Source organism: Kitasatospora sp. NPDC059577, assembly GCF_042735475.1.
Classification (GTDB): Bacteria; Actinomycetota; Actinomycetes; order Streptomycetales; family Streptomycetaceae; genus Kitasatospora.
This window is the reverse complement of record NZ_JBHWBZ010000019.1, coordinates 1-47,944: the sequence shown is the minus strand read 5'-3', so window position 1 is coordinate 47,944 and position 47,944 is coordinate 1. Positions and strand designations below refer to the sequence as shown.

At 75.2% G+C, this 47,944-nt stretch carries 38 protein-coding genes; 18 read left to right on the top strand and 20 right to left on the bottom strand.

All coding sequences use genetic code 11. From position 1 onward, the window contains the following. From ACFV0O_RS17475 to ACFV0O_RS17460, 4 genes are all read left to right on the top strand, one after another. Positions 1 to 643: HAD hydrolase family protein (locus ACFV0O_RS17475; RefSeq protein ID WP_380342266.1), on the top strand; the 643-nt coding region annotated here is incomplete at its 5' end. After that, positions 640 to 1,827: a phosphotransferase family protein gene (locus ACFV0O_RS17470; protein ID WP_380342264.1), complete on the top strand. Its 1,188-nt coding sequence runs from the start codon at positions 640 to 642 to the stop codon at positions 1,825 to 1,827. The genes ACFV0O_RS17475 and ACFV0O_RS17470, both read left to right, overlap by 4 nt. Further along, on the top strand, positions 1,806 to 3,749 hold the full coding sequence (locus ACFV0O_RS17465; RefSeq protein ID WP_380342261.1) for a glycosyltransferase: 1,944 nt from the start codon (positions 1,806 to 1,808) through the stop codon (positions 3,747 to 3,749). Before ACFV0O_RS17470 ends, ACFV0O_RS17465 begins: the two co-directional genes overlap by 22 nt. Continuing rightward, a complete protein-coding gene (locus ACFV0O_RS17460) occupies positions 3,746 to 5,140 on the top strand; it encodes a family 16 glycosylhydrolase (protein WP_380342259.1) in 1,395 nt (464 codons plus the stop codon). Before ACFV0O_RS17465 ends, ACFV0O_RS17460 begins: the two co-directional genes overlap by 4 nt. Before the next feature lie 72 nt (positions 5,141 to 5,212). Here ACFV0O_RS17460 and ACFV0O_RS17455 read toward each other — a convergent pair whose 3' ends face one another. The 7 genes from ACFV0O_RS17455 to ACFV0O_RS17425 form a co-directional block, all read right to left on the bottom strand. Continuing rightward, on the bottom strand, positions 5,213 to 6,031 hold the full coding sequence (locus ACFV0O_RS17455) for a polysaccharide deacetylase family protein (protein ID WP_380342256.1): 819 nt from the start codon (positions 6,029 to 6,031) through the stop codon (positions 5,213 to 5,215). Continuing rightward, positions 6,028 to 7,221, bottom strand: a complete 1,194-nt coding sequence (locus tag ACFV0O_RS17450) for a glycosyltransferase (protein WP_380342253.1) — start codon at positions 7,219 to 7,221, stop codon at positions 6,028 to 6,030. The genes ACFV0O_RS17455 and ACFV0O_RS17450 overlap by 4 nt, the downstream gene beginning before the upstream one ends. Next, positions 7,218 to 8,588 (bottom strand): lipopolysaccharide biosynthesis protein, encoded by a 1,371-nt coding sequence (locus ACFV0O_RS17445; RefSeq protein ID WP_380342251.1) that lies wholly within the window; start codon positions 8,586 to 8,588, stop codon positions 7,218 to 7,220. Before ACFV0O_RS17445 ends, ACFV0O_RS17450 begins: the two co-directional genes overlap by 4 nt. Before the next feature lie 7 nt (positions 8,589 to 8,595). Next, entirely contained in the window at positions 8,596 to 9,912 is a 1,317-nt protein-coding gene (locus tag ACFV0O_RS17440; RefSeq protein WP_380342248.1) for a glycosyltransferase, read from the bottom strand. Continuing rightward, the gene (locus tag ACFV0O_RS17435) at positions 9,912 to 11,027 is read right to left on the bottom strand and encodes a glycosyltransferase (protein ID WP_380342245.1); all 1,116 of its coding nucleotides are present in this window, start codon (positions 11,025 to 11,027) and stop codon (positions 9,912 to 9,914) included. The genes ACFV0O_RS17440 and ACFV0O_RS17435 overlap by 1 nt, the downstream gene beginning before the upstream one ends. 558 nt (positions 11,028 to 11,585) lie before the next feature. Continuing rightward, positions 11,586 to 13,700 carry a putative bifunctional diguanylate cyclase/phosphodiesterase gene (locus ACFV0O_RS17430; protein ID WP_380342243.1) on the bottom strand — a complete coding sequence of 705 codons (2,115 nt, stop codon included), beginning with the start codon at positions 13,698 to 13,700 and terminating at the stop codon, positions 11,586 to 11,588. A 193-nt stretch (positions 13,701 to 13,893) separates the two neighbouring features. After that, complete coding sequence (locus ACFV0O_RS17425; RefSeq protein WP_380342240.1) at positions 13,894 to 14,700, bottom strand: SAM-dependent methyltransferase; 807 nt, start codon at positions 14,698 to 14,700, stop codon at positions 13,894 to 13,896. A gap of 201 nt (positions 14,701 to 14,901) precedes the next feature. Here ACFV0O_RS17425 and ACFV0O_RS17420 point away from each other — a divergent pair, with 201 nt between their 5' ends. Continuing rightward, positions 14,902 to 16,683 (top strand): glycoside hydrolase family 15 protein, encoded by a 1,782-nt coding sequence (locus tag ACFV0O_RS17420; RefSeq protein ID WP_380342237.1) that lies wholly within the window; start codon positions 14,902 to 14,904, stop codon positions 16,681 to 16,683. Positions 16,684 to 16,796: 113 nt separating this feature from the next. Continuing rightward, positions 16,797 to 17,300 (top strand): SRPBCC family protein, encoded by a 504-nt coding sequence (locus ACFV0O_RS17415; protein WP_380342234.1) that lies wholly within the window; start codon positions 16,797 to 16,799, stop codon positions 17,298 to 17,300. Between the two features lie 159 nt (positions 17,301 to 17,459). Here ACFV0O_RS17415 and ACFV0O_RS17410 read toward each other — a convergent pair whose 3' ends face one another. Beyond that, positions 17,460 to 18,050 carry an antibiotic biosynthesis monooxygenase gene (locus ACFV0O_RS17410; protein WP_380342231.1) on the bottom strand — a complete coding sequence of 197 codons (591 nt, stop codon included), beginning with the start codon at positions 18,048 to 18,050 and terminating at the stop codon, positions 17,460 to 17,462. Positions 18,051 to 18,269: 219 nt separating this feature from the next. On the opposite strand from ACFV0O_RS17410, the gene ACFV0O_RS17405 reads away from it, so the two are divergent. The 7 genes from ACFV0O_RS17405 (at position 18,270) to ACFV0O_RS17375 (ending at position 27,384) form a co-directional block, all read left to right on the top strand. After that, a complete protein-coding gene (locus ACFV0O_RS17405) occupies positions 18,270 to 19,565 on the top strand; it encodes an aminotransferase class I/II-fold pyridoxal phosphate-dependent enzyme (protein ID WP_380342229.1) in 1,296 nt (431 codons plus the stop codon). A gap of 340 nt (positions 19,566 to 19,905) precedes the next feature. Further along, a complete protein-coding gene (gene egtA / locus ACFV0O_RS17400; protein ID WP_380342226.1) occupies positions 19,906 to 21,138 on the top strand; it encodes an ergothioneine biosynthesis glutamate--cysteine ligase EgtA in 1,233 nt (410 codons plus the stop codon). Further along, entirely contained in the window at positions 21,135 to 22,577 is a 1,443-nt protein-coding gene (gene egtB / locus ACFV0O_RS17395; protein ID WP_380342223.1) for an ergothioneine biosynthesis protein EgtB, read from the top strand. The genes egtA and egtB overlap by 4 nt, the downstream gene beginning before the upstream one ends. Next, a complete protein-coding gene (gene egtC / locus ACFV0O_RS17390) occupies positions 22,577 to 23,326 on the top strand; it encodes an ergothioneine biosynthesis protein EgtC (RefSeq protein ID WP_380342220.1) in 750 nt (249 codons plus the stop codon). The genes egtB and egtC overlap by 1 nt, the downstream gene beginning before the upstream one ends. A gap of 45 nt (positions 23,327 to 23,371) precedes the next feature. Further along, a complete protein-coding gene (gene egtD / locus ACFV0O_RS17385) occupies positions 23,372 to 24,343 on the top strand; it encodes an L-histidine N(alpha)-methyltransferase (protein WP_380342217.1) in 972 nt (323 codons plus the stop codon). 189 nt (positions 24,344 to 24,532) lie between these two features. Next, entirely contained in the window at positions 24,533 to 25,960 is a 1,428-nt protein-coding gene (locus tag ACFV0O_RS17380; RefSeq protein WP_380342404.1) for a sugar porter family MFS transporter, read from the top strand. A gap of 293 nt (positions 25,961 to 26,253) precedes the next feature. Next, positions 26,254 to 27,384, top strand: a complete 1,131-nt coding sequence (locus tag ACFV0O_RS17375) for a nitric oxide synthase oxygenase (RefSeq protein ID WP_380342401.1) — start codon at positions 26,254 to 26,256, stop codon at positions 27,382 to 27,384. Positions 27,385 to 27,490: 106 nt separating this feature from the next. Here the strand turns inward: ACFV0O_RS17375 and ACFV0O_RS17370 are convergent, their stop codons facing one another. After that, entirely contained in the window at positions 27,491 to 28,153 is a 663-nt protein-coding gene (locus ACFV0O_RS17370; protein WP_380342214.1) for a TetR/AcrR family transcriptional regulator, read from the bottom strand. A gap of 185 nt (positions 28,154 to 28,338) precedes the next feature. On the opposite strand from ACFV0O_RS17370, the gene ACFV0O_RS17365 reads away from it, so the two are divergent. The 4 genes from ACFV0O_RS17365 (at position 28,339) to ACFV0O_RS17350 (ending at position 33,258) form a co-directional block, all read left to right on the top strand. Then, on the top strand, positions 28,339 to 29,502 hold the full coding sequence (locus ACFV0O_RS17365; protein ID WP_380342211.1) for an acyl-CoA dehydrogenase family protein: 1,164 nt from the start codon (positions 28,339 to 28,341) through the stop codon (positions 29,500 to 29,502). A gap of 30 nt (positions 29,503 to 29,532) precedes the next feature. Further along, positions 29,533 to 30,732 (top strand): thiolase family protein, encoded by a 1,200-nt coding sequence (locus ACFV0O_RS17360; RefSeq protein ID WP_380342209.1) that lies wholly within the window; start codon positions 29,533 to 29,535, stop codon positions 30,730 to 30,732. 40 nt (positions 30,733 to 30,772) lie between these two features. After that, positions 30,773 to 31,531, top strand: a complete 759-nt coding sequence (gene fabG, locus ACFV0O_RS17355; RefSeq protein ID WP_360250051.1) for a 3-oxoacyl-ACP reductase FabG — start codon at positions 30,773 to 30,775, stop codon at positions 31,529 to 31,531. Positions 31,532 to 31,887: 356 nt separating this feature from the next. Beyond that, positions 31,888 to 33,258, top strand: coding sequence for a S53 family peptidase (locus ACFV0O_RS17350; protein WP_360250054.1), 1,371 nt, complete (start codon positions 31,888 to 31,890; stop codon positions 33,256 to 33,258). 215 nt (positions 33,259 to 33,473) lie between these two features. Here the strand turns inward: ACFV0O_RS17350 and ACFV0O_RS17345 are convergent, their stop codons facing one another. After that, entirely contained in the window at positions 33,474 to 35,633 is a 2,160-nt protein-coding gene (locus ACFV0O_RS17345) for a hypothetical protein (RefSeq protein WP_380342205.1), read from the bottom strand. A gap of 392 nt (positions 35,634 to 36,025) precedes the next feature. Between ACFV0O_RS17345 and ACFV0O_RS17340 the strand changes: the two genes are divergently transcribed. Beyond that, positions 36,026 to 36,532 carry a hypothetical protein gene (locus ACFV0O_RS17340; protein WP_380342202.1) on the top strand — a complete coding sequence of 169 codons (507 nt, stop codon included), beginning with the start codon at positions 36,026 to 36,028 and terminating at the stop codon, positions 36,530 to 36,532. 72 nt (positions 36,533 to 36,604) lie between these two features. Here ACFV0O_RS17340 and ACFV0O_RS17335 read toward each other — a convergent pair whose 3' ends face one another. The 10 genes from ACFV0O_RS17335 to ACFV0O_RS17290 form a co-directional block, all read right to left on the bottom strand. After that, positions 36,605 to 37,069: a hypothetical protein gene (locus ACFV0O_RS17335; RefSeq protein WP_380342199.1), complete on the bottom strand. Its 465-nt coding sequence runs from the start codon at positions 37,067 to 37,069 to the stop codon at positions 36,605 to 36,607. A 168-nt stretch (positions 37,070 to 37,237) separates the two neighbouring features. After that, positions 37,238 to 41,206, bottom strand: coding sequence for a LysM peptidoglycan-binding domain-containing protein (locus ACFV0O_RS17330; protein WP_380342196.1), 3,969 nt, complete (start codon positions 41,204 to 41,206; stop codon positions 37,238 to 37,240). Then, positions 41,206 to 41,652, bottom strand: coding sequence for a hypothetical protein (locus tag ACFV0O_RS17325; RefSeq protein WP_380342193.1), 447 nt, complete (start codon positions 41,650 to 41,652; stop codon positions 41,206 to 41,208). The genes ACFV0O_RS17330 and ACFV0O_RS17325 overlap by 1 nt, the downstream gene beginning before the upstream one ends. Before the next feature lie 163 nt (positions 41,653 to 41,815). Further along, complete coding sequence (locus ACFV0O_RS17320; protein ID WP_360250069.1) at positions 41,816 to 42,298, bottom strand: TadE/TadG family type IV pilus assembly protein; 483 nt, start codon at positions 42,296 to 42,298, stop codon at positions 41,816 to 41,818. Beyond that, positions 42,295 to 42,669, bottom strand: a complete 375-nt coding sequence (locus ACFV0O_RS17315; protein ID WP_360250072.1) for a TadE/TadG family type IV pilus assembly protein — start codon at positions 42,667 to 42,669, stop codon at positions 42,295 to 42,297. The genes ACFV0O_RS17320 and ACFV0O_RS17315 overlap by 4 nt, the downstream gene beginning before the upstream one ends. Before the next feature lie 38 nt (positions 42,670 to 42,707). Beyond that, positions 42,708 to 42,992, bottom strand: a complete 285-nt coding sequence (locus tag ACFV0O_RS17310) for a hypothetical protein (RefSeq protein ID WP_380342190.1) — start codon at positions 42,990 to 42,992, stop codon at positions 42,708 to 42,710. A gap of 130 nt (positions 42,993 to 43,122) precedes the next feature. Beyond that, positions 43,123 to 44,001, bottom strand: a complete 879-nt coding sequence (locus ACFV0O_RS17305) for a hypothetical protein (protein WP_380342187.1) — start codon at positions 43,999 to 44,001, stop codon at positions 43,123 to 43,125. Continuing rightward, on the bottom strand, positions 43,998 to 44,960 hold the full coding sequence (locus ACFV0O_RS17300; RefSeq protein WP_360250080.1) for a type II secretion system F family protein: 963 nt from the start codon (positions 44,958 to 44,960) through the stop codon (positions 43,998 to 44,000). The genes ACFV0O_RS17305 and ACFV0O_RS17300 overlap by 4 nt, the downstream gene beginning before the upstream one ends. Next, positions 44,960 to 46,549, bottom strand: coding sequence for a CpaF family protein (locus tag ACFV0O_RS17295; protein WP_380342184.1), 1,590 nt, complete (start codon positions 46,547 to 46,549; stop codon positions 44,960 to 44,962). Before ACFV0O_RS17295 ends, ACFV0O_RS17300 begins: the two co-directional genes overlap by 1 nt. Beyond that, a partial coding sequence (locus tag ACFV0O_RS17290; RefSeq protein ID WP_380342181.1) for a hypothetical protein occupies positions 46,539 to 47,944 on the bottom strand: 1,406 nt, incomplete at its 5' end. The genes ACFV0O_RS17295 and ACFV0O_RS17290, both read right to left, overlap by 11 nt.

Sequence of the window (47,944 nt, the reverse complement as noted above, 5' to 3'; positions counted from 1 at the left end):
CGGGGGGGGGGGGGGGGGGGGGGGGGGGGGCGGGCGGGCCCCCGGCCCCCCCCCCCCCCCCCCCGACCCGCTCGCCCGCTGGTGCGTCCGCGCCTCCGTCCGCGCGCCGCGGGACGGCCGACGCCGCGCCCTGGCCCCGGAGACCGTCGCCGCCCTCCTCCGCGAGGCGCCGTTCGGCGAGCTCTTCACCACCGTCCCGGGCCGGGCCCAGACCGACTTCGTCCCGCACGGCACCGGGAAGCTCGCCGGGACCCGCGCCCTGCTGGCCCGGCTCGGCGCCGACGGCCCGCCCGCCCTGGCCGTGGGCGACGGCGTCGCCGACGTGGACCTGCTCGGCTGGGCCGCGACCGCCGCCGCCCCGGCGAACGCCGAACCGCCGGTCAGGGTGGCCGGCGTCCCGGTGGCCCGCCACGCCTACCAGGCCGGGCTCGCCGACGCCGTGGGGCGGCTGATCGGGCACCGCCCGGGCGGCTGCTCGCGCTGCCGGGCGCCGCGGCCGCCCGCCGACGCCCGCGCGCTGCTGGCCCTCCTCGCGGTCCCGGAGGCCGGCCGGGCGGGTGCGCCGCTGCGCCTCGCCCGGCTCGCCGGACAGGCCGCGCGCAGCGTGGCGGCCGCACCGACCCACCGGGGCCCGGGCAGATGAGCCCGGCGGCGCAGAGGCCGGACCGCACCCCCGGGCCGCACGGCACCCGGGTCCGGTCCCTGCTGCCGCCCGCCCTCCACCGGTACGCGCCGCTGCGGCGGCGGCCCGCCCGGCTGCCGCTCTCCCCGCGGGCCCTGCTGCCGCTGCGCCGTCCGCTGCTGGTCTACGGCCCGGCCGACCGGCTGAAGGCCCGCCGGATCGCCCGCCGACTGGAACTGGACGGCACCCACACGCTGCGGCCCGGGCCCCCCGGGCTGACCGACGTCCTGGTGCTCTCCCTCGACGCCCCGGGCCGGGACCGGCTGGCGGTCAAGCACGCCCGCACCGGCCCGGCCGTCACCTCGCTCGACCACGAGTGGCGGGTGCTGGAGGCGCTCGCCGCCGACGAGCGGCTCGGCAGCTGGCGCGCCCTCGTCCCCGCACCCGTCCGCCGGGCCCTGACCGGCCCGCTGCCGCTGATCACCGAGACCTGGCTGCCCGGCACCACCGCCGACCGGCTGCTGCCCACCGGCCCGGGCCCGGACCGGACCGTCGCCGAGCACGCGCTCACCACCATCGCCGGACTGCACCGGGCCACCGGGCGCACCGAGACCGCCACCGGCCGGCTGGTGGCCTGGGTCGACGAGCCGCTGGACGCGCTCCGCGCCGGCATCCCCTGGTGCCGCACCGGGACCGGCGCCGTCGGGCTGGCGCGCGTGCGCGCCCGGCTGCGCGCCGGACTGGCCGGCGCCGAGACCACCGTCGCCTGGACCCACGGCGACTTCCACCCCGGGAACGTGCTGCTCGACGAGCCGACCGGCCGGGTCACCGGCGTGATCGACTGGGGCGGCGCCCGGCCGGACGGCCCCTGCGCCATCGACGCCTACACCTTCGTGATCGCCCTGACCTGCCGCCGCGAGCGCCGCCAGCTCGGCAGCACCGTACGGGAGATGGTGCGCCGCGGCGCACTGCCCGGACCGGACCTCGCCCTGCTCGACCGCACCCGCGCCGACCTGGTGGACCTGCGCCGGGACGGCCCGGCCGGACCCCCGGACGGCGCCGTGCTGCCGCTGCTGACCTGGCTGTGGCACATCGTGTCGAACGTGACCAAGGCCCCCCGCTACGCGCGCAGCCACTGGTGGGTGACCCGCAACGTGACCCCGCTCCTGGAGGAGGCAGCCACATGGCCGGCGACCCGGTCGTGACGCCGCTGTCGGCGTCCCGGACCCGCCCGTCCGACGGGACGACGCACCGCCGCCCCGGGTGGACGGCGCGGCTGCCCGCGCTGACGGCACGCGCCCTGCTACCGGTCTCGCTGTTGCTGTGGCTGCTGTCACTGCGCAGCGTCGACCTGGACCGGATGGGCGACCTCGGCCTGCTGCAGGTGCTCCCCGTCCTGTACTGGGTCGCGGCGGGCCTGCTGACCGCCGGCTTCGTGCTCGCCCTGCGGATCCGCAGACTCCGCCAGTGGTGGCTCGCCGCCTACGTCCTGGCCCTGATCGCGGTCGTCCACGCCACGCCGACCCTTCTCTACGCCAACCTGCGCTACTCCTGGGCCTGGAAGCACGTCGCGGTGATCGAGGCGATGCTGCGCCACGGCGGGGCGGTGCCGCACGCCGGCCTGCTGGACCCGTACAACCAGTGGCCCGGGTTCTTCGTCCTGAACGGCCTGCTGCTGCGGGTCACCGGCCTGCACTCGGCGCTCGGGTACGCGAGCTGGGGACCCCCGCTGTTCAACGCGCTGCTGCTCGCCCCACTGCTGCTGCTCTACCGGACGATCAGCTCCGACCGGACGCTGGTGTGGGGCGCCGTCTGGATCTACTTCTCCTGTTCCTGGGTGGGCCAGGACTACTTCTCCCCACAGGCCTTCGCGCTGGTGCTGTACGTCACGGTGATCGCCTCGGTGGTCCGTCGGCTGCCCGACCGGAACGTCGCGCGCGCGCCAGGCCGGGCGCCGCCGGGCGGGGCTCACCGGTCCGCGGCGCCCGCGGCGGGCAGCGGCGCGGCCGGCGGGTGGGGGCCGCTGCGGCTGCCGATGGTCCTGGTGCTGGAGGCCGCGATCGTCTGCTCGCACCAGCTCACCCCGCTGATGCTGATCAGCTCGCTGGCCGTACTGGCGGTGCCGCGCCGCAACCGCAGGGTGGTCCTGCCCCCACTGCTGGCCGCGGTCGCGATGACGGCGGTGTGGGATGCCACGGTGGCACGGCCGTACCTGGCCGCCAACCTCGGCCAGTTCGTCCGGGCGCTCACCACGCCGGACTCCAACATCACCTCCGGGTTCGCCAACCTCGGGATCGCCTCGGCGGACCAGATGATGGTCGACTGGATCGACCGGGGGCTGTCGGCCACCGTGGTCCTGCTGGCGGTGATCGCCGTCATCCGCCGCCCCTGGGTCCGGCGCACCCCGGTGCCCTGGCTCGCGCTGGCCCCGCTGCCGCTGCTGGCTGCCAACAGCTACGGCGGCGAGATGCTCTTCCGCACCTACCTGTTCGCGCTGCCCGCCACCGCGTTCCTGGTGGCCGCGCTCGTCCTGCGGCCCACGCCGCGGCCACGGCTGCGCTCGGCCTGCTCGCTGGTCCTGCTGCTGGCCCTGCTGGGCGGGCTGTTCTTCGGCTACGACAGCAAGGAGCGGATGAACCGGTACACCGGCGCCGAGGTCGCTGCGACGCAGCAGCTGTTCGCGGCGGCGCCACCGTACTCGGTGGTGGTGTCCGTGACCGGGAGCGTGCCGGGGATCTACGGCCACTACGAGGACCACCCCCAGGTGCGGCTGGCCGAGACGAGCGAACCGACCCGGAAGCTGTTGACGAAGGATCCGCTGGACGGGCTGGAGGCCGCGGTCAGCTTCACCCATCCGGGGGTACCCGCGTACCTGATCCTGAACCGGGCGCAGACCGCCGAGACCTCGCTGACCGGCGTGCTGCCGGCGGACACGGTGGACCGGCTGTCCGACGCGGTCTCCCGGACCCCGGGCTTCGAACTCGTCTACCGGAACGCCGACGCCGTGGTCTACCGGTTCATCCCCAACCCGCTGCCCGGCCAGGTCACCCCATCCGCCGCACCGGCCGCCGCACCGGTCGGCCAGCCGCCCGCGCAGTCCTCCCTCCGGCCGGGAGGCGGCCCGTGAACAGCAACCCGTCCACCACCGACTTCCGGCTCGGCTGGGCCCTGGCCGCCTCCGGCTGGGTGGCGCTCGCCGTCTTCGCGCTGGCCGACGCCAACCCCGTCCGGGTGGCCGTGGCCACCGTGTTCCTGCTCTGCTGCCCGGGGCTGGCGGCCGTACGGTCGGCCCGGCCGCGGCTGGCCGCGAGCGGCGCGCCGATGGGGCGACTGGAGTCCTGGGTGATGGTGGTGGCCCTGAGCCTGGCCATCGACACGGTGATCACCGTGGCCTTCTTCCTGACCGGCGGGTTCATCAGCGGCTGGGCGCTGGCCGCGGTGGCCGGCGCCACCACGCTGCTGGCACTGCCGCTGTGCCTCCCCCGCGGCCGAGGTCCGAACGCTCCACCCCCGGGCGGCGACCCGCGTGCCCCGGAGCCGGACGAGGCCGGGGAGAAGGGCGACGGCGGGGAGAACGACGGCGGGACCAACGACGGCGGGGCGGAGAACGGTGGGGAGGAGAACGACGACAGGGCGGACGGTCGCGGGGCGGGCGCCGCCCGGCGCGCCGACCGGCGACGGCGGCGCGGGGCGAGCGGGGCCGCGCTGGCGGGTCTGCTGCTGGTCGCCGGGTGCACAGCGGGCGGCGGGGGCGGCGCCGCGTCACCGTCGGCCCCGGGGAGCGCCGGTGCGGGCAATGCCCCCGGTTCCTGGCACCTGGCCTTCCAGGACGTGTTCGACGGCGACCGGCTCAACCGCTCGAACTGGACCACCTGCTACGACTGGAACCTTGACGGTTGCACCAACGCCGGCAACCACGAGCTGGAGTGGTACCGCCCGCAACAGGCCACGGTGGACGACGGCAGGCTGACGCTGACCGCGAACCGGTCGGCCACCAAGGGCAGCGACGGCAAGACCTACCCGTGGACCTCCGGCATGGTCTCCACCGGGCGGGACTCCTGGAACGCGCAGCCCCGGCACACCTTCACCTACGGGTACTTCGCCGCCGCCGTGCGCATTCCCCCCGAGGAGGGCATGTTCCCCGCGTTCTGGCTCCTGCCCGAATCCCGTACCACCCCGCCGGAGGTCGACGTCGCGGAGTTCATCTCCACCACCCAGTACGTCCAGATGACCGTGCACTTCACCGGGCCGAACGGCGAGGACAAGGACCAGTGGGAGCGCTACGGCCCGCAGGACTTCCCGGCGGACTACCACGTGTTCGCGCTCGACTGGGAGAGCGACTCGCTCACCTGGTACGTCGACGGCGTGCAGCGCTACCGGGTGACGGAGCCGGAGAAGATCCCGCACGTGCCGATGGAGGTGCTGCTCGACCTGGCCGTCGGGTACCCGAGTGCACCGCCGCAGAACGTCGACTCGGCCCGCATGACGGTGGACTGGGTCCGGGTCTGGCAGCACTGATCCCCCGCCCCGGCAGCGCTGACCCCGCTCGGGAACCGGCGGGTCGGGAACTGCGGGTCAGGAACCGGCGGGTCAGGGACCGGCGGGCGGCCCGCCGGCCGGGCTGCCGAGGCCGGCCCGCAGCCTGCGGTAGGCGCGCCAGCCCTTGGTGCGCAGGCGTTCCGGGAACGGGGAGACGGGTGCGCCGGTGCCCTCGACCCACTGGCCGAACAGCCGGCGCGGGGTGTCCCGGCGCACCATCAGCCGGGCGATCCGCAGCGGTTCGTCGGCCGAGGAGCTGAAGGCGTCGGCGACGGCGCAGGCGCTGGTCCAGCCGGCCTCCTGGACGCAGTGGCGCACGGCCGGGCTGGAGTAGCCGTGCGGGTAGGCGAAGGAGTCGACCGAGTGGCCCAGCAGGTCCTCCAACTGCTCCTTGCAGCCCCCCACCTCCTCGCGCAGCCGCCGCCGGGAGACGGTGTCGAGCTGGGGGTGGGTGCGGGAGTGTCCGCCGATCTCGATGCCGAGCGCGTCGAGGTTGGCGAGCTGGCGCCAGCTGAGCATCTCGGCGGGCGGCAGCAGGCTGCCCTCGGCGGAGTGGCCGGGGGTGTGCAGGGCCCCGGTCGTGACGAACAGGGTGGCGGGCAGGTCGCGTTCGCCGAGCAGGGGGGCCACGGTCCAGTAGAAGTCGGCGAAGCCGTCGTCGAAGGTGAGCACCGCGCAGTGGTCCGGCATCGCCGGTCCGCCGCGCAGGGCGGTGACCAGGCGGTGCAGCGGGACCACCATCCGGCCGGCCGCGGCGAGCCGGTCGAGGTGCTCGGTGAAGACCCTCGGCGTGACGGCGAAAGGGGCGATCCACTCGGGCGGGTCGTCGCTGACCGAGTGGTACAGGAGCACCGGGACGACCGGTGTCACGGCCCGCCTCCGGGTCGTCCCGGCGCCTCTCCGGCGGCCGGTGCGACGGATCCGGACGGCACGGCCGACGCGGTGGACGCCGACGGCACGGCCGACGCGGTGGACGCCGACGTCACGGCCGACGCGGTGGACGCCGACGTCACGGCCGACGCGGTGGACCCGGACGGCACGGCCGAGGGGGCGCGCCCGGCCCGGGGTGCCGTGCCGGGCGCAGCCGTCCCGGCCCCACCGGGCCCGCCGGACCCGGACCCGGACCCGGACCCGCCGGACCGCGGCACGAGTGCCCGGACGCGGCCGAGCGCGTACCCGGCCACGGTGAGCGCCACTCCGGCGACCAGTGCGCCCGCGCGTCGCGGTCCGCCGCCGCCGGGGCGCAGGCAGCCGACGAGCGCGAGCGGCACGGTCGAACGCAGGTAGCTCCGTTCGCTGGCGAGGGCGGCGCCGGCCCCGCGGTGGCGGGCCACCGCGGCCTTGGACCAGCCCTCGGCGTAGCAGCGGGAACGGAAGTAGGCGAAGGCGGCCCGGCCCGGCGGCACGTGGTGGTGGACGACGGCGGCCGGTTCGTGCAGCAGCACGGCCCGGGGGTGGCGCTCGGCGAGGCGGAGGCAGAACTCGGTCTCCTCGCAGCCGAGGGGGCGGGTGCCGACGCGGCCCAGGTCGGTGCGGAAGCCGCCGACGGCGAGCGCCTCGCGGCGGCGGAAGGACATGTTCGCGCCGATGAAGTTCCGCACCGGGCTGCGGTGGACGGGCAGCCCGCGGTAGGAGCAGCCGACCACCCAGTCGAACTCGGGCGGGAACCAGTCCGGCCGGGTGCCGGCCTCCCAGCGGGCCACCACCAGGCCCCCGACGCCGTACACGTCCGGGTCCCGGTAGGGCGCGCACAGGCGGACCGTCCAGTCGGGTTCGGCGGCCGCGTCGTCGTCGAGGAAGGCGACCACCTCGTGGCGGGCGGCGCGCACCCCGGTGTTGCGTGCGCCGGACAGGCCGCGCCGCTCCCGGTTGGTGAGGACCCGCACGTCGGGGAACGCCGCCGCGGCCCGGCGCGCGAGGTCCGGGCAGTGGTCGACGACCAGGACGACCTCCTCGGGCGGTTGCCGCTGGGCGCGCAGGGAGTCGATCGCCTCGCACAGGTCGGCCCAGCGGTCGAGCGTGTAGGCGCACACGATGACGGACAGGCCCGGGGTGTTCACGGCCGACTCCGTTCGGTTGTCGGGAGCCACCGCGGCAGGGCGCACAGCAGCGGCACGGCGAGGACGGTGGCGGCGATCAGCCAGGCCAGACCGACGCCGACGAGGCCGAACAGCGGCAGCAGCCAGACCGTCAGACCGAGCACGAGGACGCAGTAGGCCCCCTGCAGAGCGATGATCGGGCCCAGTCGCTGCCGGGCCCGGGCGGTGTCGACGGCGACGCTGAGCACCAGGTGCGGCACGGCGGACAGGGCCAGGAGCCGCAGCAGGGCGGTGCCGTGGTCGGCGTAGTCGGAGCCGAACAGCGACAGCAGCCACGGCGCGGCCACGACGGTGACGAGCACGCCGGCCACGACCAGGGCCCCGGCGTGCCGCAGCACCCGGCGGCCGTGCTCGGCCAGCCGGCCGGGCGCCCCGGCGGACTCGACGATGAGCGAACTGCCCATGTTGAGCCCGACGAGGTAGAAGGTGTAGGCGATCACCCAGGCGAGCGAGTAGTAGGCGATCTGCTCCGGCCCGAGGGTGTCCAGGACGACCAGCGGGACGACGGTCGCCGCGGTCAGCCGCAGCAGGGCGCCGAGGTAGTCCGCGGTGGCGTAGCGGGCGAGCCGCGGCACGGCGCTCGTGGCGCTGCGGCCGGGGGCCCGGGCGGGCAGGATCCGGCGGAAGAGCACCGTGTTGGCGGTGACCAGGGCGACCAGCAGGGCTCCGGCCCAGGAGATCAGGATCCCGGCGTGCAGCGCCCAACCCGCCAGGCCGGCCAGCAGCACGATCTTCGCGACGGCGAACAGGGCGTTCTCGCCGAGCACCCAGCCCGGCCGGCGCAGGCCGGTCAGCGCACCGTCCTGGAGGACGAACAGCGTGTAGCCCGCGGTCATCGCGAGGAAGGCGAGGGCGACCGGCGGGCTGCGCAGGAAGCCGAGGTCCGGTGCGACCACCGGGACGAGGACGAGGAAGAGGCTCCCGACCACCACGTTGGCGGCCGTGGCGATCAGGTAGCAGCGGATCAGCAGGGTCCGGGTGCCCTGGCCGGCCGCGGGCACGAAGCGGATCAGCACGTCGGCGAGGTTGAGCTGGCCGATCTCGGAGATCAGCGTCGCGGCCGTGAGCACGGCGTAGCTGAGCCCGACGAACTCCGCGCCGTACCAGCGGGTGGCGAGCATCCAGAAGACCGCGCCGAACCCTGCCGTGAGGACCGAACTGGCGGTCAGTACGTGCCCGTTGCGCAGCAGCGGCTCACCGGCGGTCGCGGCGCGCACCCGGGCCCGCAGCAGGGCCGGGTACGAGCACTCGCAGGGCAGCGGCAGCGGGCAGGAGCACGCGGGACGGCCTCCGGCGGGCGCGACGGCGGGCACGGCGCGCGCGGACACGGGCCGTTCACCTCGCCGTCCGGCTCGCGGCCCGGGCACTGCGCAGGCTGCGCGCGTAGCCGAGCGGCCCGTAGACCAGGCCCTGGAGTTCGAGCCGGGCCAGCCGCCTGCCGGGGCGGCGGCCCGCCGCGCCCGGGTCCGGCCGGGTGCGTGCGCGGCGGACCGCGTACCGGATGCCGCCGGGGAGGCGGCGCAACAGGGCGGGCAGCATGGCGGGTTCGTGGTGCAGGGCGGCGGCGAGGTAGGCGCCGAAGCCGGCGCCGTAGCCGAAGGCCTGGGCGGGAACGGCGTCCATGGTGCGCCGGTGGCGGTGCCAGACGATGGCGTCCGGCGCGTAGGCGAGGGCGTGGCCGGCGACCAGGATGCGGAAGAAGGAGAGCAGGTCGTCGCCGCCGCGGGCGGGGGTGCCGGTGCCGGTGGCGGGGTCGAAGCCGCCGAGGGCGCGCAGCGGGGCGGTGCGGAAGGCCATGTTGGCGCCGGAGCCGAAGCGTCCCGCGGCGAAGGGGAAGAGCGGGTCGGCGGGCCCGTCGGCGAGGGTCCAGGTCCGGGCGGCGAAGCCCTTGGCGAAGCCGCCGTGGCATTCGAGGGCGGCCTGGGCCGGGGTGTCGAGCTCGGCGGGCAGGATCAGGCCGGTGACGCACCCGATCCGCCCGTCCTCGGCGAAGGTCTGGGCGAGGGCGGCGATCCAGCCGGGGTCGGCGAGGGTGTCGTCGTCGGTGAAGGCGGTGATCTCGCCGCGGGCGGCGGCGAGCCCCGTGTTGTGGGCCCGGGCCAGGCCCGCCACCGGCTCGCGCAGGTAGCGGACCCGGCCCCGGTACCGGTCACGGACCAGGCGTTCGGCGGTGTCGTCGGCAGGGGCGTTGTCCACGACGATGACCTCGAACCGCGGATAGCCGTTCCGCAGCAGGGAGTCGAGGCACGGTCGCAGCAGGCCCGCCCGGTTGTGAGTGGCGACGACCACGCTGACCGTGACCGGGTCCGCGGGCACCCGGGCGCGGCCGACCCGACCGGGACGCGCCGCGGGTGTCGCGGTGGACAGGGCGGGAACGCGAAGTTCCCGGTGAGCGGCGTCGACCAGCGCCCGACGCAACGCGGCGCTCTGGCCGGCTGCCCCGGTGGCCGTGACCAGCCCGAGCGGGTGTCCGTGCAGCCGCACCAACGCCAACACGCGTCCGTCCGGGGCGGCAGCACCGAGACCGCCGGGCGAGCGCAGCCCGCTCGGTTCGTCCAGGTCCAGGTCGACGACGCGGATGGGGGTGTGGAGCGAGTTTCGAGCGGCGGGGCGCGGGCAGGCTGCTTCGGTGCGCCGGTCGGTGCCATTCATCAGTGCTCCCCCGCGGGGGCGTTCGCCGGGGACCGGGCGCCGGGACGCTCGGCGATCAGGGTCCTCAGCACCCGGCGGCCGTCGGAGACGGCGTGGAGGTGCGAGCGACCGCTGCGGCGGGGGAGTTCCAGGCTCGGCACTTCGGCGATCCGCAGCCCGGAGCGCAGCGCGTGCGCGGTCATCTCGGCCTCGATCTCGAAGCCGGTCGAGCGCAGGTCGAGCGCGTCCAGGAAGGAGCGGCGGAAGGCGCAGTAGCCGTAGCACAGGTCGGTGAGGCGCGCGTCGTACAGTCTGTTGACGACGGCGAGCAGGGCCCGGTTGCCGAGCGAGCGGATCCGGGTGAAGTCGAGTGAGCCGCCGCCGGCGATGCAGCGCGAGCCCTTGACGAAGTCGAACCCGTTGTCCAGGAAGTGCAGGAAGTGCGGGATCTCGCCGGGCCACATGGAGCCGTCGGCGTCCATCATGACGATGTACTCGCCGGTCGCGGCGGCGAACCCGGTGCGCAGGGCGTTGCCCTTGCCGGCGCCGCGCTGTTGGACGCTGCGGACCGTCGGCAGGCAGTACTGGGCCATCGGGAGGGTGGCGTCGCTGGACGCGCCGTCGACCAGGATGACCTCGTCGACGCAGCGGGGGATCTGTTCGAACACCCAGGGGATGTTGCGGGCCTCGTTGTGGGCCGGGATCACCAGGCTGACCGTATGGGTGGTGACGACGCCGTCACCGGCGCGGCGCATCGGGCGGTCCGTACGGCGGCGGCCGGTGCGGTCCTCGGCCCGCCGCTTCTGGTCGTCGGCGCGCCGGTTCGGGTGGCCCTGCGCGGCCCGGCCGTCGACCGAGGGGGCGGGCGCGGGCGCGGCGGACACGACGGGGAGGGCGGTCGGCGCGACGACTGGGACGGCCGGGGCGGCGGAGGCGGCGGCCGGCGCGGGGGCCGGGGAAGGAGCCGGGCGGACGGCCGCCTCCGGTGAGTGGCCGGGTGGCCCGTCGGCTTCGGCGTCCGCCGGGGCGCCGGTCGACCCGTCGGGCGGGGCGTCGGGTGCCCGGCAGCCCGGGCCGGTCTGATCGGGCTCGGAGCCGGGGCTCCGGGCAGGGCGGGAGTGTGCGTTGGGGGGCATGAGAATGCTCATCTGAGCGGCCTCTCGGAGGGAGGCGGCGGGCGGGCGCCGGCGGCGCGGCCCCTGCTGTCCGGTGAACGGGCGACCGGTGCGGGCGGATACGCGCGGGTCGAGCCCGGTGAGGAAGCCCGGGGGCGGAACCCAAGGGCTGACGATGGAGAGCGCTGTGACGGCCGAAGGGGGTGCGCACCGCCGCGGTGCTCCCGGCGCCCGGAGGCGCCGATCGTGCGAACTGGCCGAATGCTCCTCCCACACCCTCGAGTGAAAGGTGGCCAGGACCCCATCCTCCGCCGGTACTGACAGTCACGTCAAGGGGCTTCTGCCCGCTTTTGTCGCTACTTTTGGTGACAATCAGTGAAATTTTGGCGGTGTGGCGCCCCGACGGGACTGCTGAGCGCCGTCGCGTTCGGGCGCCTGGAGGCCGGGGCGGCCCACCCGGGCCGCCGCAGGCACCCCGGGGATCGGGAACTCGGGGCCGCCCGGGGTCACCCGGGCCCGGGAAGGCCGCGGGAAGGCCCGGGTGGATCCAGGCGGGCCCGCGGCAGGGCCAGGAGGACCTCAGCCCTCGACCGGACGACCCTTCGGCTCCTCCACGATCCGCCGGGCGATCTCGTTCGGCCGCACCGGGCGGCCGAAGTGCCAGCCCTGCGCCCAGTCGCAGCCGATGGTCCGCAGCCGCTCGGCATCCCTGGCGGTCTCCACGCCCTCGGCAGTGACGTTCAGCCCGAGCGCGTGCGCCATCGACACCAGCCCGCTGACGATCCGCCACCCGGTGGACTCGTCCTTCCCCGGTTCGTGCAGGTCGCCCACGAAGGACCCGGCGATCTTCAGGCCGGAGACCGGCAGGTCGCGCAGATAGGCCAGGTTGGACCAGCCGGTGCCGAAGTCGTCGACGGCCAGCGACACCCCGAGGTCGACCAGCCCGTGCAGGGTGCGCAGCGCCTCGTCCTCGGGCCCGACCACGGTCGACTCGGTGATCTCCAACTGCAGCCGGGCGGGGTCGAGTCCGGTGCCGTCCAGGATCCGGGCGAGGTCGGACACCAGCCCGGCGCTGCGGGCCTGACGGACCGCCAGGTTGACGTTGAGCTGCGGCGCCGCGTCGCCGAACCGCTTGATCCAGTCCGCGGCCTGACCGCACGCCTGCTCCAGCACCCAGCGGCCGAGCGGCATGATCAGCCCGGTCTCCTCGGCGGTGGTGACGAACTCGTCCGGGCCGAGCACGCCGAGCTGCGGGTGGCGCCAGCGCACCAGCGCCTCCACGGCGGCCAGCCGGCCGTCGGCGAGGCGGTACAGCGGCTGGTAGTCGATGAAGAACTCGCCGCGGTCGAGGGCGGCGGGCATCCGCACCGACACCGCGTAGCGGCTGACCGCGCGGGCGTTCTCCTTGGGGTCGAACAGCGTCCAGCGGCCGCGGCCGGCCTCCTTGGCGCGGTACAGCGTGAGGTCGGCGGCGCGGACGGCGGCGCCCGGAGTCGTGGTGGACACCCGCCGCTCCAGCACGCCGACGCTGGCCCCCACGGCGAGCTTGTGGTCACCGATCAGCACCGGCCCGGCCAGCGCCTTGAGCACGGACTTCGCGGCGGCCACCGCCTCCTGCTCGCCCCGGCACTTCTCCAGCAGGACGACGAACTCGTCGCCGCCGAGCCTGGCCACCAGGTGGCCGAGCGGCGTCAGGGCGGCCTTCAGCCGGGCGGCGACCGCGGACAGCAACTGGTCGCCCATGTCGTGGCCGAGGCTGTCGTTGACCACCTTGAAGCCGTCGAGGTCGACGTAGCAGAGGCCGAAGCGGGCACCCGGCTCCGGGTCCTCGAACAGCTTCTCCAGCCGCTCGAAGAAGGCCGCGCGGTTGGGCAGCCCGGTCAGCGGGTCGTGGGTCGCCTGGTGACGCAGCCGCTCCTGGAGCCGGTAGCGGTCGGTGACGTCCTCCAGCATCGCCACCTGGTACTGCGGGGTGCCGTCGTCGTCACGGATCAGCGAGACGGTCAGATGGGTCCAGACCACCTCGCCGTCCTGGCGGTAGTACGGCTTGTCGAACTGGAAGTACTCGCGCTTGCCGCTGATCAGCTCCTCGTACGCCTCCCACACGCCCGGGGTGTCCTCGGGGTGCACGAGGTCGCCGACCCGGCGGCCGATCATGTCCGCGGGGCCCGCGCCGAACAGCTCCTGCAGCGCCTTGTTGACGGCCATGATGTTGCCGTCGGTGTCGCCGATGCCGATGCCGATCGCGGCGCTCTCGAACAGTGCGCGGAACCGGGCCTCGGAGGCGCGCAGCGCCCGTTCGGCCTCCTTGCGGGCAGTGTCGGCGGCGGTGCGGATCGCCTCCTGCTCGCGCAGCGTGCGCTCGCGCAGGGCGGCGGCCCAGCCGGCCGCGAAGGCGCCGGTCAGGACGGGGCCGCGGCCGTCCCCGAGCCGCTGCGCCTGGAGCAGTTCGACGGCCCGGGCCAGCAGCACCGGGTCGGTGAAGTGCGCGTCGACCAGTTCGGCCCCGGCCTGGGTGGCCAGCCGCGGCTCGAAGGGCTCGCCCTCCTGGGCGCGGTGCAGCAGCGCGGCGGTGCGGGCGACCAGCCGGTTGAGCAGGTCGGGGTGGACGGCGATGCCGTGGTCGGCCGAGAGCAGCCGGGCCCAGTCCTCGTGGAACCGGTCGGCGCCGCCGGGTGCCGGGACGGTGTTCATCGGCGCGCCCCGGGTCCACCGTCCGGCCGCGAGGCGCCGTCCGGCCGGGGCCTGACCACCGTCCGGAAGACGCCGTCCGGCCGGGGCGTGGCGGGCGCGGTCGGTGCCGCGCGCCGGCCCGTGCCCAGCGGTCTGCTCCCGGCGGCCGCCGCGCGGGGCGGGCGGCCGTCGGTGCGTCGTCCGTCGCGTCCGCTCAAGGGCGGAACCCCACGCCCGCCACCCCGGTCATCCGCTCGGGGTGCTCGCCGACCGACTCCGGCTGATCGGGGCGCCACTGCGGCAGGTAGACCACGCCCGGCTCGACCAGCTCGAAGCCGGCGAACATCGCGGTGATCTGCGCACGGGTGCGCATGGTCAGCGGGGTCGGCGTCATCCGGTAGAGCTTCTGGTGGTCCTCCGCCTGGTCCGGGCGGCCCTCCAGGGAAGCGTGCGAGAGCACCAGCGCGCTGCCGGGCGGGAGGGCGTCGCGGATCACGCCGACCAGCTTCCACGGGTCCTCGTCGTCGCTCACGAAGTGCGCGACGGCCACCAGCAGCACGGCCACCGGCTCGCCCTCCGCCAGCAGCTCGGCCACCTCGGGGCGGGCCAGCAGGTCGTCGACGTCGCGCAGGTCGGCCTGCACGACGGCGCTGGCCCGGTCGTCCTGGAGCAGCAGGCGGCTGTGCGCGACGGCGACCGGGTCGCGGTCCACGTAGACGACCTTCGCCTCGGGCCGGATCGCGCGGGCGATCTCGTGCACCGCGCCGAAGGTCGGGATCCCGGAGCCGATGTCGAGGAAGCGGGTGACGCCCTGCTCGGCGAGGAAGGTCACCGCGCGGCGCAGGAAGGCGCGGTTGGAGCGCATGATCTGCGGCAGCTCCGGCCACAGCGCCAGCGCCTTGCGGGCCATCTCCCGGTCGACCTCGAAGTTGTGCGAGCCCCCGAGGTAGTAGTCGTAGACCCGCGCGGCGTTCGGTTTGTCCAGGTCCGTACCCTCCGGTACCCAGCTCGGTCGCCGCATGCCTGTGACTCCTTCACTCCGGTTGCGGGGAGGCAGTGCCACGAGGGCACTGCTGTGACAGCTGAGACTACAAGCACAGAAGATCCTCCTCCGCACCCCGAACGGGTGCAAGCGGAGTGCCCGGCTCCCGGGGCCTCCGGGCCTCCCCGACACCCCCTCCTGCGGTGCGGGGTACCGGGGATGCGCCCCACAATGGGCGTGATGACCGGAGGCATCGAGGACTACGCCCTCATCGGCGACCTGCAGACCGCCGCCCTCGTAGGCCGGGACGGATCGGTCGACTGGCTCTGCCTGCCCCGCTTCGACTCCCCCAGCTGCTTCGCCGGACTGCTCGGCGACCGGGACCACGGCTCCTGGCGGATCGCCCCGGCCGGCTCCGCCGAGTGCCACGCCCGCCGCTACCGGGGCGACACCCTCGTCCTGGAGAGCGAGTGGCAGGCCCCCGACGGACGGGTGCGGATCACGGACTTCATGCCGCAGCGCGGCCGGGGCGGGCAGCGCGACCCCCAGCTGATCCGGATCGTCGAGGGCCTCGACGGCACCGTCCCGATGCGCGGCGCCCTGCGACTGCGCTTCAACTACGGCCGGATCGACCCGTGGGTCCGGCGCACCGCGCACCACCGGGTCGCCGTCGCCGGACCCGACTCCGCCTGGCTGCGGGTGCCCCCCGGGGTCCACACCTACGGACTGGACGGCGTCACCGTCTCCGAGTTCACCGTCACCGCCGGACTGCGCGTCCCGTTCGTCCTCACCTGGCAGCCCTCCCACCTGACCTCCGCCCCGCGCACCGACCCCGAACAGGCGCTGCTCGCCACGCTCGACCGGTGGCAGCACTGGGCGTCCGGCTGCCGGTACCGGGGCGAGTGGCGCACCGCCGTCCTGCGGTCGCTGCTCACCCTCAAGGCGCTCGCCTACGCCCCCACCGGCGGGATCGTCGCGGCCGCCACCTCCTCCCTGCCGGAGCGGATCGGCGGCACGCGCAACTGGGACTACCGCTTCTGCTGGCTGCGCGACTCCTCGATGACCCTCTCCGCCCTGCTGCGCGGGGGGTTCCGGGAGGAGGCCGCCGCCTGGTGCCGCTGGCTGCTGCGTGCCATCGCCGGAGGCCCCCGCCACGTCCAGGCCGTGTACGGGGTCGCCGGGGAGCGGGTGCTCGGCGAGACCGTCGCCGGCTGGCTGCCCGGGTACGAGGGCTCGCGGCCGGTCCGCTTCGGCAACGCCGCCGTCGACCAGCTCCAACTCGACGTCTACGGCGAGGTGGTGGACACCCTCCACCTCGCACTGCTGGCGGGACTGCCGATGGAGCGGCACGTCTGGACGCTGCTGCGCTCGCTGATGGACCACCTCGAACAGCACTGGCGCGAGCCGGACGAAGGACTGTGGGAAGTGCGCGGCGGACGGCGGCACTTCGTCCACTCCAAGGTGATGTGCTGGGTCGCCGCAGACCGCGCCGTACGGCTCGCCGAGACCACCGGACTGCCCGCGCCGGTCGACCGCTGGCGGGCGCTGCGCGACGCCGTCCACGCCGACGTCTGCGAGAACGGCTACGACCGGAAACGCGGCGTGTTCGTCCAGCACTACGGCGGGCGGGGGCTGGACGCGGCCACCCTGTTCGTGGTCAAGAGCGGCTTCCTGCCGCCGGACGACCCCCGGGTGGTGCGCACCGTGGACGCCGTCCGGGACGGGCTCGACCACGGCGGGCTGGTACGCCGCTACCGGGCCGGGACGAACGGCGACGGGCTGCCGGGCGGCGAAGGCGCCTTCCTGGCCTGCTCGTTCTGGCTCGCCGACGCGCTCGCCGCGACCGGGCGGACGGACGAGGCACGCGCCCTGTTCGCGCGGGTGGTCGGGCTCGCCAACGACCTCGGGCTGCTCTCCGAGGAGTGGGACCCGTACGCCCGCCGCCAACTCGGCAACACGCCACAGGCGTTCAGCCACGTGGCGCTGGTCAACACCGCCTTCGCCCTGGCCGAACCGGAGTAGCGGCGACGCCGGGGGTGGCGGTGCGAGCCGGGGCAGGGGTGGCGGTGCGGGCCGGGGTAGCGGTACGGGCCGGAACGGGTCCGGGAGGCCCGACGCGGGGCTAGGGTGGGGCCGTGGACCCCAACCACTACCGTTTCCAGGGCGTTTGGCGGCTCGCGGCACCGGCACCGGCCGTGTTCGCGGCGCTGGAGGACGTCGGGAACTACCCCCGCTGGTGGCCCGAGATCCTCGACGCCCGGCGGACCGGGGAGGACTCCGGGGAGATGGTGGTGCGCGCCCTGCTGCCGTACCGGCTGGTGATCGGCCTGGAGGCACGTCGACGCGACCCGGCGACCGGGGTACTGGAGGTCGCGATGCGGGGTGACCTCGACGGCTGGTCGCGGTTCACCGTCGCCCCGGAGACCCCGGAGGCCCCGGCCGGCGGGGGTGCGGGTGAGGGCCGGGCGGGCACCCGGGTGCTGTTCGAGGAGGACACCCGGCCGGGGAAGGCGCTGCTGCGCCGCCTGGCCCTGCCGCTGCACCCGGTGTTCCGGGCCAACCACGCGGTGATGATGCGCCGGGGGCGGCGCGGGCTGGCGGCGTACCTGGCGGGCGGCGCGACGGAGGGACACGGCTGACGGATGACGAAGGTCAGCCGACGACTTTCAGCGAACAGATGACAGCTGACAGCTTTCGAAATCTGTCAGCTGTCATCTGTCGGCTGTTCGCCGGTGTCCGTTCGCGGCCGCCGTCGCCCGCGTCACCGGGCCTCCGTCACCCGCCGGCGGCCCGGCGCCTCAGCCCTTCGCCTCCCGGAACAGCCACCGCCGCAGCGCCCGCGTCACCACCGGCAGCGCCGCGTACGTCATCAGCACGCTGATCAGCGGCGCGGTGACCAGCGGCCGGACGGCCACCGGCAGGCCCGTCAGGTGCGGCCCGAGCACGACCGCGGAGACCACGACCAGGGGCGCGATGGCGACGGTCGAGGCCACCGCCATCTTCCAGCGCACCGGCGGGCGGCGCTGTGCGGCACCCGGGGTGGTGGCGAACCAGCCCTCCATCCCGTGGATCTCGTGCCGGTGGACCTCGTGGTGGTGGCCGTCCGCCCTGGCGAAGCAGGCCGCCCGCACCGGGGAGGTCTGCCAGGAGCGGAAGGCCTCGGCGTCGCGGAAGTGCAGCAGCAGGTGCCAGGGGTCGTCCGGCCCGGACGGGCGGAGCAGACCGGTGCCGAGGTTGCCCGCGTGCTCCGTGGCCGCGGCGAGGATGTTCTTCGCCCACAGCTCGAAGGCCTCCTCGAAGCCCGGCTCCACCCGCCGCGCCACGAACAGCGTGAACTCCTCGCCCTGTTCGTCCTGCTCACCGACCGCCCCCCGTGCCGTCGCCGCCATCCCGCAGCCCCTCTCCCCGTGCGTCTGCGTACGTCCCCGTACGTTCCCGTACGCCCCCGTACGTCCCCGTGTGTGCGCCCGCGCGCCTCCGGGGCCGCGAGCCGCCGGGCAGCCTACGGGCCGCCGGGTGATCCGCCCACCCGTGCCCGAACCGTGGGACGCGACGGCCCCACCGGGGCTAGCGTGGCCGGAGCGTCCCGACGCACCGGAGGCCCGCCCATGACCCCGACGCCCGACACGCCCGACACGCCCGACACGCCCGCCGCGCCCACCGGCCCCACCGGCTCCCCGGGCTCCGGCCCGACCGGCTCCGGCTTCGCCCCGGACTTCGGCTTCGACGCCCCCTTCGACCGCACCGGCACGGGAAGCAGCAAGTGGGCCCGCACGGACGGCGTCCCCGGGGTGATCCCGATGGGCCTCGCCGACATGGACCTCCCCGGCCCGCCCGCCATCGCCGAGGCCCTGCGCCGGCGCGCCGGCCACCGCGCGTACGGCTACACGGTGTGCGATCCGGCCGGCCGCTCGCTGGTGGCCGACTGGTACCGCGCCCGGCACGGCGTCAAAGTCGATCCGGACTGGGTCCTGCTGCTGCCCTGTGGCCCCCGCACCGCCCTGCGCGTCCTGTTGGAGACCGTCGTACGGGGGGCCGAACGGCCGGACGCCGGGGGGACGGCGGCGCCCGTCCTGTTCCCGACGCCCGAGTGGGGCGGCTTCGCCCAGCTCTGCCGCGCGGCGCGCATCGGGTACCGGGAGCTGCCCCTGGCCGCCGGCCCGGACGGCCCGCGGCTCCCGCCCGGGCCGTTCCCCGGCCCCGTCGCCGCCGTCCTGCTCAGCAGCCCGCACAACCCGTCCGCCCGGGTCTGGCCCGCCGACCAGCTGCGCGCCCTGGCCGGTCGGGCCGCGGAGGCGGGCGCGCTGCTGGTCTCGGACGAGGTGCACGGCGACCTCACCCATCCCGGTCACGTCCACCCGGTCGCCGTCACCACCGTCGACCCGGCGCACCGGCACCTCGCCGTCACGCTCAACTCGGTCGGCAAGACCTTCAACTGTTCGGGGATCCCCAGCAGTTTCGCCCTGGTCCCGGACCCCGCGCTGCGCGGCCGGTTCGCGGACGCCCTGGCCGGCTACGGCCTGTGGGAGGGCGGCCTGTTGGAGCAGACCGTGCAGTGGGCGGCGCTGTGCGAGGGCGGCCCGTGGCTGGACGCGCTGCTCGCCCACCTCGCCGCCGCCCGTACCCGGCTCACCGGCGTGCTCGGGCCGGCCGTCCGCTCGGCCCCGCAGGCGTCCTACCTGCTCTGGCTGGACGCCGCCGCCCTCGGGCTGCCGGTTCCGGCCGCCCGCCGGGCGCTGCTGGAGCGCTGCGGCCTGGAGGCCTCCGACGGTACCGACTTCGGCCCCGGCGGCCACGGTTCGCTGCGGTTGAACTACGCCCTGCCGGGCCCGGTCCTGGATGTCGTCCTCGCCCGGCTGGCGCTGCTCGGGCGGCCGGGCGCGGCGGGCGCCGGCCTCCGGTGACCCGGGCATGTGCCGGGGTCACGCACCCCGGGTGAGCGCCCGCGCACAGCCTGCCGAACTCCCCTCCATCACCCGTTCGCCATGCCCCTGACCTGCAGAAACGAACGTTCACACGATTTTTGCGAAGCGCCCCCGCATGCTCCGTAGCAGACTGGGCAAGGTAGACCGGGCCGCAATCGTGATCCCGAGGATGGTGAGTCCGGTGATACCGACATCCCGCACCACTCCGCCCCACCGGCAGAGCACGCCACCACCCCCGACGGGGGTGACCCCGCTGACCGAATCGGGGGCGCGCAGCCACGTGTCGGGCGTCTGTTTCAAGATCGGACCGCCTCGACTGGTGGGTGTCGAGGTCGAGTGGTTCGTCCATGACGATCGATGTCCCACCCGGCCCGTACGGCCGGAACTGCTCCACGCCGCGCTGGAGTCGCTGCCCCTCGGCGGCACCGACGGCACCTCGCTCCCCTCCGGTTCGCGCCTCACGCTCGAACCCGGCGGACAGGTCGAGCTCAGCTCCCCGCCCGCCATCGGCCTCCTGGCCTGCGTCGACGGCACCCGACGTGATCTGACCGCCCTGCGGGCCGCCTTCGCGGCACAGGGCCTGCGACTCACCGGCACCGGGACGGACCCGCTCGCCCGCCCCCGCCGGATGGTGCTGGACCACCCCCGCTACCTCGCGATGGAGCGCTTCTTCGACTCCGCCGGGCCCTGGGGCCGGATCATGATGACCGGTACCGCGTCGGTGCAGGTGTGCCTGGACGCCGGCGAGGCGGACGGCCCGCACGCGGTGGAACGCCGCTGGCAGCTGGTCCACCGGCTGGGCCCGGTGCTGGTCGCCGCCTTCGCCAACTCCCCGCTGCTGGACGGCAGGCCGACCGGCCACCGGTCGACCCGGCAGACCGTCTGGTCCCGGATGGACCCGACCCGCACGCTGGCCCCGGAGCCGGACCACGGCGACCCGCGCGAGGCCTGGGCGCAGTACGTGCTGGACGCCGAAGTGCTGTGCGTGCAACGGCCGGAGGGGCTGCCGTGGACGGCCCCGCCCGGGGTGAGCTTCCGCGACTGGATCCGCGGCGCGGGCGAACGCCCGCCCACGCTCGCCGACCTGGACTACCACCGCACCACCCTCTTCCCGCCGGTGCGCCCCCGCGGCCACCTGGAGCTGCGGATGATCGACGCCCAGCCCGGGGACGGCTGGATGGTGGTCGCCGCGCTGGTCACCGCGCTGCTGGACGACCCGGTGGCCGCCGACACCGCGCTGGCCGCGCTGGAGCCGCTGGACTCCTCCGACCGGGCGGACCGGTCCGGCGGTCCGCGGCCGCCGCGCAGCGACGCCTGGCGCCGCGCCGCCACCCTGGCGGTCGCCGACCGCGAACTGCGCCGCGCCACCCTCGCCTGCTTCGCCGCCGCCGACGCCGCGCTGGGCCGCCTGCCCGGCGCCGGGTGGCTGCGCACCGCCGTCGCCGAGTTCGCCGAGCGCTACCCCGCGCGCGGCCGCTGTCCGGCCGACGACCAGCTGGACGCCCTGCGCTCCGGCACCCGACGCACTCCCACGGAGGAGGCCGCACCATGACCGACGTCCGACCGAACGGCCCGATCGCAGCCCCCGCCGAGGGATCCGGCGCGGCCCGCGCCTCAGGGACGGCCGCCGCCACGGAGGCGGCCCGCAGGGCCGGTACGGCCCGCGGCATCGAGGCCGCCCGCGGCATCGAGGACCTGCGCGAGACCATCGCCGCCGAGCTGCTGGCCGCCCGCGCCCGGACCGCCGCGCTGACCGACTGCGTCGAGGACCGCGACCTGACCGCCCAGCACTCCCCGTTGATGTCCCCGCTGGTCTGGGACCTCGCGCACATCGGCAACCAGGAGGAGCTCTGGCTGCTGCGCAACGTCGGCGGCCGGGAGCCGATGCGCCCGGAGATCGACGGGCTGTACGACGCCTTCCAGCACCCCCGGTCCGAGCGCCCCGGCCTGCCGCTGCTGCCGCCCGACGAGGCCCGCGCCTACTCGCACGAGGTGCGCGGCCGGGTGCTGGACATGCTCGCCGCCAGTCCGCTGGAGGGCGCGCCGCTGCTGACGGCCGGCTTCGCGTTCGGGATGATCGCGCAGCACGAGCAGCAGCACGACGAAACCATGCTGATCACCCATCAGCTGCGGACCGGCGAGCCGGCCCTGGCCGCTCCCCCGCCGCCCCCGGCACCGGCCGACGCGGCCGGGCTGCCCGCCGAGATCCTCATCCCCGCGGGGCCGTTCACCATGGGGACGGACACCGAGCCGTGGGCGCTGGACAACGAGCGCCCGGCGCACACCGTCGACCTGCCGGACTTCCTGCTGGACACCACACCGGTCACCAACGCCGCCTACCAGCGCTTCATCGCGGACGGCGGCTACGACGATCCGCGCTGGTGGACGACGGAGGGCTGGGCGCACCGGCAGCGCGCCGACCTGACCGCCCCGCTGTTCTGGCAGTACCGGGACGGCGCATGGCTGCGCCGCCGCTTCGGCGCCGTCGAACCGGTCGAGCCCGACGAGCCGGTGCTGCACGTCAGTTGGTACGAGGCCGACGCGTACGCCCGGTGGGCCGGGCGGCGGCTGCCGACCGAGGCGGAGTGGGAGAAGGCGGCCCGGCACGATCCGGTCACCGGGCGCTCCCGCCGCTACCCCTGGGGCGACGCGGCCCCCGGGCCCGAGCACGCCAACCTCGGCCAGCGCCATCTGCGCCCGGCCGGGGCCGGCAGCTACCCGGAGGGCCGGTCCCCCTACGGCGTACGGCAGTTGATCGGCGACGTGTGGGAGTGGACGGCCAGCGACTTCCGCCCCTACCCGGGCTTCCACGCCTGGCCGTACCAGGAGTACTCGGAGGTCTTCTTCGGCCCCGAGTACAAGGTGCTGCGCGGCGGCTGCTTCGCGGTGGCGCCGGTCGCCTGCCGGGGGACGTTCCGCAACTGGGACTACCCGGTCCGCCGGCAGATCTTCGCCGGATTCCGCACCGCACGCGACCTGGAGTGCGCCTGATGTGCCGTCACCTCGCCTACCTGGGCGAGCCGGTGGCACCGCAGGACGTGCTGGTACACCCGCCGTACGGGCTGCACCGACAGTCCTGGGCGCCCCGGACGCAGCGGTACGGCACGGTCAACGTGGACGGCTTCGGCCTCGGCTGGTACGCGGACGGCGACGAGGTGCCCGCCCGCTACCGCCGCACCGGGCCGATCTGGGCCGACGCGACCTTCGCCGACCTGGCCCGGGTGGTCCGCACCCGGGCACTGCTGGCCGCGGTGCGCTCGGCGACCGAGGGCTGCGCGGCGGGCGAGAGCGCGGCCGCGCCGTTCGGCGCCGAACGCTGGCTGTTCAGCCACAACGGCGCGGTGGCCGGCTGGCCGGGCAAGCTGGACGCCCTGGCCGCGCTGCTCCCGCCGGCCGAGCTGCTGGAGCTGGAGGCCCGCACCGACTCGGCCCTGCTCTGGGCCCTGACCCTGCACCGGCTGCGGGCAGGCGCCGGGCTCGGCGAGGCGCTGGCGGGCACCGTCGCGGACGTCGCCGCGCACACGACCGGGCGGCTCAACCTGCTGCTCGCCGACGGCACCGCGATCGCCGCGACCACCTGGGGCGACACCCTGCACCACCGGACCCTGCCGGACCTCGGGACGGTGGTGGCCTCCGAACCGTACGACGACGAGCCGGGCTGGACGCCCGTCCCGGACGGCTCGCTGCTGCTGGTCGACGCGCGCGGCACGAGCGTCCACCGGCTCCCCGGCCGCGACTGAATCCCCACTCTCCCTTCATCTTCTGAACAGAGGAACCACCCTGTCATGGACACCTTTGATCTCACCCGACTGCTGCCCGGCGACCACTTCAGCACCGCCCTGCGCCACGACGTGCAGCACGGACTCACCGCCGACCCCAAGCGGCTGCCGCCGAAGTGGTTCTACGACGCGCGCGGCAGCGAGCTGTTCGAGGAGATCACCCGGCTGCCCGAGTACTACCCGACCCGCGCCGAGCGGGCCATCCTGACCGCCCGAGCGGGCGAGATCGCCGCGGCCACCCGGGCCCGGACCCTGGTCGAGCTGGGCTCCGGCTCCTCCGAGAAGACCCGGCTGCTGCTGGACGCCCTGCGCGCGCTCGACACCCTGGAGACCTACGTCCCGGTGGACGTCAGCGAGAGCGCGCTGACCTCGGCCGGCGGCGCGCTCGCCGCCGAGTACCCCGGGCTGGCCGTGCACGGTGTGCTGGCCGACTTCACGGCCCGGCTCGGCCTGCCCCCGGACGGCGGCCCCCGCCTGGTCGCCTTCCTCGGCGGCACCCTCGGCAATCTGCTGCCCGAGGAGCGCGCGGCCTTCCTGCGCGGCCTGCGGGCCGCCCTCGACCCGGGCGACTTCCTGCTGCTCGGCACCGACCTGGTCAAGGACCCGGCGGTGCTGGTCGCCGCCTACGACGACTCCGCCGGGGTGACCGCCGAGTTCAACCGGAACGTGCTCAACGTGCTCAACCGCGAGCTGGGCGCCGACTTCGACCCGGACGCCTTCGAGCACGTCGCGCTCTGGGACGCCGACCGGGAGTGGATCGAGATGCGGCTGCGCTCGCTGCGCTCGCAGACCGTGAAGATCCCGGCCCTGGACCTGCCGGTGCACTTCTCCCGCGGCGAGGAGCTGCGCACCGAGGTGTCGGCGAAGTTCCGCCGCGAGCGGGTGGCCGCGGAGCTGGCGGCCGCCGGGCTGCGGCTGAGCCACTGGTGGACGGACCCGGAGGGCCGGTTCGGGCTCTCGCTCGCCGCCCCGGCCTGAGCGGGCCGCCGGTCGGCCGCCCGGTCACGCACCGGGCGGCCGGCTGCCCGGAAACGCTCGGGCGGCCCAATTTGCTTGTTCACCTTACGAATTCTCTGAGCACGGATCGACCCTCCCCGTGTACAAGAGTTAAACGAACACGGGTTACGATCGCGGCTACCGAGCTCAGAGTTGAGTACCAGGAGTCAGATCGTGAGCGTCACCCAGAAGCCCTCCGGGGCAGTCGAGGCCCCCGCGCCCGGCCGCCTCGGTTTCGTCGTCTTCATCACCGCTGCCGCGGCCCTCGGTGGGTTCCTGTTCGGCTACGACAGCTCCGTGATCAACGGCGCCGTCTCCGGCATCCAGGAGAAGTTCGGCGTCGGTGACGGCGTGACCGGCCTGATCGTCTCCTCGGCCCTGCTGGGCTCGGCGGTCGGCGCGGCAGTGGCCGGCCGGTTCGCCGACCGGTACGGCCGCATCAAGGTCATGAAGGCGGGCGCGCTGCTGTTCGCGGTCAGCGCGGTCGGCTCGATGCTGCCGTTCTCCGCCTGGGACCTCGCCCTGTGGCGCGTCCTCGGCGGCGCCGCCATCGGCATCGCCTCGGTGATCGCCCCGACCTACATCGCCGAGGTCGCGCCGACCAAGTACCGGGGCCGGCTGGCCTCCTTCCAGCAGGCCGCGATCGTGCTGGGCATCGCGATCTCCCAGCTGGTGAACTGGATGCTGGCGCAGGCCGCCGGCGGCGACACCCGCGGGCAGCTGCTCGGCCTGGAGGCCTGGCAGTGGATGCTCGGCATCTGCGTCGTCCCGGCCGCGGTCTACTTCGTGCTCGCCTCGGTCATCCCCGAGTCCCCGCGCTACCTGATCCAGGCCGACCGCCTGGCGGACGCCCGCAAGGTGCTCGCCGAGGTCGAGGGCGAGGGCGTGGACACCGACGCCCGGATCGCCGAGGTCCGGGCACTGATCGCCTCCGACCACCGCCCGCGCTTCCGCGACCTGCTCGGCGGCCGCTCCGGCCTGCTGCCGATCGTCTGGGTCGGCATCGGCCTGTCGGTCTTCCAGCAGCTGGTCGGCATCAACGTGATCTTCTACTACTCGTCGATCCTGTGGCAGTCGGTCGGCATCGACCAGAGCAACTCGCTGATGATCAGCTTCATCGGCTCGGTCATCAACATCCTCGGCACCGTGATCGCGATCGTGCTGGTCGACCGGATCGGCCGCAAGCCGCTCGCCCTGATCGGCTCGGTCGGCATGGCGGTCGCGCTCGGCACGGCCGGCTGGGCGTTCTCCTCGGCCACCGGCAGCGGCGACAACCTCACCCTGCCCGACCTCCAGGGCACCGTCGCCCTGATCGCCGCCAACGCCTTCGTGCTGTTCTTCGCGCTGTCCTGGGGCGTGGTCGTCTGGGTGATGCTGGGCGAGATGTTCCCGAACCGGATCCGCGCCGCCGCGCTCTCCGTCGCCGCCTCGGCCCAGTGGATCGCCAACTGGGTGATCACCGTCTCGTTCCCCTCCATGGCGCGGTGGAACCTGTCGGTGACCTACCTGATCTACGCCGCCTTCGCGGCGCTGTCCATCCCCTTCGTGGCGAAGTACCTGAAGGAGACCAAGGGCGTCCGCCTGGAGGACATGGGCTGACAGCCGCACATCGGCTGATCCGACGATCGGACCTTCGGCCCCCGCACCCTAGCGCCCCGGCGCGGGAGCGGGGGCCGAATCGTTCACTCTCTGCGGTGGGCCGGGCACCTCCGGTACTCCTGTGCGGCAGGAGGGATGTGTCCTTGATCTTCAACCGGCTTCGCCCCCGCAGAACCCCGGCCGCCGCCACGACCGGCGGCTGCCCGTACGCCCACACCCACGCGCACCCGTCACCCCAGGAACGACCGGCGCACCCGGAGCCGGGCGGCCCCCGCGCCCAGGACGGCCCACAACTGCCGCCCCCGCCGCCGCCGTTCACCGACCCGGACCAGGCCACCGACTTCATCCGGCAGTTCCATCACGAGCGGCCCGCCGCCGGCGGCCCCGGGCCGCGACTGCGCGCCGTCCTCGACGAGATCGACCGCACCGGCAGCTACCGGCACACCCCCGCCGAACTCACCTACGGCGCCAAGCTCGCCTGGCGCAACGCCGCCCGCTGCATCGGCCGGCTCTACTGGCGCAGCCTGGTGGTCCGCGACCTGCGCCACCTCACCGAGCCCGACGACATCGCCGCCGAGTGCTTCGAGCACCTGCGGCTGGCGGGCAACGGCGGACGGATCCGCCCGGTGGTCTCGGTGTTCGCCCCCGACCGCCCGGACCGCCCGGCCGCCCGCATCCTCAACCAGCAGCTGGTCCGCTACGCCGGCCACCGGGTCGGCGGGGACGTCGACGGCGAGGACGTCGTCGGCGAGGACCTCGTCGGCGACCCGGCCGGCGCCGCGCTCACCGCCCGGGCCCGCGAGCTGGGCTGGAAGTGCGCCGAGGACCGCTTCGAGGTGCTGCCGCTGCTGATCCAGCAGCGGCCCGGCGAACGACCCGTCCGGTACGAACACCCGGACGACACCACCCTGGAGGTGCCGCTCCTCCACCCCGACCACGCGTGGTTCGCCGACCTCGGACTGCGCTGGTACGCGGTGCCCGCGATCAGCGACATGACCCTGGAGATCGGCGGCGTCCGCTACCCGACCGCTCCGTTCAACGGCTGGTACATGGGCACCGAGATCGGCGCCCGCAACCTCGCCGACGCCGACCGCTACGACATGCTCGGCACGGTCGCCGAGCGGCTGGGACTGGACACCTCCAGCGACCGCACGCTCTGGCGCGACCGCGCGCTGATCGAGCTCAACGTCGCCGTGCTGCACTCCTTCCAGGAGGCGGGGGTGACGATCGCCGACCACCACACCGAGTCGGAGCGCTTCCTCAAGCACGTCGCCCAGGAGGCGCGGCTCGGACGGCCGACCCCGGCGGACTGGAGCTGGATCGTGCCGCCGGTCTCGGGCGGCCTGACGCCGGTCTACCACCGGTACTACGACCCGGTCGACCCGGCGCTGCGGCCGGCCTTCGTCCCGCGCGAGGCCTGGTGACGGGTCCGCTCCGGGCGCCCCCGGTACGGACACCGGTGTCCGTGCCTGCGGCCCCCGCACCGGCACCGGCACCGGGGCGGGCACCCGCACGGCGGCCGACGGTCCGTCAGCAGCGTTCGGGCAGACGGGAGTAGCGCAGGGCGAGCCCGTCGAGCAGTGCCTCCAGGCCGGTCTCGAAGGCACCCTCGTCGACCGTCCCGCGGTGTCCGGCCAGGCGGTGCGCCTCGCCCAGGTGCGGGTAGTCGGCCGCGTCGTAGACCTGGGCGTCCGCCGGGAAGCCGGCCGCGAAGGAGGCCAGCGCGGAGCCGGTGACGAAGTAGCGCATCAGCGCGCCGATCCGGGTCGCCTGGCCGCGCGGCCACCCGGCCTCGACCAGGTGCCCGAAGACGGCGTCGGCCAGGCGCAGCGCGTTGGGCCGCCGCCCCGGCCCCTGGGCCAGGACGGGGACGATGTTGGGGTGGGCGGCCAGCGCGGCGCGGTAGGAACGGGCCCAGTCGCGCAGCGCCTGCGCCCAGGGGGTCCCGTCGGCCGCCGGCGCCCCGGTGCCCCCGAACATCGACAGGTCGACTTCGCCGATGACGCTGTCCACCACCGCGTCCAGCAGTTCGTCCTTGGTGGCGAAGTGGTTGTAGAGCGAGGGTCCGCTGACCGAGAGCTCGGTGGCGAGGCGGCGGGTGGAGAGGGCGTCCAGCCCCTCGTCGTCGATCAGCCGCAGCGCCGCGGCGACGATGCGCTCGCGGCTGAGCAGCGGGGTGCGTGGGCGGGCCATCTCGGCGGCTTCCTCCGGTTCCTCCGGCCGGGTTCCCCCGGCCGGGTGCGGTGGGGACCGATTCTGACAGGTGCCCCTTCCCAGCACGGGCCGGGCGGGGCTACAGTCCCCCCATAAAACTTGCAGCGCTAGTTTAATCGGTCCGGACCCCGCCCGGGCCCTGGACACCGGATTCGGGAGCCGCCGTGAACCTGGAGTTGTCCGAGGAGCAGAGCGCCGTCCGGGACCTCGCCGCCGCCTTCACCGACCGCGAGATCGTCCCGTACGCCACCGCCTGGGACCGCGCCGAATCCGTCGACCGCGCAATCGTCGGCAAGCTGGCGCAGGTCGGCTTCCTCGGCCTGACCATCCCCGAGGAGTACGGCGGCAGCGGCGGCGACCACCTCGCGTACTGCCTGGTCCTGGAGGAGCTCGGGCGCGGCGACTCGGCCGTGCGCGGGATCGTCTCGGTCTCGCTCGGCCTGGTCGGCAAGTCGATCAACGGCTTCGGCACCGAGGAACAGAAGCGGCACTGGCTGCCCCGGCTCACCTCGGGCGACGCGCTCGCCTGCTTCGCGCTCACCGAGCCCGGCACCGGCTCGGACGCCGCCAACCTCACCACCCGCGCCGTCCGGGACGGCTCGGACTGGCTGATCAGCGGCGCCAAGACCTTCATCACCAACGGCACCTGGGCCGACGTCGCCCTGGTCTTCGCCCGCACCGGCGGCGACGACCCGGAGCAGCGCGGCCACCGCGGCATCACCGCCTTCCTCGTCCCCACCGACCTGCCCGGCTTCACCCGCACCGAGATCCACGGCAAGCTCGGCCTGCGCGGCCAGGCCACCGCCGAACTCTCCTTCGACGACGTACGGGTGCCGGACGGCGCCCGGCTCGGCGAACTCGGCAAGGGCTTCACGGTCGCGATGGCCGCCCTGGCCAAGGGCCGGATGTCGGTCGCGGCCGGCTGCGTCGGCATCGCCCGCGCCTGCCTGGAGGCCGCCGTCCGCTACGCCGGCGAGCGCGAGCAGTTCGGCCGGCCGATCGCCTCGCACCAGCTCGTCCAGGAACTGCTGTCCGGCATCGCCGTGGACGTCGAGGCCGCCCGGCTGCTCACCTGGAAGGTCGCCGACCACATCGAGCGCGGCCTGCCCTTCGCCACCGAGTCCTCCGTCGCCAAGCTCTACGCGAGCGAGGCCGCCGTCCGGTCCGCCAACAACGCGCTCCAGGTCTTCGGCGGGTACGGGTTCATCGACGAGTACCCCGTCGGCAAGTACCTGCGCGACGCGCGGGTCATGACCCTCTACGAGGGCACCAGCCAGATCCACCACCTGCTCATCGGACGCGCCCTCACCGGCGTCAACGCGTTCTGACCCACCCCTTCCGACAAGGAGCCCGACGACGTGCGTCCCGTCTACTTCGCCGCAGCCCGCCGCACACCCATCGGCCGGCTGCGCGGAGCGCTCGCCACGGTCCGCCCCGACGACCTCTCGGCCACCGTGCTGCGCGCCCTGCTCGCCGACGTACCCGCCCTCGACCCCGCCCGGATCGACGACGTCTACTGGGGCGCCGCCAACCAGGCCGGCGAGGACAACCGCAACGCCGCCCGGATGGCCGTCCTGCTGGCCGGCCTGCCGGAGACCGTCCCCGGAGCCACCGTCAACCGGCTCTGCGCCTCCGGCCTGGAGGCCGTCACCCTCGCCGCCCGGGCCATCGGCTCCGGCGAGGCCGACGTGGTGCTGGCCGGCGGCTGCGAGTCGATGACCCGCGCCCCCTTCGTCCTGCCCCGCCCCGACGAGGCGCTGCCGCACCGGATGGAGACCTTCGACACCCGGCTCGGCTGGCGGCTCACCAACCCCCGGATGGCCGAACTGCACGGCGTGCTCAGCATGGGCGAGACCGCCGAGGAGGTCGCCACCCGGTACGGCATCACCCGGGAGCGCCAGGACGCGTTCGCGCTGCGCAGCCACCAGCGGGCCGCCGCCGCCCGCAAGGACGGGCACTTCGACGCCGAACTCGTCCCGGTCGCACGGCCGGACGGGGTGACGGTGAGCCGGGACGAGAGCATCCGCGAGGACACCAGCCCCGCCAAGCTCGCCGGGCTCAAGCCGGTCTTCCGCCCCGGGGGCACCGTCACCGCCGGGAACGCCTCGCCGATGAACGACGGCGCCGCCGGGCTGCTCCTGGTCGGCGAGGAGGCGCTGCACGACCTCGGACTGCAGCCGCTGGGCCGCTACGTGGCCGGCGCCTCGGCCGGGGTGCACCCCGACGTCATGGGCATCGGCCCCGTGCCGGCCACGGCGAAGGCGCTCGGGCGGGCCGGCTGGTCGCTCGCCGACCTGGAGACCGCCGAGCTGAACGAGGCCTTCGCCGCCCAGGCGCTGGCCTCGGCCGACGGCATCGGGTTCGACCCGGAGCAGGCCGACGAACTGGTCAACCCCAGCGGCGGGGCGATCGCCCTCGGCCACCCGCTCGGCGGCTCCGGCGCCCGCATCCTCACCACCCTGCTGCACCGGATGCGCCGCACCGGCGCCCGGCGCGGCCTCGCCACCATGTGCGTGGGCGTGGGGCAGGGTACGGCCGTGCTGGTCGAGAACGTCTGACAGCGGACACACACCACTTCCACACCTCCAAGGAGTTCACATGACGCGGTTCGCGGGGAAGGTCGCCGTGGTGACCGGCGCGGCACAGGGCATCGGAGCGGCCACCGCCCGCCTGCTGGCGGAGGAGGGCGCGGCGGTCGCCGTGGTCGACCTCAGCGCCGAGCGGGCGGCCGGGACGGTCGCCGAGATCACCGCCAAGGGCGGCACCGCCCGGGCGTACGGGTGCGACGTGGCCGACTACGACGCCGTCGAGGCGGTGTTCGCGCAGATCGCGGCCGACCTCGGCGGGGTGCACGTCCTGGTCAACAACGCCGGGATCACCCGGGACAACCTGTTCTTCAAGATGCCCAAGGCGGACTGGGACGCGGTGCTGACGGTCAACCTGACCAGCGCGTACAACTGCAGCCACGTCGCGCAGAAGTACATGGTGGCGCAGAAGTACGGGAAGATCGTCTCGCTCAGCTCGCGCTCCGCGCTCGGCAACCGAGGCCAGGCCAACTACGCGGCCGCCAAGGCCGGCATCCAGGGCCTCACCGCGACCCTGGCGATCGAGCTCGGGCCGTTCAACATCAACGTCAACGCCGTCGCCCCGGGCTACATCGCCACCGCGATGACCGCGGCCACCGCCGAGCGGATCGGCAGCTCCGCCGAGGACCAGCAGACCGAGGTCGCCGCCCGGACGCCGCTGCGCCGGGTCGGGCAGCCGGAGGAGATCGCGTCGGTGGTCGCCTTCCTGGCGAGCGAGGACGCCTCGTACGTCAGCGGGCAGACGCTGTACGTCAACGGCGGCGCCCGGTAGGTCGGCCGGCGGGGTTCGGTCGGCAGGTCGGCAGGCCGGCAGGCGGGGTTCGGTCGACAGGTCGGCGGCGCGTGGTCGCCCGGTCGGCCGAACACGGCGGTCCCGGTTGAACAGGGCGATGAGCAGCAGATACGCTTGATATTCATTGAATATGGCTGACGCGCCCTCACATGGCCGTCCCAGGTGCACGGTTACCTTCACCTGGGATGGCCTTTACCTTTTCTCGTGGCCGAGCATGACCATGGCGGTGATCATATGACCCCACCAAATGACTATGGCATGATCATGCGGCGCTCGATGGGATGGCCCAATCGACCTGACCGGACCCGGTCGGGCCCTGCGTCCCAAGGAGATCCATGGGCAGCCCCGCTTCCCTCCGCCGCGCCCTGGCCCTGCTCGCCGTCGGGGCCACCGCCCTCACGGCCGGCACCGTCGCCGTACCGGCCGCCGGCACGGCGATCGCCGCCCCCTCGCACGACCTCGCGGGCGTCCACGTCCGCCCCGCCTCCTTCGGGCACCACAACGTCCAGGCCCGCCCGGCCCCGCTGACCACCACCCAGTGCGTCAGCCAGATCGGCATCCACTGCTACTCGCCGCTCCAGTACCGCGAGGCCTACAACCTCAAGCCGCTGTACGACCAGGGCGTCACCGGCAAGGGCCGCACGATCGTCATCGTCGACTCCTTCGGCTCGCCGACCATCCAGCACGACCTGGAGGTCTTCGACAAGCAGTGGGGCATCCCGGACACCAACGTCGAGGTGGTCAAGTGGGGCAACGTCCCCGTCTTCGACCCGAAGAACCCCGACCACACCGGCTGGGCCGGCGAGACCACCCTGGACGTCGAGTACGCCCACGCGGTCGCCCCCGACGCGCACATCATCCTGGTCGAGACCGGTGTCGCCGAGACCGAGGGCACCACCGGCCTGCCCGAGATGATGGACGCCGAGAAGAGCCTCATCAAGCAGGGCCGCGGCGACGTCATCTCCCAGAGCTTCGGCGCCACCGAGAACACCTTCCCGGGCTTCGACAAGGGCGACTTCAAGTCGATCAAGGACCTGCGCTACGCCTTCCAGGCCGCCGCCGACCGCAACGTCACCGTGCTCGCCGCCTCCGGCGACAACGGCGCGACCGACGCCAAGGAGAACGGCACCGACCTGTACCCGTACAAGGTCAACTCCTGGCCGTCCTCGGACCCGCTGGTCACCTCCATCGGCGGCACCCAGCTCACCCTGGACGACTCCGGCAAGCGCACCGCGGACGACAAGGTGTGGCACGACCAGTCCGGCGCCGGCGGCGGTGGCGTCTCCGGCGTCTTCGAGCGCCCGTGGTACCAGGCCGGCGTCGCCAACGTCACCGGCAACCACCGCGGCACGCCCGACATCAGCATGAGCGCGGCCGTCGACGGCGGGGCCTGGACCTACGAGTCCTACGACCCGACCGCGGTCGGCTGGCACCTCACCGGCGGCACCAGCGAGGCCACCCCGATCTTCTCGGGTGTCGTCGCGCTCGCCGACCAGCTCGCCGGCTACCGCCTCGGCCAGATCAACTGGCGCCTCTACGGCCTCAGCCTGCTCCCGAGCGAGTGGAGCGGCATCAAGGACGTCAAGCAGGGCGACAACGGCTGGAACGGCGTCACCGGCTACAACGCCGCCCCGGGCTACGACCTCGCCAGCGGCCTCGGCACCGTCGACGCCGCCAAGTTCGTCCACGCGATCGCCGGTCGGTGACCACTCGGCGGTCCGGCCGACCCTGATCGCGGCTGACCGCTGACGAACGACAGCGGGCGGATGACAGATTTCGGAATCTGTCATCCGCCCGCTGTTTGCTGTTCGCCGTCCGCTGTTCGCCGTCCGCGGTGCGATGCGGACTGCGGGCCACGAGCCGCAGCTTGCTCACTTGCTTGCTTGCTTGCTGCGGCCCGTTCCCGTCTCCTGCCGACCGGTCAGGCGGTGGCGGCCAGCTGGGCGAGGTAGCGCTCGGCGGCACGCAGCTTGCGGCCCTCCGGGCCCGGAAGGTAGGCGCGCAGCTCGATGATCTCCGGGGCGATGCGGATCGCCTCCGCCCGGTCGGTGATCGAACGCCAGCAGGCCTCGGCGTTGGTGGCCGCCTGCTGGGTCTCCGGGTGGTCCGGGCCCTGCGAGCGGAGCAGCGTCAGCGCCACCTCGCGGTAGATGTCCGCGGCCTCCGCCGGGCGGCCCGCGAGCCGGCACACGTGCGCCCGCACCTGGCGCACCTGGAGCACCGGCTCGGAGACGGCCCCGTGCTCGGCGATCGCCTCCAGTTCGAGCGCGAAGGCCAGGTCGGTCGCGGCGGCGTGGTCCCCGGCATCGGCGCTGCGGACGATCCGTCCGATGACCTCGCGGTAGTCCGCACGCGGCCGGGCGTCCACCGGAGTTTCGGTGTGATCCTCGGCGGGGGCTTCAGCGGGCGCATCGCCGGTCGGCACCGCGTCCTGCGGCGCGGCGTCGGCAGGCACGGCGTCGACGGGCACCGCGTCGGCAGGCACGGCGTCGGCAGGCACGGCGTCGACGGGTGCCTCGTCGGCTGCGTCGCCGGGGACCTCACCGGCGGGCGCCTCCTCGGCGGCCGGTGCGGTGGCCCGGGGCTCCTCTGCGACGTCGGCTACATCCACGCTCTCAGCGGGCTCAACGGGGTCAACAGACTCAGCAGGGTCGACGGGCTCAGCGGGCTCAGCGGGGTCGACGGGCTCAGCGGGCTCAGCGGGGTCGACGGGCTCAGCGGGCTCAGCGGGGTCGACGGCCTCGGCGGGCTCAGCGGGGTCGACGGCCTCGGCGGGCCCGACGGCCGCCTCCGTCTCCTCCGCCGTCACCGTGTCCTCCGCCTGCGGGAGTTCGGTCCCGGCGAGGGCAGCCGCGTCCCCGTCCTCCGACCGTCCCTTGAGGAGTGTCACGCCCATCGAGGACGCGGCGTCCTCGGGCACGGCGTCCTCGGGCACGGCGTCGGCCGGGGCGGGCTTGCGCAGGGTCACCCCCGGCGCCGCAGCGGCCTCGGCGGGGAGCTCGACGGACTCCCCCGCCTTCAGCAGGCTGACCGGGCGGGCCGGTCGGGGCGGGGTCGGCGGCACGCCGGGCTTGACCAGGCTCACCCGGCCGCCCGCGGTCACCGGAGTCGTGGGAGCGACCGGCACCGGCCAGGCGGCGACGTCGTCCTGCGGCCGCGCCGGACGCGGCACCAGCGGGGCCTGCGGCGGCGGGAACTCCGCGGGCACCACGTCGGCGACCGGCGCCGTGTCCGCCACCGGCGACAGGTCGGCCACCGGGCCGTCGCCGCGCCGGGCGGTGTTCCGGAAGACCGGACGGTCGGGGGCGTGCGTGGCCAGGATGACCACGTCCGGCCGCAGCACCGAGTACACCTGCTGGCGCAGCTGCTCGGGCGCGAGCACCTCGCCCGCGCCGGGCCGGCCGCCGTGCAGCGCCTCGATCAGGGCGCGGGTGAAGGTGCCGATCTGCTCCGGGTCCGGGCTGACGACAGCCCAGAGCGGGATGCCCTCGCTGAGCGGCGAGACGGTGCCCTGCAGGTACGGCCAGGCGTTCTGGTCGGCGCTCAGGTCGGCGATGACGAGGGTCTGCCACTCGGCCGGACGGTGGCTCAGCTCGGCGGCGACGGCCTGCCAGGACAGGCCGTCCTGCTTGGCGTCGCGCAGGGTCAGCTGGAGCTGGCCGCCCCGCTTGTCGGCGACCACGTGGCCGCCCACGTGGACCAGCAGCGGTCCGGGGTGCCGGGAGGCGGCGCGCAGGTGGGCGAGGACGGTGTGCGGGTCGCTGGCGCCGGGGAGGTGGACGGCGTCCACCGCGTCGGCGGCGAGCAGCACCTGCGGCGAGACGGCGGCGAGCATCGCCGAGAGCACCGGAGCCTGGGCCGGACCGCCCCGGCCCCAGGTGCGGCGGCCGGAGTTGCCGTACCCGCCCTCGATGACCAGGATCCGTCCGCGCGGCGCCGCACCGAGCCCGCCGGGAGCGGCCGCGCCCGGTACACCACCCGGCATCCCGCCCGGGGCGGGGAAGGGCGGCGGTGTGGCCGGGGACGCCGGGCCCGCGGCGGGCAGGCCGGTGAGGGTCCATCCGGTGGGCGGCGCGGGCAACGGCGCGGCCGTCTGCGCGACCGGGGCGGGCGCGGCGGCGGGCGCCGGAGCCGGCACCGGAGCCGGAGCGGCCGGGGGCGTGGGCGGCGGCTCGTAGAGCGCGGCAGGCCCCGGTGGGTGGGCCTCGGCCGGGAGGCGCGGGGCCGGCGGTACCGCGTCCCAGGGGTCCGAGTCAGCTGCCGGGTCGGGACCTCCGGAAACCGCTGTCGTCTCCGCCATCTCCTGGTCACCGCCCCGCCCCGCCGCTCCCGCGGCGTCTGATGCCCTCGCCTGTGCGGTGCCTGCCACCACACTCCCGTGCGCGCCACCCTACGAGATCCCGGCACACCCGATCCAGGCCGGGTCGCCGATCGGCGCGGCAGGCCACCCTCGGTGCCCGCTATCGTGCCGTCATGACCGGTACCGACCGCCCCCTGCTGTTCCTCGACGTGGACGGACCACTGATCCCCTTCGGGGACCCGCCGCCGGGTGGATACCCCACCTACCGCAGCCCGTACGGGTCCGGAACCGTGCCGGGCGGGAACCCCTTGGCGGCACGCGTCGACCCGGCACTGGGGCCACGGCTGCTGGGCCTGCCGTGCGAACCGGTGTGGGCGACGACCTGGCTGGACGACGCCAACGAGTGCCTCGCACCGTGGCTGGGCCTGCCGCAACTGCCCGTCGTGGAATGGCCCCTGGAGGAGGACCAGCCGGGCGGCATCCACTGGAAGACCCGCACCCTGGTCGCCTGGGCCGCCGGCCGGCCGTTCGTCTGGGTGGACGACGAGATCACGGAGGCGGACCGCCGCTGGGTCGCGGCCCACTCCCCGGTCCCCGCGCTCCTCCACCGGGTGGACCCCCAACGCGGCCTCACCGAAGCGGACTTCGGCCTCCTGGAGAGCTGGCTGCGCAGCGCCTGAACGCCGGATCCGGCGACATCGGTCCAGGCCGGCGGTCCGAGCGCGCGATCCGGATGCGAACCGCCCTGCCCCCTACCGCGCCGAGCGGGGCGCGACCGCGAGGCGGTCCGCCGCGGCCGCGATGAACGCCGCGACAGCCGTCTCGAACTCGGCTTCCCGGTCCCGCAGATCGCTCCGGTCGGCCGCCTCGTGCAATGCCCCCACGCAGGCGAACGCGGCGTCCGCGAGCGGCTCCGGCCGGCCGGACACCAGCAGCAGCCGGAACCGCGCTGTCTCGGCCAGGGCGCCCAGCCGGTCGGCCTCGGCGAGCGCCGCGTCGAGGGCGGCCGGGTCCGACCGGCGCAGGCGGACGGTGACGACCGCCCGCTTGAGTTCGGTCACGGCCGCGGCGAACCCGCTGTACGCGGCCAGGCGTTCCTGGCGCAGGAGTCCCTCGCGCGCCCTCGCCTCGGTCCGCTCGGTGGCCCGTTGCTGGAACAGGTGTGTACTGACGGACCCGAGCAGCGTGCCGAGCACCGCGATCAGACTTCCGAGCACCGCACTCATCCTGCTGCGCACCCCGTTCCCCGCCCGACGGCGGCGTCGCCCGGCCACCCGGCCACGGCGTCTCCCGGCCGCGGCGTCTCCCGGCCACGGCGTCTCCCGGCCACGCGGCATCGACGGATGCCGCGCGGCCGCGGACGGTCCCCACCCGCGACGGAGGCCTCAGGAGCCGGCGAGCAGGTCCCGCAGCAGCGCCACGGTGTCGGCGTCGAGGTCACGGCCGGTGCGCCGGCTGAGGGCGTCCAGGCGGTTGACGGCCCGCAGCAGTTGGTCCCGGGCGCCGGCCGAGGCGTAGGCGTAGAACAGGTCCCGGTGCAGGAGTTCGACGTCCGGGGCGACGGCGAGGCCGCGGAAGACGGCTGCCTCGGCGCTGCGGTGGTCTCCGTACTGCAGGCGGCGGGCGGCCAGTTCGTGCGCGGTGTCGACGATCGCCGCGATCATGTCCTGACGCTCGGCCTCGGCCCAGCCGTACGATGCGGGCGGGGCCTCGGCGAACGGGGCGCCGCGGACCAGGGCGAGCGCGTGGGCCAGGGCGGCGTCGGCGGTGGCACTGGTGCTGCGCATGCCGCGCCGGTAGAGGCCGCGGAACTCGTCCCAGTCGCAGGTGACCGCCGGGGTGAAGGAGTAGCCGTCGGTGGTGTCGGTGGGCAGGAAGTCGCGGCCCTCGGGCGAGGTGCCGAACCAGGCCGCCAGGTCGGCGAGTTTGCGCGGCAGCGGGCTCTTGGCGTCGACCGCGGGATGCGGGTCGAGGTGCGCGGCACCGGGGTGCAGGTCCTGGTCGAGGGCGTGGTGGTCGGAGCCGGGGCGCAGTGCGAGGTAGACGGCGAGCTCGGTGAGCCGGGGCAGCGCGCCGGGTTCGGCGGTGCCGAGGACGCCCGCGACGTCCACCGGGCCGAGCAGCCGGATCCGGGGCGCGTTGCGCGGGGCGTGTGCCTCCGGGGAGCGGAGGATGGCCAGGAGGTCGTCGCTGTCGCTGCGCCCGGCGGTGGGCCGGTTGACCGGGGCGACGGCGGCGGGGCCGGGCTCGGCCGCCGGTCCGGCTGCCGGTCCGGGCTGCGGGACCGGCTGTGGGACGGGCCCGGCAGCACCGGCCTCGGCGTCCATGGCCGTGTCGGCGGCATCGTCCTCGGCCTCGGGCTCGGGTGCGGCCTCGGGTGCGGCCGCGGCCCCGGTTGCGGTCCCGACGGCGGGGGACGCGGGAAGGGCTTCGGCGGCCGGCGTCTCCTCGGCGGCCGGTTCCGACGCGCCGGACTCCGGCACGACCGCCGGGGCCGCCGGAACCGGCGCGATCGAGCGGACCGGCCTGACCGGCTGCACGGCGAGCACGGCCGTCGGGGTGTCCACCGCACCGGCGGCTTCGTCGCCCGCCCCGGGGGCGGTCTCGTCCGCCTCCGGCACGCTCGGGCGCCGCAGGTCCCGGGTGGCCTCGTCGCCTGTCGCCTGCCTGCCCTGCCCGTTGACCGCGAAGCGCGCCGGACCGGGCGGGACCGCCGCCGGGCCCGTCGCACCGGCCGAACCGGCCGAACCGGCCGAACCGGTGGGCGCCGGGGCGGGCGTCACCGGGTCCGTGCCCGCGAACGGGCTGGCCCCGGTGCCGATGACCCGGGCCGGCAGCCGCGGACCGGCGGCGGTGTCCGTACCGCTCACCGCCGCACCCCCCGAGGCCCCGACGGCGGCCAGCACCGGGACGGCGACGGGCAGTTCGGTGGTGTCGGTGTCCTCGGGCCCGTCCAGGGTCCAGGCCGGGGCGGGGTGCTGGGTGGTGTCGTCGGCGACCCGGAGCAGTGCGGCGACCTGGTCGTACTGGTGCCCGGTGAGCCGTTGCAGCTCGACGGTGAGGTGCAGGCCCGGGATGGCGGCCTGGCCGCTGGTCGGGAGCGTCCACCGGGCGACCGGTCCGGTCCCGCGTTCGGGGGCGCGGGTGATGACGGCGACGCAGGTGCGCGGGCGGCCGTCGAGCAGCCGGCCGAGTTCGGCGGGGATCTCGCCGCCGGGCTGCTGGGCGCAGAGGACGATCTCGGGGGTCCACGATTCGTCGGCCTGGCCGCGGCTGCGGGCGTCGCGCGGGCTGGCGGCGTCGGCGGCGACCAGGGTGGCGCGGGCCTTGGCGGTGCGCGGGCCGAGGGCGGCGAGCGCGGCTTCCAGGGTGGGGTGGCGGTGGACGCGTTCGGCGGCCGGGCCGCTGATCGGCACCTCCTCGGCGAGGTCGACCAGGTGCAGGTGGAGCCGGTCGGCGAGCGGGCTGTGCGCGAGCTCGATGGCGAGGGTGCGCAGCACGTCGCGGGCGTCGTCCGGGTGGCCGGAGAGGTGGAGCAGCCGGACGGCCTCCAGGTCGGCGAGGACCACCGAGCCGTCGGGCGAGGTGCCGAGGGTGACCAGCGCGGGGTACGGCGCGGCGGTCCTGCGGGCCTGGGCGCCGTTGAGCAGGTCGCCGGAGTCGGCGCTGCACCACCAGACGTTCGCGGCGTGCGCGGCGCGGAACGGCGCGATCGGGGTGGCCGGGCCGGACAGGTGCAGCTCGACGGTGTGGTCGGGGGTGATCCGGGCCGCGACGATGGCGGGCAGGCGCTTGCCGCCGCGCACGGTGTTGCGGGCCAGGGTGCGCAGCGCGCGGTCCAGGAGTTCCAGTCCGGCCTGGTCCTGCCGGGCCAGGAGTTCGTTCTCGAACGCGGCGGCCTCGCCGTCGGGCATGGCGATGCGGTGGCGCGGGCGGCGGGTGCGCTGCTGGGTGCCGCGCTTGTGGGCGACGGTGCCGACCATGATGGCGGCGAGCAGGACGCCGACGGTGGAGGCCGTGAGGGCGATGGAGTAGTCGTCGCTGGGGGCCGGTTCGGCGTGCGCGGCGGGGGCGGGCGCGTGCGTGGGCGCCGGAGCCGACTGCGGCGCGCCCTGCGAGGGTGCGGGAGCCGGGGTCGCCGGGGCCGGGGTCGCCGGGGCGGGCGTCTGCCCCGGCGAAGGCGCCGGAGCCGGAACAGGAGCAGGAGCAGGAGCAGGCGTGGCTGCGGCCCCGGGCAACGTGAGCACCATCCCCGGCACCACCACGTCCGGGTTCGTCAGCTGCTCCCCGTCCGGCGCCTGCACCCCCTTGTTCGCCTCGAACAGCTTGGGCCACTCCTCCCCGTCCCCCAACTCCCGCTGGGCGATGGCCGACAGGCTGTCCCCGGCCTGGACGGTGACGGTCCGCTGCCCGGCCGCGCCCGTACCGGGTTCGGTGCCGGCCTGGGGCGTCGTGTCCTGGGGAGTCCCCTGTGCGGCCCCGCCCGTCGGAGCGGGCGCCGGCGCGGGCGCCGGGGCCGGGCTCTTCGCCCCGTCCGGCTTGGCGTCGGCCGGCATCAGCAGTTCCCAGCCGGGCTGGATCGGCCGGTCGGCGTCGAACCGGGTACCCGAATCGTCCATCGCCCGGCCGTCGTTGAGCTTGGCGATCTCCACCCACCGTTCGCCCGAGCCCAGTTGGCGTTCGGCGATGGACCAGAGACTGTCGGCGGGCCGGCTGTCCCGCACGGTGTAGGTGGGCTGCTGCTCCGCGGCGGGCGTCAGGGCGGGCGCGGACTGCGCGGCGGGCAGCGCCGCCCGCTGCACGCCCGGGGTCAACTGCGCCTGGACGGCCGGGGTGTGGGCCGGTTCGGGGACGGCCGCGAAGGCCGAGCCGGCCACCGGCAGCAGGGCGAGCACCGAGCCGACCAGCCCGGCCGCGAGCCGCTGGCTCCAGCCGAAGGCCGGGATTCGGCGGGCGATCCGACCGCGCAGCTGGGCGGGGATCTCCAGCAGGACGGAGAGCGCGAAGCACGCCCAGCCGAGCCAGCCGATCACCACGAGCGCCCACAGGAACAGCCGTCCGTCGTCCGGACTGGTGAGTGCCTCACCCACGCCGCCCGGCGCGACCTCGCCCATGCCGGCGACCGCGTGGGTGCCGTACAGCAGCAGCGCGGGGACGCCGATCAGCAGGACGAGCAGGGTGACCAGCGCGGCGAGCGCGGTGATCAGGGCCCCACCGCGGCCGCGGCGGCGCGGCGGTCGGGGTGCGGGGGCGGTGGGCCGTCGTGCGCCCCCGCCGCCTCGATGCGCGGCCCCGGCCCGGCCGGTACGGGCCTGGGCGGGTCGGGCCTGGTCCTTGGCACGTGGCGCGGCCATCAGTCGGTCTCCGCTTTCTCGACTCCGTGGACGAGGGTCGCACTGCCCTTGCCCGTTACCTTCCGCTCCCCGAGGGCGCCCAGCAGGACCGGCCGGTAGTCGGCCTGCACGGTGACGGTGACGACCTTGCCGTCACCGGAGAACTCGATGTCACCGGCCCGCAGGCCGTACAGGCCGAGGTAGGCGTCGGCGGCGTCCCGGACGTACTTCTCCTCGACCTTGAAGCCCGCCCCCTGGAGCACGGCGGCCTGGTCGAGCTGCTGTCCGCCGACCCGCGCTGCCTCCTGGGCGTAGGCGTCGGTGCGCTCGGCGACCCGCAGGCGGCCGCCCGCGTCGATCACCAGGGCGATGACGAGCACGACGTAGGCCGCGCAGATCGCGACGAAGAGGGCCACCGCGCCCCGGTCGGACCGGCGCGTCCGCGTCCGCCGCAGCAGACGGCTCACCACCGGCATCCCCTCCCCCCAATCCGCACGCTGTTCTCCCCACCGGCCCCCACCGGGCGCCGCTCGGTACCGTTGTGTCATCCCCCGAGCGCTCTCCGCTTGCGTCTCCCCCGCGCGGGCCGCCTCCAATCCCCCGTTCTCCGGGCGGTGGGGGCGCGCTCCCTCAGGTGCCCCGGTAACGGTCCACCACCGAGGTGAACTCGCCGACGAGGTGCTTCGTCACGGGTACGCCGGACGGTCCGCCGAGCAGGTCGGCCAGTTCGACGTCGCAGACCACCCTGACCTTGACGGTCGTGACCGGGCCGCCCGGCAGCCCGAGTTCCCCCTTGACCACCTGGACGTCGCCGTTCCGGCAGGACACGCCCTGCTGGCGCAGCGACGCGAGGGCGGAGTCCTTGGCCGGCTGGTCCATCCCGTCCACGCTGCGCTGCAGCGAGGCGGTCCGGGCCCCCGCGCGGGCGGCGGCCTCGACGCTGCCCGCCGTGGTCTGCACCCGTCCGGCGGCGATGGCCACCAGGACCAGGCCGACCACGGGCGGCACGACGATCGCCGCCTCGATCGCGACCCCGCCGCGGTCCCGCCGTCGCGGGCGCCACCGGCGCAGGAGCCGACCGGAGGGGCGCGCACCGGGCAGCCCCCGTCTCACGGCTTCACCACCGGCGGGACGAAGCGCTCGCGTGGCGCCTCGGCGAACTGGGTGATGGTGGGCGCCGAGAGCCCGGGTACCAGGAGCGGCGGGGTCAGCTCGACGGTGACCCGGATGGTCCCGGGCGTGCTGCCGTCGGTCCGCACCGTGTAGCCGTGCGCGCCCTGCCGGTCGAGGAAGTCCCGGGCCTGGCGCCGCGCCGCCTCGTTCTTCACCTCGTCCGTCGCGTTCCCCTGCACCCGACCGGCGTCCACGCCCTCCCGGGCGGCACTGAGCGCGACCTGCCGGTCGTACCACCACAGCGAGGCCTGGACGACGAGCAGCAGGAGCAGCAGGACGACCGGGAAGACGATGGCGAGACTCACGCTCATCGACCCCCGGTCGTCACCGCGGCGGAGAGGACGGTGCATCACTTGGTGGCGCCGCCCGCGCCGCCCGGCATGTTCGGGTCCTGCTGCACCTTCTGGACGACCTTGTCCTTCAGCAGGTACAGCGCGGTCGCGACGGCTCCCGCGACGAACACCAGCGCGATGATGGCGAGGGCGAGTTCGATGCTGATCGCGCCGCGGTCGCCGCGTGCACGGGCGGCCCGCAGCCGGCCGAGCCGCAGGGTGAACAACAGCAGGGCGAACTGCACCGGCAGCAGGGCGGGCCGCAGCACCCGGCCTGCCAGCTGGGCGAGTCGTACGGTCATCGGGTTCTCCCGGGGGATGTGGCGGTGTGGTGTGGTCGTGCGGAGTGGTCGTGCGGTGTCGGCTGCTCTGGAGCGGAATCCGGTCGGGCGCGGGTCACCCGCGGGTCGGGCATCGGGCGGGGGCGGGGCGTCAGTTGAGCATCTGGTGGAGCGCGGGAAAGACGATCAGGACGGTCATCAGCAGCGTCAGCGCGGCCCCCGGCGCGACCATCCGCTCGCTGTCGGCGTTGGCGCGGGCGAGGTCCTCGGCGAGCAGCTCGCCGCGCAGACCCTTGGCACGGGCCCGCAGGGTGTCGTACACGGCGGCGCCGTCGGTACCGGAGAGCCGCATGATGTCGGCCACGTCCTGCAGCGGGCTGAGCCCCAACTCCTCGGCCAGCGCGTCGAGTCCGGCCCACGGCGGGAGGCGGTCGGTGGCCGCGCGCTCCAGCGCGTCGCGGATCCGCCGGAACACCGCGCCCTGCCCGACCGAGGCGGCCCGGCGCAGCGCCTCGGCGGGGCCGCAGTCGGCGGCCCGCTCCAGCGCGACGAGTTCCAGGTACGCGGCGATGCCGTGCAGGTACTCGGTGCGCGCCTCCTTGGCCTCGCCGCGCACGATGGCGTCCGGGACGAACCACAGCAGTCCGGCCAGCAGGGGCCCGGCGACCAGCGGCAGCGCGAACGGCAGGCCGATGTCCATCAGCACGGCCATCGCGCCCAGGTAGGCGGGCAGCACCAGGCCGATCGCGGCGAACAGCAGCTTGTGCACCATGAACCGGGCCGGGGTACGGCCGATCAGGGAGAGTTCGCGGCGCGGCACGGAGACGCCGCGCAGGTGGACGGACCGCTCGCCGATCCGGTCGAACCAGCGCGGCCGCTCGTCCGGGTCCTGCGCGCGGTCGGCGGGGACGGCGTGCAGCCGGTCCAGCGCCTGGCGCAGGTCCGGGGGTGCGGGCCGCAGTTCGGCGACCAGCAGGGCGAGGCCGCCGGCCGCGACCGCACCGGCCAGGACGGACCAGGGGGAGATCACCGGACCTCCCCGAGCTGCTCGGCCGGCACCGGTTCGGGTGCCCGGGCGCCCGCCCGCCGCCCGCTCCTGCTGCGCCGGTCCGGCGTGAGCAGCCGGGGCACCGGCGGGTGGGAGGCCAGCGCGCGCATCCAGGCGATGATCGCGACGAACAGCGCGGCGACCACGGCGAGGACCAGCTGGCCGAGGAAGGTCCCGTACGGCCGGGTGTACTCGGTGTTGAAGGAACCGACCGTGACGACCAGCACGATGATGCCGACCAGCCAGCGGATGGTGGTCCGGTGCTTGGCCCGGTCGGCCTCGATGGCACGGCGCTGGCGGACCTCCTCGCGCACCGAGTCGGCCATGTCGGACAGCGTGCGGGCCAGACCGGGGCCGCTGTCGCCGGCCCGCAGCACGAGTGCGGCGAGGACCTTGTCGGCGGTGGCGTCGGCGAGGCTGTCGGCGAACGCGTGCAGCGCCTCCTCGGGCCGCCAGCGGGCCTGCAGCCGGGCGGCCAGCTCGCCGATCTCGTCCTCCAGGGCGGCGGGGGCGGTGCGGCGGCTGGTGATGATGGCCTGGTTGAGGCCGACGCCGAGCAGCAGCACGTCGGCGATCCGCTGGGTCCACTCGGACAGCGCTTCGAGCCGCTCGATCCGGTGGGTGTCCGGGCGGGTGGTGTCGAACAGCCAGGGCAGGCCGAAGACGGCCAGCGGCACCAGCAGCGCGGTCAGCGGGATGCCGGTGAACAGCCAGGCCAGCGGCGCGCCGACGAGCGCGATCGGCAGCTGGACCCGGCGCAGCCGCACCATCCGGGGCGCGGCCGACCCGGGGGCGCCGTACCAGAACACGTGGGCGCGCCCGGCCAGCGGGTTGGTCGCTCCGGCGGCGTCCTCGTCGACGGGCTCGCTGCCGCGGGCCCAGGCCACCAGGGCGACCAGGCCGCCCGTGACCGCCAGCCCGCACAGGGCGAACAGCAGCATCACCGCGCGCCACCGCCGATCCGCAGCTGCAGCGGGGTGGCCCAACTCCCGTACCGGGAGCCGAGTAGACCGGCGTCGAAGCCGGCCCGGCGCAGGTCGTCCAGGCACTGCGGCGGGGTGTGCGGGACGGCCCGCGGCTCACCGAGGTCCGGCCGGGGGCCGAAGACGGTGTTCAGCGCGGGCCTGCCGCTCTCGCCGAGGCCGGTGACCTCCAGGACGTGGGAGACGTAGCGGTGCCGGCGGCCGCCGACGGCGGTCTCGTCGACCATGGTGACGTGCACGATGAGGTCCAGGGCGTTGGCGGTGAGCCGGTAGGCGAGCGAGTCGGTCATGTGCGAGCCGTACTCCAGGCAGAGTTCGGCGATGCGGTCGACCACCATGTGCGGGCCGCGGGCGTGCAGGGTGCACATCGAGCCGCCCTCGCCGTTGGTCATCACCCGCAGCATCGGGACGACCTCGCCGGAGCGGACCTCGCCGACGATGATGCGCGAGAGGGTCATCCGCAGCGCGGCCGGGATGAGGTCGCCGATCGACAACTCCCCGGCCAGACGGCCCTCGACGCGCTCGCCGTTGCCCTCCCGGGCCTCCATCGGGACGACCTGGCGCAGGTGGCCGAGGGTGTGCAGCCAGAGCTCGAACTCCGACTCCAGGGTGCCGATCCGCTCGTCCGGCGGGATCTCGGCGGCCATCGCGCGCAGCAGGCTGGTCTTGCCGACGCCCTGGGTGCCGGTGATCATCACGTTCTTCCTGGCCCGGATCGCGGCGGCCAGGAAGGCGGCCAAGGTGGCGTCCAGGGTGCCGAGTTCGACCATCTCGGGGAGCGTGGCGGAGGCCACCCGGTGGCGCCGGATCGCCACGTACGGGCGGGGCGTCACCTCGGTGAGCGCCTGCAGGCGCATGCCGCCCTCCAGCCGCAGCGCGAGCGTCGGGCTGGCGGTGGACAGGCTGCGCTCGCCGCCGCCGTGCTGGCGGGCCAGGTCCTGCAGCAGCTCGATGAGTTCGGCGTCGTCCTCGGCCACCGGCGGGACCTGGCGCAGGGGCTGGTGCACCTTGGAGACCCAGACGTCGTCGCAGCCGTTGATCAGGATGTTCTCGATCTCCGGGTCGTCCAGGTAGGGCTGGAGCCGGCCGGCCCGGAAGAGCAGGTCGAAGACGGCCTCGGCGAGGGCGCGGTCCTGCTCCCGGGTGGGCGGGATGCCGTGGGTCTGGGCGTAGGCGTCGGACCAGCGGGCGACGGACTCCTCGATCAGGGCCCGGCCGCGCTGGCGGCGGGTGGCACGGTCCGGCTCGGAGCCGGAGGTGGCGGTCAACCGGCTGATCTGCTGATGCAGTTCGGCTGCGACCTGGCGCTTGAGCTCGCGGGCGACCTGCGGGTCGACGGCCGGCCGGGTGGCGGCGCCGCGCAGGTCCAGCGAGGGCAGCTGGGCGGGGACGGCGGTCGGCGCGGCCGCGCCGGGCGGGACGGGACCGGGCGCGACGGGGCCGGGCACGACGGGGCCGGTCGCGGGCGCCGGCGCGGCCGTCGGCACGGTCCAGGGCAGTGCGGCCGGGTCGGCGGCGGGACGCTGGTGCAAGGGGCTACCGCGCACGGAGCACCTCCCCGGGGTTGTGCGGGTACTGCCCGTTCACCTTTACCTGACCATCCGTCACGCTCGGCTGTTGAAGCGGGTACTGGTCGTCCTGATCGGCCTGCTGCGGCGACTGCACGTGCGCCGGGAACGGCGCCGGCGCGGCCGGTTGCGGCGCCAGCCCGGCCAGCGGCGCCACCGGACCGGTGACGATCACCGGCGGGACCGGCTGCGGCGGGGTGTACGACGGCGGCTCGGCCTCCACGGCCTCGTAGGGCGCCTGGCCGTAGGCGGTCCGGCCGTGCCCGGGCCGACCGTGGGCCGACTGCCCGTACGGAGCCGGGCCGTGCGGGGCCTGGCCGTACGGCGGCTGGGCGTACGGCGCCTGCCCGTATGCGGTCGGTGCCGGCGTCGGCGTCGGCCGGGTCGGCACGGGGGGTGACAACGGATTCGGCGCCGCCCCCGTCGGAGCGACGGCCGTCGGAGCACCCACCGTCGGAGCGACCGCCGGCCCGCCTGCGGTCACCGCCGCCGCCGTCACCGCCTCCGGTCCGGCGTTCGGCGCGAGCCGCTGCCGCCGGCGGCGGACCAGCAGCTGCACCTCGTCCGCCGCCGACCGCGCCGTCCGCATCAGTTCGGAGCGGACGAACCGCCGGTCGGTGGTGTCGCCGCCGTCGGAGAGCACCTTCGCCGTCCGGGTGGCGTACGGCAGGACGCCGAGCACCGGCAGCCCGAGTTCCCGCGTCACCTCGGCGCGCGCGTACGGCCCCTCGGCGACCAGCAGCAGTCCGAGCGCGTCCGGCCCGGTGCCGGCGGAGGCCAGGTCCTCGGTGAGGGCGGCCAGCCGGGGCCGGACCGAGCTCAGTCCGCGCAGCGTGGTCCGGACGGTCACCGCCACCACGTCGGCCCGGCGGGCCAGCACCGCACCGGCGCCGGTGGCGCCGGACCGGCCGAGGTCCACGATGACGTCGTAGCCCTGCTGCTCGATGCCGTGCAGCAGTTCGGCGAGCGGCTCCCAGGTGTAGGCGAGGCCGGGGGCCTGGGTGGGGTCGGTCAGTCCGGGCAGCAGCAGGCGTCGGGCGTCGCCCTCGGGTGAGAGGTCGATCAGCTGTTCCCAGATGGCCTGGGCGAGCAGCCCGCGCCGGTCGGCGACGGCCAGGTTGCGCAGCCCGTAGACCGCCTCGACCCGGCCCTCAAGGGCGCCGGCGAGCACGGCGCCGCCGTCCGGGTCGGCCTCGACCAGGACGATCCGCCGACCGGGCTGGAGCGGCCAGGCCAGCAGCAGTGCCAGCGCGGTCGTGGTCGCGCCGGGCGCGCCCGGGCCGCCGACCACCGCGATCACCGCCATCAGGCGCCCCCCGTCGTGCTCGGGGCCCCGGGCGTGCCGGCCCCGGCGGAGGGTGCGCCCGCGGCGGG

What these genes read in the sequence shown, in the direction of transcription:
- ACFV0O_RS17315 (WP_360250072.1), bottom strand. Translation starts at nt 42,669, where the DNA reads ATGAGCGTGAGTCTCGCCATCGTCTTCCCGGTCGTCCTGCTGCTCCTG.
- ACFV0O_RS17405 (WP_380342229.1), top strand. Translation starts at nt 18,270, where the DNA reads ATGACCCCGACGCCCGACACGCCCGACACGCCCGACACGCCCGCCGCG.
- ACFV0O_RS17370 (WP_380342214.1), bottom strand. Translation starts at nt 28,153, where the DNA reads ATGGCCCGCCCACGCACCCCGCTGCTCAGCCGCGAGCGCATCGTCGCC.
- ACFV0O_RS17465 (WP_380342261.1), top strand. Translation starts at nt 1,806, where the DNA reads ATGGCCGGCGACCCGGTCGTGACGCCGCTGTCGGCGTCCCGGACCCGC.
- ACFV0O_RS17310 (WP_380342190.1), bottom strand. Translation starts at nt 42,992, where the DNA reads ATGACCGTACGACTCGCCCAGCTGGCAGGCCGGGTGCTGCGGCCCGCC.
- egtD (WP_380342217.1), top strand. Translation starts at nt 23,372, where the DNA reads ATGGACACCTTTGATCTCACCCGACTGCTGCCCGGCGACCACTTCAGC.
- fabG (WP_360250051.1), top strand. Translation starts at nt 30,773, where the DNA reads ATGACGCGGTTCGCGGGGAAGGTCGCCGTGGTGACCGGCGCGGCACAG.
- ACFV0O_RS17430 (WP_380342243.1), bottom strand. Translation starts at nt 13,700, where the DNA reads ATGAACACCGTCCCGGCACCCGGCGGCGCCGACCGGTTCCACGAGGAC.
- ACFV0O_RS17425 (WP_380342240.1), bottom strand. Translation starts at nt 14,700, where the DNA reads ATGCGGCGACCGAGCTGGGTACCGGAGGGTACGGACCTGGACAAACCG.
- egtB (WP_380342223.1), top strand. Translation starts at nt 21,135, where the DNA reads ATGACCGACGTCCGACCGAACGGCCCGATCGCAGCCCCCGCCGAGGGA.
- ACFV0O_RS17410 (WP_380342231.1), bottom strand. Translation starts at nt 18,050, where the DNA reads ATGGCGGCGACGGCACGGGGGGCGGTCGGTGAGCAGGACGAACAGGGC.
- ACFV0O_RS17330 (WP_380342196.1), bottom strand. Translation starts at nt 41,206, where the DNA reads ATGGCCGCGCCACGTGCCAAGGACCAGGCCCGACCCGCCCAGGCCCGT.
- ACFV0O_RS17350 (WP_360250054.1), top strand. Translation starts at nt 31,888, where the DNA reads ATGGGCAGCCCCGCTTCCCTCCGCCGCGCCCTGGCCCTGCTCGCCGTC.
- ACFV0O_RS17435 (WP_380342245.1), bottom strand. Translation starts at nt 11,027, where the DNA reads ATGCCCCCCAACGCACACTCCCGCCCTGCCCGGAGCCCCGGCTCCGAG.
- ACFV0O_RS17340 (WP_380342202.1), top strand. Translation starts at nt 36,026, where the DNA reads ATGACCGGTACCGACCGCCCCCTGCTGTTCCTCGACGTGGACGGACCA.
- egtC (WP_380342220.1), top strand. Translation starts at nt 22,577, where the DNA reads ATGTGCCGTCACCTCGCCTACCTGGGCGAGCCGGTGGCACCGCAGGAC.
- ACFV0O_RS17470 (WP_380342264.1), top strand. Translation starts at nt 640, where the DNA reads ATGAGCCCGGCGGCGCAGAGGCCGGACCGCACCCCCGGGCCGCACGGC.
- ACFV0O_RS17300 (WP_360250080.1), bottom strand. Translation starts at nt 44,960, where the DNA reads ATGCTGCTGTTCGCCCTGTGCGGGCTGGCGGTCACGGGCGGCCTGGTC.
- ACFV0O_RS17420 (WP_380342237.1), top strand. Translation starts at nt 14,902, where the DNA reads ATGACCGGAGGCATCGAGGACTACGCCCTCATCGGCGACCTGCAGACC.
- ACFV0O_RS17440 (WP_380342248.1), bottom strand. Translation starts at nt 9,912, where the DNA reads ATGAATGGCACCGACCGGCGCACCGAAGCAGCCTGCCCGCGCCCCGCC.